37 protein-coding genes and 4 tRNA genes (1 of these 41 only partly in view) are annotated in these 42,343 nt (G+C 45.8%); 26 read left to right on the top strand and 15 right to left on the bottom strand.

Features of this window, described 5'->3' with window-relative positions; all coding sequences use genetic code 11:
* Both hisD and hisG read right to left on the bottom strand, forming a co-directional pair.
* Positions 1-489, bottom strand: the start of a protein-coding gene (hisD, locus tag EMM73_RS09200; RefSeq protein ID WP_127686148.1) for a histidinol dehydrogenase. Its footprint begins 855 nt before the window's first position; only the first 489 of its 1,344 coding nucleotides appear in the window; its start codon is at positions 487-489; its stop codon lies beyond the left edge, outside the window.
* A 3-nt stretch (positions 490-492) separates the two neighbouring features.
* Entirely contained in the window at positions 493-1,401 is a 909-nt protein-coding gene (hisG, locus tag EMM73_RS09205) for an ATP phosphoribosyltransferase (protein WP_127686149.1), read from the bottom strand.
* A 448-nt stretch (positions 1,402-1,849) separates the two neighbouring features.
* Here hisG and EMM73_RS09210 point away from each other — a divergent pair, with 448 nt between their 5' ends.
* The 9 genes from EMM73_RS09210 to EMM73_RS09250 all read left to right on the top strand — a co-directional run bounded on the left by EMM73_RS09210 (position 1,850) and on the right by EMM73_RS09250 (position 11,892).
* On the top strand, positions 1,850-2,110 hold the full coding sequence (locus tag EMM73_RS09210) for a hypothetical protein (protein WP_127686150.1): 261 nt from the start codon (positions 1,850-1,852) through the stop codon (positions 2,108-2,110).
* Positions 2,111-2,228: 118 nt separating this feature from the next.
* A complete protein-coding gene (locus tag EMM73_RS09215; protein ID WP_127686151.1) occupies positions 2,229-4,148 on the top strand; it encodes an ATP-dependent DNA helicase in 1,920 nt (639 codons plus the stop codon).
* Between the two features lie 167 nt (positions 4,149-4,315).
* Complete coding sequence (gene tsaB, locus EMM73_RS09220; protein ID WP_127686152.1) at positions 4,316-5,035, top strand: tRNA (adenosine(37)-N6)-threonylcarbamoyltransferase complex dimerization subunit type 1 TsaB; 720 nt, start codon at positions 4,316-4,318, stop codon at positions 5,033-5,035.
* A 198-nt stretch (positions 5,036-5,233) separates the two neighbouring features.
* A complete protein-coding gene (locus EMM73_RS09225; RefSeq protein WP_127686153.1) occupies positions 5,234-5,539 on the top strand; it encodes a hypothetical protein in 306 nt (101 codons plus the stop codon).
* 107 nt (positions 5,540-5,646) lie between these two features.
* Positions 5,647-6,642 carry a sulfite exporter TauE/SafE family protein gene (locus EMM73_RS09230; protein WP_261373371.1) on the top strand — a complete coding sequence of 332 codons (996 nt, stop codon included), beginning with the start codon at positions 5,647-5,649 and terminating at the stop codon, positions 6,640-6,642.
* Between the two features lie 60 nt (positions 6,643-6,702).
* Positions 6,703-7,446, top strand: coding sequence for an SDR family NAD(P)-dependent oxidoreductase (locus tag EMM73_RS09235; protein ID WP_127686155.1), 744 nt, complete (start codon positions 6,703-6,705; stop codon positions 7,444-7,446).
* Positions 7,443-7,922 carry a DUF2878 family protein gene (locus tag EMM73_RS09240; protein ID WP_127686156.1) on the top strand — a complete coding sequence of 160 codons (480 nt, stop codon included), beginning with the start codon at positions 7,443-7,445 and terminating at the stop codon, positions 7,920-7,922. Before EMM73_RS09235 ends, EMM73_RS09240 begins: the two co-directional genes overlap by 4 nt.
* Positions 7,915-8,424, top strand: a complete 510-nt coding sequence (locus tag EMM73_RS09245) for a chalcone isomerase family protein (protein ID WP_127686157.1) — start codon at positions 7,915-7,917, stop codon at positions 8,422-8,424. The genes EMM73_RS09240 and EMM73_RS09245 overlap by 8 nt, the downstream gene beginning before the upstream one ends.
* A gap of 654 nt (positions 8,425-9,078) precedes the next feature.
* A complete protein-coding gene (locus tag EMM73_RS09250) occupies positions 9,079-11,892 on the top strand; it encodes a TonB-dependent receptor (protein ID WP_127686158.1) in 2,814 nt (937 codons plus the stop codon).
* A 116-nt stretch (positions 11,893-12,008) separates the two neighbouring features.
* Here EMM73_RS09250 and EMM73_RS09255 read toward each other — a convergent pair whose 3' ends face one another.
* Positions 12,009-13,316, bottom strand: coding sequence for an alkaline phosphatase (locus tag EMM73_RS09255; protein WP_127686159.1), 1,308 nt, complete (start codon positions 13,314-13,316; stop codon positions 12,009-12,011).
* A gap of 261 nt (positions 13,317-13,577) precedes the next feature.
* Between EMM73_RS09255 and EMM73_RS09260 the strand changes: the two genes are divergently transcribed.
* The 6 genes from EMM73_RS09260 to EMM73_RS09285 all read left to right on the top strand — a co-directional run bounded on the left by EMM73_RS09260 (position 13,578) and on the right by EMM73_RS09285 (position 20,592).
* The gene (locus tag EMM73_RS09260; protein WP_127686160.1) at positions 13,578-14,174 is read left to right on the top strand and encodes a Slp family lipoprotein; all 597 of its coding nucleotides are present in this window, start codon (positions 13,578-13,580) and stop codon (positions 14,172-14,174) included.
* 55 nt (positions 14,175-14,229) lie between these two features.
* Positions 14,230-14,997 carry a class I SAM-dependent methyltransferase gene (locus EMM73_RS09265; RefSeq protein WP_261373372.1) on the top strand — a complete coding sequence of 256 codons (768 nt, stop codon included), beginning with the start codon at positions 14,230-14,232 and terminating at the stop codon, positions 14,995-14,997.
* Complete coding sequence (locus EMM73_RS09270) at positions 14,997-15,836, top strand: alpha/beta fold hydrolase (protein ID WP_127686162.1); 840 nt, start codon at positions 14,997-14,999, stop codon at positions 15,834-15,836. Before EMM73_RS09265 ends, EMM73_RS09270 begins: the two co-directional genes overlap by 1 nt.
* 356 nt (positions 15,837-16,192) lie before the next feature.
* The gene (gene fadD, locus EMM73_RS09275; protein ID WP_127686163.1) at positions 16,193-17,851 is read left to right on the top strand and encodes a long-chain-fatty-acid--CoA ligase FadD; all 1,659 of its coding nucleotides are present in this window, start codon (positions 16,193-16,195) and stop codon (positions 17,849-17,851) included.
* A gap of 76 nt (positions 17,852-17,927) precedes the next feature.
* The gene (gene rnd / locus EMM73_RS09280; protein WP_127686164.1) at positions 17,928-19,073 is read left to right on the top strand and encodes a ribonuclease D; all 1,146 of its coding nucleotides are present in this window, start codon (positions 17,928-17,930) and stop codon (positions 19,071-19,073) included.
* 154 nt (positions 19,074-19,227) lie between these two features.
* Positions 19,228-20,592, top strand: coding sequence for a DUF4397 domain-containing protein (locus tag EMM73_RS09285; RefSeq protein ID WP_127686165.1), 1,365 nt, complete (start codon positions 19,228-19,230; stop codon positions 20,590-20,592).
* Between the two features lie 107 nt (positions 20,593-20,699).
* On the opposite strand, the gene minE is transcribed toward EMM73_RS09285, so the two are convergent.
* The 3 genes from minE to minC are packed head-to-tail and all read right to left on the bottom strand — an operon-like array spanning position 20,700 to position 22,485.
* A complete protein-coding gene (gene minE, locus EMM73_RS09290; RefSeq protein WP_008900582.1) occupies positions 20,700-20,960 on the bottom strand; it encodes a cell division topological specificity factor MinE in 261 nt (86 codons plus the stop codon).
* Between the two features lie 4 nt (positions 20,961-20,964).
* Positions 20,965-21,774 carry a septum site-determining protein MinD gene (gene minD, locus EMM73_RS09295; RefSeq protein WP_127686166.1) on the bottom strand — a complete coding sequence of 270 codons (810 nt, stop codon included), beginning with the start codon at positions 21,772-21,774 and terminating at the stop codon, positions 20,965-20,967.
* A gap of 12 nt (positions 21,775-21,786) precedes the next feature.
* Complete coding sequence (gene minC / locus EMM73_RS09300; RefSeq protein WP_127686167.1) at positions 21,787-22,485, bottom strand: septum site-determining protein MinC; 699 nt, start codon at positions 22,483-22,485, stop codon at positions 21,787-21,789.
* A 141-nt stretch (positions 22,486-22,626) separates the two neighbouring features.
* On the opposite strand from minC, the gene EMM73_RS09305 reads away from it, so the two are divergent.
* The 5 genes from EMM73_RS09305 (at position 22,627) to EMM73_RS09325 (ending at position 25,908) form a co-directional block, all read left to right on the top strand.
* Positions 22,627-22,905, top strand: a complete 279-nt coding sequence (locus tag EMM73_RS09305) for a YcgL domain-containing protein (RefSeq protein ID WP_127686168.1) — start codon at positions 22,627-22,629, stop codon at positions 22,903-22,905.
* A gap of 3 nt (positions 22,906-22,908) precedes the next feature.
* The gene (locus tag EMM73_RS09310; RefSeq protein WP_127686169.1) at positions 22,909-24,066 is read left to right on the top strand and encodes a lytic murein transglycosylase; all 1,158 of its coding nucleotides are present in this window, start codon (positions 22,909-22,911) and stop codon (positions 24,064-24,066) included.
* A complete protein-coding gene (locus EMM73_RS09315; protein WP_127686170.1) occupies positions 24,063-24,725 on the top strand; it encodes a fumarylacetoacetate hydrolase family protein in 663 nt (220 codons plus the stop codon). The genes EMM73_RS09310 and EMM73_RS09315 overlap by 4 nt, the downstream gene beginning before the upstream one ends.
* 13 nt (positions 24,726-24,738) lie before the next feature.
* Positions 24,739-25,236: a YcgN family cysteine cluster protein gene (locus EMM73_RS09320; protein ID WP_127686171.1), complete on the top strand. Its 498-nt coding sequence runs from the start codon at positions 24,739-24,741 to the stop codon at positions 25,234-25,236.
* 63 nt (positions 25,237-25,299) lie between these two features.
* Positions 25,300-25,908, top strand: a complete 609-nt coding sequence (locus EMM73_RS09325) for a mechanosensitive ion channel family protein (protein WP_261373373.1) — start codon at positions 25,300-25,302, stop codon at positions 25,906-25,908.
* Positions 25,909-25,969: 61 nt separating this feature from the next.
* Here the strand turns inward: EMM73_RS09325 and cysZ are convergent, their stop codons facing one another.
* The gene (cysZ, locus tag EMM73_RS09330; protein WP_127686172.1) at positions 25,970-26,686 is read right to left on the bottom strand and encodes a sulfate transporter CysZ; all 717 of its coding nucleotides are present in this window, start codon (positions 26,684-26,686) and stop codon (positions 25,970-25,972) included.
* A 178-nt stretch (positions 26,687-26,864) separates the two neighbouring features.
* Between cysZ and EMM73_RS09335 the strand changes: the two genes are divergently transcribed.
* The 4 genes from EMM73_RS09335 (at position 26,865) to EMM73_RS09350 (ending at position 33,705) form a co-directional block, all read left to right on the top strand.
* The gene (locus EMM73_RS09335) at positions 26,865-30,269 is read left to right on the top strand and encodes an AAA family ATPase (protein ID WP_127686173.1); all 3,405 of its coding nucleotides are present in this window, start codon (positions 26,865-26,867) and stop codon (positions 30,267-30,269) included.
* A gap of 19 nt (positions 30,270-30,288) precedes the next feature.
* Positions 30,289-31,128 carry a cell division protein ZipA gene (zipA, locus tag EMM73_RS09340; protein WP_127686174.1) on the top strand — a complete coding sequence of 280 codons (840 nt, stop codon included), beginning with the start codon at positions 30,289-30,291 and terminating at the stop codon, positions 31,126-31,128.
* 89 nt (positions 31,129-31,217) lie between these two features.
* The gene (gene ligA / locus EMM73_RS09345) at positions 31,218-33,248 is read left to right on the top strand and encodes an NAD-dependent DNA ligase LigA (RefSeq protein ID WP_127686175.1); all 2,031 of its coding nucleotides are present in this window, start codon (positions 31,218-31,220) and stop codon (positions 33,246-33,248) included.
* Between the two features lies 1 nt (position 33,249).
* The gene (locus EMM73_RS09350; protein ID WP_127686176.1) at positions 33,250-33,705 is read left to right on the top strand and encodes a DUF2919 family protein; all 456 of its coding nucleotides are present in this window, start codon (positions 33,250-33,252) and stop codon (positions 33,703-33,705) included.
* On the opposite strand, the gene EMM73_RS09355 is transcribed toward EMM73_RS09350, so the two are convergent.
* From EMM73_RS09355 to EMM73_RS09375, 5 genes are all read right to left on the bottom strand, one after another.
* Positions 33,702-35,318 (bottom strand): response regulator, encoded by a 1,617-nt coding sequence (locus EMM73_RS09355; RefSeq protein ID WP_127686177.1) that lies wholly within the window; start codon positions 35,316-35,318, stop codon positions 33,702-33,704. The two genes, EMM73_RS09350 and EMM73_RS09355, sit on opposite strands and share 4 nt — an antisense overlap.
* A 977-nt stretch (positions 35,319-36,295) precedes the next feature.
* A tRNA-Val gene (locus EMM73_RS09360) sits at positions 36,296-36,371 on the bottom strand.
* A gap of 36 nt (positions 36,372-36,407) precedes the next feature.
* Positions 36,408-36,483, bottom strand: a tRNA-Val gene (locus EMM73_RS09365).
* 36 nt (positions 36,484-36,519) lie between these two features.
* Positions 36,520-36,595: transfer RNA gene (locus EMM73_RS09370), tRNA-Val, on the bottom strand.
* Positions 36,596-36,652: 57 nt separating this feature from the next.
* Positions 36,653-36,728: transfer RNA gene (locus tag EMM73_RS09375), tRNA-Val, on the bottom strand.
* A 184-nt stretch (positions 36,729-36,912) separates the two neighbouring features.
* Here EMM73_RS09375 and gltX point away from each other — a divergent pair.
* Positions 36,913-38,319, top strand: coding sequence for a glutamate--tRNA ligase (gene gltX / locus EMM73_RS09380; protein ID WP_127686178.1), 1,407 nt, complete (start codon positions 36,913-36,915; stop codon positions 38,317-38,319).
* Positions 38,320-38,479: 160 nt separating this feature from the next.
* On the top strand, positions 38,480-39,259 hold the full coding sequence (locus tag EMM73_RS09385; RefSeq protein WP_127686179.1) for a DUF481 domain-containing protein: 780 nt from the start codon (positions 38,480-38,482) through the stop codon (positions 39,257-39,259).
* Positions 39,260-39,377: 118 nt separating this feature from the next.
* Here the strand turns inward: EMM73_RS09385 and serA are convergent, their stop codons facing one another.
* The 3 genes from serA to EMM73_RS09400 form a co-directional block, all read right to left on the bottom strand.
* The gene (serA, locus tag EMM73_RS09390) at positions 39,378-40,604 is read right to left on the bottom strand and encodes a phosphoglycerate dehydrogenase (protein WP_127686180.1); all 1,227 of its coding nucleotides are present in this window, start codon (positions 40,602-40,604) and stop codon (positions 39,378-39,380) included.
* A 139-nt stretch (positions 40,605-40,743) separates the two neighbouring features.
* A complete protein-coding gene (rpiA, locus tag EMM73_RS09395; protein WP_127686181.1) occupies positions 40,744-41,400 on the bottom strand; it encodes a ribose-5-phosphate isomerase RpiA in 657 nt (218 codons plus the stop codon).
* A gap of 114 nt (positions 41,401-41,514) precedes the next feature.
* Positions 41,515-42,120 carry a 5-formyltetrahydrofolate cyclo-ligase gene (locus EMM73_RS09400; protein WP_127686182.1) on the bottom strand — a complete coding sequence of 202 codons (606 nt, stop codon included), beginning with the start codon at positions 42,118-42,120 and terminating at the stop codon, positions 41,515-41,517.
* Positions 42,121-42,343: the final 223 nt, after the last annotated feature.

Below are 42,343 nucleotides of genomic sequence, written 5' to 3' on the forward strand. Positions count from 1 at the left end.
ACCAGGAGGTGTCACTAACACCACTCGGCGGCAACCCGCCAGTTGAGCAGGCACACCCAGCATCAACACGGTTGATGGTAAAGGCGCGCTGCCACCTGGTACATACAAACCAACCTGATCCAAAGCGCTGTAATTCAGCTCACAGACCACACCAGGCTGAGTTTCAATGCGGATATTCTGCGGTAATTGAGCGGCGTGAAAGGTGCGGATATTACGATACGCAATCTGAATGGCAGTTTTTAGCTCATCGGATAAAGAGACGATTAAGCTTTGTTGCTGCTGCTCTGACAAACGCAAAGGGTTGCTTTGCAGCTTGTCAAAGTCGCGGCTAAAACGTTGTAAAGCGGCATCACCTTCAGTGCGAACAGCGCGGATAATGTCCTTCACTGTCTGTTTTAAACTGTCTGATTCCTGCTGCAGCGGGCGCTCTAATAAAGCCTGCTGCGCAGTTTGATCCAGTTGTTGCCAGTTGCTGATCTGAAACTGCATCTTTTACTCCATCATCTTTTCAATGGGTAATACAAGAATAGAGCTGGCACCTAAGCCTTTCAGTTGCTCCATGGTTTCCCAGAACAAAGTTTCGCTGCTGACTACGTGCAAAGCCACTAGATCGTCATTGCCAGCCAGTGGTAATAATGTTGGGTTTTCGGCGCCAGGCAGCAGTGCTATCACTTCCTGTAAACGGGCCCGTGGCGCGTGCAACATAATGTATTTGCTTTCATTGGCTTGCATCACGCCTTGAATTCGTGGCATCAGTTTTTTAATCAGTTTCAGTTGTTTTTCATCTGCTAAATCACGGCGCTGGATCAGTACTGCTTTGGAGCGGTAAATCACTTCCACTTCTTTTAAACCATTGGCTTCTAACGTAGCGCCTGTGGAGACTAAATCACAAATGGCATCGGCTAAACCTGCTCGTGGCGCCACTTCAACTGAACCTTTTAAATTGACGATACGGCAATTGACACCGTTTTGCTTTAAATAGCGGTTCAGTAAACGCGGGTAGGTGGTTGCTATAGTGCGGCCTTCCAGATCTTTGACTGAGCTATAGTTTTCTTCCTGTGGCACTGCTATGGATAAGCGGCAGCCACCAAAATCCAGACGGGCCAGCACAGTGTAATCGTAGGTTTCGTTATCCAGCTGGCGCTGTAATGACACTTCTTCCAGTACGTTTTCGCCAACAAAACCTAAATCACAAACACCGTCCATCACCAGGCCAGGGATATCGTCATCCCGCACCCGCAGTAAATCGATATCCATGTTTTCAACATGGGCGATCAGGCGCTGTTCACGTAAGTTGATTTTTAAACCACAACTGGTCAGCAGAGCCTGAGAGTCTTGTGACAAGCGGCCAGATTTCTGAATGGCGATACGTAATCTTTGGTTCTCTGTGTTTAATGTCATGTTATTTCGCACCTTATAAAATTGTAAAACAAAAACCCCGGGATTTTAGCCCCGGGGTTCAGTTGGAATTTGTTTTCACTTTTCCTCCAGAGGCTGGTTATGACCTAGCCTCCAATGTCAACACGGACCGGCTAGTCGGATAAATGATGGTGATGATGCCAGTGGATGTTGATCGTCATGGAAAGTTACTCCTCGTTAAGATGTATACAAGCTAACGGCTTTTTTGCTTTGAGGCAATAAAAATTTTCATGCTTTTGCGCATAGATAATAAAAGGATTTAATTTAATTTATTGTTTTTGTTGGTTATTTTAAATTCTATTTTCCACCGTGCTGAAGTGAAGAATTAATTATGGAAAAAAAAGCCATGAAAGAGGGGTTAAAAAATAATCATGTTGTATAGATAAAGTTTTTTTAATTGCGGCCGATACTGAATGACAAAGGAGGATCTATGGATATTTTATTCCCTTACTTGTATCGTTCACCCAGTACGCCGGCGGAACAATCAGGCCCTATGATCGCCCCCGTATTTAAGGATGCGAAAATTAGTGCTTATGAAAAAGAGGAAAAACGCTATCTGATATTGCTGAAAGAACAACCGAAAAAACGTCAGGACAGACGCAGGCGTACTGACTATCCGGCTGCACCCAAAACTACGCCGGAGGAAGAGCAAAAAGTAGACGAAGACGGGCATCTCGATATTTTTATCTGATCAGCAGGCAAGGACCTTTAGATATTTTCTGTGTTGCACGGCATAATAGCTGAAATTGTTGCCAGGCCTTCTTTATGCTTCCTTTGTTATTTTCTATTGCTGTTGTGTTGTCTTGCCTATGCTAAAACAAGTGCAACAGGCTTTTGCCGAGCAAGGGGCTCTATCCAAAGCTATTGATGGTTTTAAAGCCCGTGAGCCACAAAAGCTGATGGCGGCCTCAGTGACTAAATCTATTGAAAACGGCAATGCGTTATTGGTCGAAGCTGGCACTGGTACAGGCAAAACTTACGCTTATTTAGTGCCAGCTTTGTTATCAGGTAAAAAAGTTATTTTATCCACTGGTACTAAAAACCTGCAGGAACAGCTGTATTTCCGTGATTTACCTACAGTACTCAAAGCTTTGGCTTTGCCGGTCGATACGTCGCTGTTAAAAGGCCGCTCTAACTATTTGTGTTTATTTCGTTTAGACCAGCATTATCAGCATGTGCCTACAGCAGATGCCGCTGTGATCAATGATTTAAGTCTGATTAAGAAATGGTCCAACGAAACCCAAAGTGGTGATATAGGCGAGCTGACTTATATCGCCGAAGACTCCAAAGCTTTGCCTCTGGTGACCAGTACAGCAGACAACTGCCTCGGCAAGGACTGCCCTTCTTATGAAGACTGTTATTTACTGAAAGCCCGTAAAAAGGCGATGCAGGCCGATTTAGTGGTAGTAAACCATCATTTGTTTTTTGCCGATATGGCGCTAAAAGACACAGGTTTTGGTGAGCTGCTGCCCAATATGGATGTAGTGATCTTTGATGAAGCTCACCAAATTCCGGATATCGCCAGTGAATATTTTGGCGAGACTTTATCCAGCCGTACTTTGCTTGAGCTGTGCAAAGAGCTGGAGCTAATTTGCAAAACTGAACTTAGGGATCATCCACAGCTTAGTAAGACAGCAGACAAGCTGGCAACTTTAGTGCGGGATTGGCGGCTGCTGTGGTCGGATGAACCTGAACGTGGTAACTGGCGTGACAGTAGTAAAAGGCCTGATGTGCAGCTGGCGCTGACCCGGGTGTCTGAAGCCATGGGCATGTTATATCAGGTACTCAAAGGCAGTTTAGGTCGCAACGAAGTGGTAGACCACTGTTTTGAGCGGTTGGCTTTAGCTAAAACTCAGCTAGAAAAACTGCAGGATGTCAGCAAAACTGGTGTCAGCTTTTGGTATGAAACCACCAGACAACATATCAGCCTGCATTTAACGCCTTTAAGTATCGCCGATAAATTCCGTGAGCTGGTGTTTGCCGAAAAACGCAGCTGGATTTTTACTTCTGCTACCTTGTCTGTTGATCAGGGCTTTGCTCACTATATTGAACAAATGGGCTTGCAACAGGCGGATACTTTGCTGCTCGATAGCCCTTTTGATTACGAACAACAAGCTATGTTGTTGGTGCCGCGTTATTTACCTGAACCTAACGACGCCCGTATGGGCAAGGCGCTGCTAAAATTGGCGGTGCCTTTAATTGAAGCCAACCAGGGCCGCTGTTTTTTCCTGTTCACCAGCCATCGTATGCTGCAATGGATGGCCAATGAGCTGCCACAGCATTTGTCTTTGCCTGTGCTGGTGCAGGGCACCACCAGTAAACGCTTATTGCTGGAACAGTTTGTTGAAACCAAACATGCGGTGTTACTCGGCACCGGCAGTTTTTGGGAAGGGGTGGATGTGCGCGGTGATACCTTAAGCTGTGTCATCATCGACAAACTACCTTTTGCCTCACCTGACGATCCTTTATTGCAGGCACGAAATGAGGATTGCCAGATGAAAGGTTTGGACCCTTTTGCTTTGGTGCAATTGCCACAAGCTGTGATCACCTTAAAACAGGGCGTTGGCCGTTTAATCCGTGACGTGTCAGACCGCGGCGTCCTGGTGATTTGTGATAACAGGTTAGTGACCCGACCTTATGGCTCTGTGTTTTTAAAGAGTTTACCGCCGATGCGCCGTAGCCGTGATTTGCAGGCTGCAGTAAGGTTTTTAGAAGATTTACCTAAATAAAATACTCTTCGTACTTGAAGTTGCAACTTTGTTGCCTGAGTGCTCTCATTGCTATACTGAATTGCACAGGAGAGGGGCAGGCTAAACCCAGCCCTAGCGGCATCGTCTTGCTGCAGCACCAAGTACTTTGAGTGTAGGAAAAAAACATTGATGAAAGGAGTAGCCTGTTGAAACTACTGGCATTAGATACCTCAACCGAAGCTTGTTCAGTGGCTTTAACTGTCGATGGCAACATTCTGACTTTAGATGAAGTTTGTCCTCAGCAACACAGCAAACGTATTTTGCCTATGGTGCAGCAGCTGTTGTCTGAAGCTGGCTTAACTTTGCAGCAACTGGATGGTTTGGTGTTTGGTAAAGGCCCTGGTAGTTTTACCGGTGTGCGTATTGGTGTAGGGGTTTGTCAGGGCCTGGCTTTTGGCGCTGAAATTCCTGTTTACGGCGTATCGACTTTAGCCGCTATGGCGCAAGCTGCGCACCGATTACACCAAGCCCATCAGGTGGTTGCTGCCATCGATGCCCGGATGAATGAAGTGTACTTGGCCAGTTTTCAGTTAGATGAGCATGGCCTGATGCAGGCGCTAAGCGCTGAAATAGCGGCAAAGCCAACGGATTTGCCTGGGCCTGTGTTAAAAGGCCACATTTGTGCCGTAGGTACGGGTTGGCAAACCTATCCACAGCAGTTGGAAGACTGGCACAAAACTGGCAATAGCGGTACAGAGGATCTTGCGCAAGTTCATCATAGTCCTGTGATTCTGTATCCTTCAGCCCAGGATATGTTGAGTCTGGCGGCAACCCCATTCCGGCAGGGGCACTTTATTGCCGCAGAACTAGCAGAGCCAACTTATGTGCGCGATGAGGTGACCTGGCAGAAATTGCCCGGTAGATAAACCCGTCGTCCTTGCAGCTGCAGCTGCGTTGACTGCGTCTTCTCGCCCCGGTCACATAGCTCGGACGGGGACAAGTTCAGCCCCTACGTTGCCTTGCTACAATTGCAATCAGGCGGGGACAAAGATTTATAAAAGCTACTTGGCGAAATGTTTTGCTAAGTTATACTGGCGCTATAGAAAGGCGAACTTAGAGCAGTTATGACCATAGCCGTTAGCCGCGATGTACCCAAGAGTCCCAATGTCGGACTGGTATTTCAGGGCTCGAAAACTAAAGCCGTTGAGGCTGATCAGCAAAGCAAAACAGCACTGGTGCCTGCAGGTACCGGTGTTCGTGCTGACGCCGAGGCTTTGTCTATGTTAGACCAGCAAGAGGCGCAAAAACGTACCATGTACGATCAGCCTAAACAGCGCAATCAACAAGCCTTAGATGCTTATGAGATGCTGGCCAATCAGGAAAAACGCGAAAAAGTTCAGCAAATGTTTAGCCTCGATCTGTACGCTTAACGCGCACTGCTGTTTTACAACCTCCGCTTTAAAATTCATGTAAAAAAATCAATGAAACTGGTCTGGTTGTGCTTTATGCTGTCTGCCTTATAAAAAAACGGATATGGATGATGTTCGAAAGCAAGGTGTTCCGACTCTGGTTTATTGCAGCTTTGACCTTGTGGTTTGTGCTTTTTTATCAGTTTAATCAGCTAAGTTTTTTACTGGAGCATTGGTACTACCCTGCCATTATGGTTGCAGGGGCCTTTGTCGCCGGTGTGACTCCCGAAGGTGGCGGAGCAGTGGCTTTTCCTGTGTTAAATATTTTTCTTAACATAGACCGGACTATGGCGCGGGATTTTAGTTTAATGATCCAAAGTGTTGGCATGACCAGCGCCAGTATTTTTATCTTAAGTCACAAAGCGAACAGGCTGAAAACCTACAGACCTTTATTGCTGTTTATTCCCCTGGCATTTATTGGCTTTGTGCTTGGTATGCAGCTGCTGCAACAATTGCCTGTTTATATTATGCAGGCGCTGTTTTTAAGTCTGATCACCAGTTTTGCAGTGGTGTACAGCTTTGGCAAACACAGAGGCAGCAAACTGACTTTGGAGCTAAGTAAACCGCTGGATTTCCTGTTGTTGCTGCTGTTGTTGCTCGCAGGTGGCATGTGTGCCAGTTTATTTGGTACAGGCGCAGATATTATTTTGTTCACTGTTTTGGTGACCCATTTCAGGATGCAGGAAAAAGTTGCAACTCATATGAGTATTATGTTGATGGCAGCTATTAGTCTATTAGGTTTTGGTTACAGGCATTTTGTTGACCAGGCTTTAACTGGCTATCAAGTGCAAACCTGGTTGTGTGCTTACCCTGTAGTCTTGCTGATGGCGCCACTCGGGGCCTATGTGTTGCACCTTATCAACAAGGAGATTATGTTGTATGCGATTGCCGTGCTTAATATCGGTCAGTTACTATATTTTCTCTGCCATAACCCATCATTGGACAAGCTGATGTGGGCTTCAGCTTTTACTCTGGTATTGTCGACTGGCTTTTATATCTTGATCAGAAGCTTAAGCCGCAAAGTTATCTCCAGAGCGCAAGCTCAATGTGCTGGACCTGTTTAAAAGATCCAAGTAGATGTCGGACACGTATACCTATGTATACATCTTTAAGAGTCTGAGTCTATGTCCCGTTACTGCTTGATTACAGGTGCCAGTTCAGGTTTAGGCCGTGAATTGGCTATCCAATATGCCAGAGAAGGTTGGCAGGTTATTGCTGTTGCTCGTTCTGTAAATGCGTTAAATGAGCTGCATCAGGAATACAGCACTATTCATGCGTTTCCTTTGGATTTGACTAATACTGAGTTGTTTATTTCAGCCGTAAATCACTTGGCTGAGCAAATTCCAGCTTTAGATTTGGTCATTTTAAATGCTGGTAGCTGCGATTATGTTGATGCAAATCATCTGCCTCTGGATATTTTTGAGCGGACCATGACATTGAATTTCCAGGCTCAGGTCGCTGCTGTGAAGTTGTTACTGCCTCTTTTACAAAAATCAGAGCAAGGCACTGTGGCTATAGTTAGCAGCCTTGCTCATTTATTTCCATTTACTAAAGCACAGGCCTATGGTGCTAGTAAAGCCGCTTTAAGCTATTTCGCAGATAGCTTAAGAGTAGATCTAACAGATTCAGGCATTCGGGTATGTCTGATTGAGCCTGGTTTTGTTGACACACCTTTAACTCAAAAAAATGACTTTAAAATGCCATTTCTGCTGCAGGTATCTGATGCAGCAGGTCGCATTCGCAAAGGGCTTGATGCACAGCAGCAGCGCATAAGATTTCCGAAACGACTGGTATTTAGTCTGCATCTGTTGAATTTACTGCCTTACTCGTTGCGCTGCAAAGTTGCAGCCGGGATGCGCCAACCATGACAGCAATCAACTGGCCGGTTTTAATAGGTTTTAAAGTAAGTTGGTTTGCCTTAGTGCTGTTGCAAAATCAACTCATAGTGCTGGTGCTGGTATTTTTGCTTTGGTCTTTGTGGCGCTGCAGTCAGGCGGAGCGTTTGGCTTGGTTGCTGTTAGCTGGTGTTGGTATAGCATTGGATTCGCTGCTGCAGTATGCCGGAGTTCTGAGTTTTACCGGCTCGACATGGTTACCACTGTGGATGCTGACGCTTTGGCTGGCATTCAGTTTGGTTGTGGTGAAGGTTTTTTCGGTCTATCTACAAAACTACTGGTTAGCAGCGCTTCTTGCAGCTGCGTCTGGTCCTATGGCTTATCTCGGTGGCTCAGCAGTCAGTGGTCAAATGCAGATCACTGCCACAACAGAAGCTTATATCGCCCTGGTTGTAGCTTGGGCTTGTTATGGCGTGTTATCAGGATGGAGCAGAAGATTCTATGCGTAAGATAATAGTTATGGTGGCAGTGCTGTTTTGTCTTAATGCACAGGCTATACCCACAGATGTGAAGTTGGTAGGGCAAGGACAATTCAGCTATTTGTTTTGGGATTTGTATCAGGCAGAGCTTTATACTCAGGATGGTGGCTGGAGTGATTATCAGCAAAGTTCTCCTCTGGTGTTAAAGCTGACTTACCAACGTAAAATAACAAAAAAAGACTTTATTGAGGCTACTGTCGATCAGTGGAAGCATTTGAAGGGAGAGGTTTCTGTGCAGCATAAAGCATGGGCCGGGCAGTTGGCCGAGATTTGGACCGACGTGAAAAAAGGCGATCAGTTAAGTTGTGTATTACTACCTGACAATAGAGTCGAATTTTATTTTAATAACAAACTTTTGGGCGAGGTTGCTGACCCAAGTTTTGGTCCGGCTTTTTTAGATATCTGGTTGTCTGAGCAAACCTCAGCACCAAAATTAAGAAAACAGTTACTGAACCTAAGCTCGGGCACATGAGTGCCAACCTTGGTCGGGGTAACGAATTCAATCAACGAAGTAAAATCCTTGTGTAAAGCAATTAGAGTCTTTGCTGAATGAATGTACGGATTTTTGTGGAGCTGAAAGTTTCCCGTCCAGCCTTAGCTGGTGATAGCCATATTGAGTAACTCAGAGAGGCGTGAAAATACGACTATTCAGTGGCAAGGCCTACTCCGGGTTTAGGTTGACTAATTTAGCTTATCTTGTTTTTCATCTTATTTACTTCAGATTTTTGTGTTGGCTACTGCAAGATTTCTTTTCGTTTATTTATTCATCAAGCCTCTGATTGTCGTTTCCAGGCTGTAAATCAGAATTATCATTTAGAAACAATTTGATAGGTCTTGCATGGGCTCTGTTGTCGGTGTTGCTGCTTATTTTGTTTTAGGTTGTTTTGCATACAATTAGTCATGTCTTTGATTTTTATCATAAATTTAACACCTGTGTTTTTTGCGACAGACGCCTGTTTAGCCGGGCTTTTGTTCCGCAAAAGCTGTTGACCACGGCAAATTAGAACCATTATCATCCGCCGCCGTTTTGGGAGAGCCCCAATTCAGGCGTGTTGTAGCTTCAATCAGCGCTCATGTTGATTGCCGTAAAAAACAGAGTCACTTCACAGTGACCCAGGGAGAAAAAATGTTTGTAAGTAGTAAGCTGTCAAAAGCAGTTAGTTTAGCAGTAGCTTTTGGCGCTGTGTCAGGCGTCACTTTTTCCGGTTCGGTACATGCTCAGGAAACTGATAGTGTTGAACGCATCCAGGTTACAGGTTCAAGTATCAAACGTACTGACTTTGAAGGTGCATTGCCTGTTCAGACTATTGATCGTGCAGCTATCGATCGTTCAGGTCTGGCTACCGCTGGTGATTTAATTCAGTCTATTCCTTCTATGCAAGGTTTTACTACAGATGGTGACTCTGTAGGTGGCGGTGGCGGTGGTATGAAAACCGCTTCGTTACGTGGTCTGGGTGCTGAATACACGCTAGTTTTAATTAATGGTCGCAGAATGGCGCCTCGTGGCTCAGGCTCCACTATCGATTTGAACTCTATCCCTCTGGCTGCCATTGAGCGTGTTGAAGTACTGACAGACGGCGCATCTGCTCTGTACGGTTCGGACGCTATCGCAGGTGTGGTGAACTTCATCACTAAAGACGACGCCCAAGGTGTGAATCTTTCCGCTCGTTACAACAAGCCACAAGAGAAAAACGGCAGCAGCGACAATTTCTCAATCACTGGTGGTTTAGGTAATTTTGATACTGATGGTTACAATGTGCTGTTATCTTACAGCCGTGATTCTCAGGAACAGCTGAAAGCTACAGATCGTGATTTTTCTAAATCAGGTATTATTCCGTTCAGCGTGAATAATAAAGATTATTATTTTGTCTCTGGTTCAGCGAATGCTATCCCTGGTAATGCTCGTTACTACTATAAAGATGCTGTAACTGGTGATACGAAAGATGTTACTTTTAACCCTTATGAGAAACAAAACGGCACCTGTGCACCGGACAACTTTAAATCTTCAACTGTCTGTCAGTACGACTTCACCACTACGATAGAAATTTTGCCAGAAAGCACACGTGATTCATTGATGTTGGGTACTGATGTTGCCATTAACGATGATACAAAGTTATTCGTTGATGCGATGTACTCTGATTTCTCTCAGACCACTCGTATAGCACCAAATGCTACAGGTTTCTTCCCTCTGGCTATCGACTCTGCTTTAGTTCAGCAATATGTAGTACCTTATATTGATCCTGCTCATTTAGCATCAGTGACCACAGTGCAAGCACAATGGCGTGCTTTACCATTGGGTGGCCGCTCTACCGAGTGGAATACCAAGTCAACTCATATTGTAACTGGTGTTGAAGGCGTGATTGATACTATCGATTACTCAGCTGCCTTTACTTACTCAAAAAATGATACGGACGAAAACGTAGCTGGTGGCTATCCGGATCGTCAGAAGTTCATGGCAGCTGTGCGCTCTGGACTGGTAAACGTATTTGAAACTCCTGATAAAATCAGCGCAGAAGGCTTGAAGGCTCTGCAGGATTCTCAATACTTCGGTAACTGGAGCAACGATACTACTGAAGTAAAAGGCGTTGATTTTAAAGCTTCAACACCAGTTTATGAATTACCGGCAGGCGATGTCTATATTGGTACAGGCGCTGAGTTCCGTAATACGCAGTTTGTCAGCACTTTAGCTGATGCTAACAGAAACAATCTGTTGTTGGGTGGAAACCCGAGTGCTGAGTATGATTTAAGCCGTGATAACTACGGTGGTTTTGTTGAGGTCATAGTTCCTGCTCTTGAGAATCTGGAACTGACTGGCGCCGTGCGTTATGACAACATAGGTGAAGTGACGTCTGATTTCGTCTACGACGCTGATGGCGTTGCTGCACCAGGCAGCTATAAAGTAAACGATTCCATGAATGACACAACCTATAAGCTGGCACTTCGTTACAATGCCACAGAGGATCTGTTATTGCGTGCTTCAACGGGCACTGGTTTCAAAGCTCCTTCAATGCTTGCTCTGGCCGAGCCTAAAGTTGAATTCGGTGTGACGAGCAGCACTTATGTGTGTCCATTTGCTGGTACTACTGATCCACTGGCAGCTTTATGCAGTGCTTCTCCGCAGCAGTTTGAAGCTTTCCGTCAGGGCAATGCCGCATTAAAACCTGAAGAATCTAAGCAATATACTTTAGGTTTTGTCTACGCACCTGATAACAACTTCAGCTTCAGCATGGATTACTGGAACATTGAACTGACAAACCTGGTGACTTCAGTTACTGAGTCTCAGATTGTGAATAACCCAGTGCGTTACCGTGATCTGTTTACCACTAAAGTGAATCCGTCTACTGGTCAGGAAGAACTGGCTGTTATTTTTGCCAGTGTCAACGTAGGTCAGTCTAAAAACTCAGGTATCGATTGGGATTTAACTGTAGGTAATGACTTATCTTTTGGTCGTTTAAGCACCACTTTAGCTGGTACTTACATGCTGGATAGTGAGTATACTCGTCCTGGTACTACAGATGACTGGATCAGCAGCTTAGGTCGTTTTGGTGATGACAATGCAGTTGTATTCAGAACCGTAGCGAAGTTCATCAATACCTTAAGCCATGGTGATTTTGCACACAGTGCTATTCTGAGCTACCGCAGTGGTTATCAGGACCAGGCACAGTATGCAAACAGCGCCTATGTTCGTTTAGATTCTGTAAACGGTGCTGGTGTTGATATGCAGCTGAGTGTTCCTTCGTACGCCACTGTTAACTATCAGACAAAATACCAGGCAATGGAAGCTCTGGGCGTAACCTTCGGTATCAACAACCTGAGTGACCGTGCTCCTCCATTGTCACTGCGTTCAGGTGGTGCTGGTCACCAGGTGGGTTTCGACCCGCGTTATACTGACGTGTATGGCCGTACTTTCTATTTAGGTCTGGATTACAAGTTCATGTAATCTAAAGAAAGCTGATAGGAACAGAACTAAAGCTGTTTCTTGAACAAAACAAAAACCCCACTGCTTGCAGTGGGGTTTTTAGTTTTCTGTTTCATTCAGCCAAAGTAAACTAAACTTTACTTTTTCTGTTGGATAAGCTCTATAAGCTTCGCAGCTATTTCAGTGTTATCCTGAAAGCCCGCAAATTTTAGTTTGTCTGCACCATAAGCCAGTACCGGCACATCTGCTGCTGTATGGCCACTGCTAGTCCAGCCTGTGGAAGAATAGTCGTCTATCCGTTGCTTTACTGCAGTAGCTAAAGCCTTTTGACCTTCAGTACGAGCTTTGCCCAACAGCTGTTGTTCATCTGCCGTTAGTTCCAGTCCGGTGAAACTTAACCAGGCTTGATAAAACACTTTATCGTCTTTTAACGCTAACAACTGTCCTGCTATATAGTCACCCGTATGTTTTGTTTTTTTAATAACATCACGTTTCCAGGCGTAATTACCATTGGCGCCCAAAGACAAGCCACCGGTTTCATGATCCGCAGTGATCACTAACAACGTATCAGGGTTAGCGTCGACATAAGCTTTTGCCACTTTAATTGATTCGGCAAAATCGTGCATTTCGGCCATAGCACAGGCAATATCGTTGGCATGACCACACCAGTCTATTTGGCTACCTTCAATCATCACGACAAAGCCCTCCTCAGCTGGGGATAGCAGATCCAAGGCTTTTTCCGTCATTTGCTTTAATGGCAAAGGTTCTGGATTATCCAGAGCACTGACAAAGCCTTTAGGGGCAAACAAACCTAAAGCGGGCAGCTGTTCCAGCGATTTCATGCCAACCCAGCTATCCGTATACTGGTAGCCAGCTTGTTTAAATTCTTCGACCAGATTTCGGTCTTTGCGGATAAAGTAGCTGGTTCCTCCGCCAAGCATTAAATCAGCCACAATACGGCCACCTACTTTATTGTCTATGTAATCATCAGCGATTTGATCATAGTTTTGACGGCTTGAGTCATGAGCTAAAAATCCAGCTGGTGTAGCGTGGTTAATTTGTGCTGTGACTACTATGCCGGTTTGCATGCCTTTGGCTTTAGCAATTTCCAGCATTGTGGTTAAGGCTTTATGGTCATGGTCTACCGCTATAGCACCATTGTAAGTTTTGTGTGTGCTTGACAGTGCTGTGGCTGCAGCAGCTGAGTCTGTTACTACCGTATCGTCATCAGGGTAAGTACTGGCGTTACCAATCCACAACTCATCAAAGACTGTAGTTTCTACTACTTTGGTGTCTGGATTATCCATGTAATAACGATAGGCCGCTAAATACGCCGGACCCATGCCGTCACCTATCATATATATAATGTTTTTTGGTGCGGCAATTGCGGCAGTCGAAGCACAAGCAAGACAAGCGATACTGATTAAACTAAGTTTTTTTAACATAAGAAGGCTCTATTGGGTGGCAGAAATCAGATTTTACCAAAGTAAGTTGAAAAGGCTATCTTACGCCAGTGACTGAATCATGACAAAACTGTAAAGGTTCGAACTACGACCAACAGACGTAAAAGTAAGACTGATAGAGGGTAAAACAAAACTTAGGATATAAATGTTGCAGAGCTGATCTCCCATGGCTTAGAGTAAGGATGGAACTAAAAGCGCAGCCCCTTATCTAACAGGCCGTGAAGTTAACGAGGTGAAGAAGTCATGAGTAAAAAGTTTGTTGTTGTTGCTTTGAGTCTGATGATGATGGCGGGATGCGCCAGTTATCCCGAGCAAGTGCGGATAGCTGAGAACGTAGCTCTGACCAGTTATGAAAATGCTGCTCAGCAAAACCTTGATTTTGGTACTGCCCGTTGGAGTGGCGTTATTGCTCAAGTGAGTAATAAAGCGGATAAAACCCGCTTGGAAGTTGTGTATTTTCCATCAGGCTCTAATGGACGACCTGCTGTTTCTGACCAAACAAAAGGCCGCTTTGTGGCTTACATCAAAGGTTTTTTAGATCCAATGGTGTACCAGCCAGGCAAGTCAGTCACCGTCTTAGGTGAGTTGACACGTTCTGAAACCGGAAAAGTCGATGAATTTGAATACCGCTATCCGGTGATGAAAGATGCAAGGGTCTATTTGTGGCCGAAACAGGAAGAACGGGTTGAAGTCATTGATACCTGGCCTATGATGCGTCCTTATCCCTATTACTGGGGTTATGGACCGGGCATACGAGTGCGCACCATTACAAAACAACAGACAACAACACAAGGTCCAGTTCATGTTGACAACAATAAACAGAATAAAGTGCAACCTTAATCTAATGCTGTTTGGTGCCGCCTTTTGTAGCGCTGCCGCCATGGCTGGAACCTCTATGCCCTCTGATTTAGCCTCTTTAGCCGAACATCCGTTTCGCAGTGCAGAGGACAGAGCGAGAAATCAGCACCGCCATCCAGTGGAGACCCTGACTTTTTTTGGCATTCAACCCTCTATGTCAGTGCTTGAGATCTGGCCTGCCAGAGGTTGGTATACTGAGATTCTTGCCCCTTATTTAAAGGACCAAGGCAAGCTTACTATCGCCAGCTTCCGTGTGGATGACGGCACCATGCAAGACGACAGAAAAATATTCTGGAGTCGGATCAGCGAACGACTGACGCAGCGGATCTTAAAACACAACGCACATTTTGGTACAGTCGAACAAACAGAGTTTGACCCGCCAGGTTACATGTATCTGGGCTTAGCCCAACAATACGATATGGTATTGAGTTTTAGAAATGCGCATATTTGGAATGAGCAAGGTTATTTACTGGATGTGTTTCGTGCTGTTTTTGACGTGCTCAAGCCGCAGGGGGTTTTTGGCATAGTTGAACACAGAGCCAGCCGTGTTTCAGAGATTTCCAGTTCTGCTGTTGAAGGATATCTGGATGAATCTTATGTGATTGCAGTAGCTGAACAAGCAGGTTTTAAATTGCAGGCGAAATCTGAGGTCAATGCGAACTCAAGAGACACTAAGGATTACCCAAAAGGTGTGTATGCTCTACCACCAACTTTAGCTATGGGGACAGTAGAGAGGGCTCGCTATCTTGCAATAGGCGAGAGTGATCGTATGACCCTGAAGTTCGTAAAGGCCACAAGCGAATAATGCTTGCGCTGGAGTTCCCACTGCCTGCCTTGTCTTTGGCTGGCTGGCAACAGGGGCCAGAATCAGCGCGAGTCATTTTGTGTTTGCATGGTTGGCTTGATAATGCGGATAGCTTTTTACCTCTTTCTGCTCATCTGTCAGATCTCAATTTGGTTGCTATAGATTTACCCGGGCATGGCCTGTCACAGCATCGCAGCCTTGATGCTCATTACCACTTTTTAGATTGGGTCCATGATGTTGCCACTCTGATTAAAAGCCAGGGCTGGCAACAGGTTGATATCATAGGTCATTCGATGGGCGGCATGATTGCCTCAGTTTTGGCTGCAGTGATGCCACAGATGGTACGCAGGCTGGTACTGATTGATAGTATAGGGCTAGTGACTGGCGACTCATCTGACATCAGTCAACAAGTGCGAACTGCTATCAACCACAGGTGGCAGAGCCCTAACAAACAAAAACCTGTTTACCGCGATCTACAGAGTGCGGCAGCAGCCAGACAAAGCCAGAGCGATTTTGATTTCAATAGTGCAGTTATTTTGACAAGGCGAGGAACCCAAGCTTGTTCAGGTGGCCTGATCTGGTCTGCGGATATTCGGCTGCGTGAAACCTCAGCCTATCGTTTAATGCAAAATCAAGCGATACAACTGCTCAGAGATATCCAATGCCCTGTATTGGCTATTCTGGCTAAAGACGGCCTGGAGATGATGCAAAAGTCCAGACAAGTTTATCAGAATTGTTATTCTCAGCTAAAGTTGGTTGAGCTTCATGGTGGACATCATTGTCATATGACACAGCCGGAAATGACAGCTGACGAAATTCGTCAATTTCTACTGTCCTGATGTTTTTTATGCTCTGCAATCCTGCAGAGCACCCTTAGGGGCCAGCTAAAAGCTGTTAAAAATCGTTCCTGACGATTTTTTATGCTCTGCAATCCTGCAGAGCACCCTTAGGGGCCAGCTAAAGCTGTTAAAAATCGTTCCTGACGATTTTTTATGCTGTTATAGTCATTGCCAGAACTGCCATTCTGCCGACAATTGTTAAATCCGAACAATTGTGGGATGATGCAATATTAGAGTAAAAACTCAGTGTTGCTTGTGTCAGAATAAAACTATGTCTGCGCACGGGACCAGAGCACAAAATTTAACTGCTATAACTACTATAACTAAAAAATAATAAATACCACGAGGAGAGGACAGTGGATCGAGTCTGGTCAAAAAATTACCCACAGGGTGTTCCGGTTGATATCAATGCCGATCACTATGCATCGTTGTTAGAAGTTTTTGCTGAAAGCATCAAAGACTATGCTGACAGAACAGCCTATATCAATATGGGCAAAAGTATCACTTACGCAGAGTTGGATAAGCTGAGCTTAAAGTTCGCTGCCTATCTGCAGAATCAATTGGGTTTGAAGAAAGGCGACGCTGTCGCTGTAATGATGCCAAACTTGCTGCAATACCCAGTATGCATTTTGGGTATTCTGCGGGCTGGTTGTGTGGTGGTGAATGTAAACCCACTGTACACGCCACGCGAACTGCAACATCAGCTGCTGGACTCACAAGCTAAAGCTATAGTTATTGTTGAAAATTTTGCTCATACCTTATCTGATGTGCAGGATAAAGTTCAGCTGAATCATGTGATCCTGACAAGGATGGGGGATATGTTAGGCCTGCTCAAAGGTTCGCTCGTCAACCTGGTGGTCAAACACGTTAAAAAGCTGATCCCGGCTCACAACTTAAAAAATTACGTCACTTATAAACAGGTGATAGCAACAGGCAATGCTGCGGCTTATAAAAAGCCAGTCGTCACAGGCGAAGACTTAGCTTTCTTGCAATACACAGGCGGTACTACAGGTGTCTCCAAAGGCGCAATGTTGACCCATAGGAATATGGTGGCGAATCTGGAACAGGCCGATGGTTGTATTGGCCCTGTGTTGACCAAAGGTCAGGAATTTATCGTCACTGCGTTACCTCTGTATCATATCTTTGCTTTAACTGCCAATTTCCTGATGTTTATGAAATATGGTGGTACCAATCTTCTGATCACTAACCCACGGGATATGCCCAATTTTGTCAAAGAGTTGGCTAAATATCCTTTTACCGCCCTGACAGGTGTAAACACCCTGTTTAATGGATTGTTGAATACGCCAGGCTTTGCCCAGCTGGATTTCAGCAGACTTAAATTGGCATTAGGTGGTGGTATGGCCGTGCAGCGTCCTGTCGCTGAGCGCTGGCAAAAGGTGACTCACACCAAATTAGTTGAAGGGTACGGCTTAACCGAATGCGCACCGCTAGTGACTGTGAGCCCTTATAATTTACCAGCTTATAATGGCAGTATAGGTTTCCCGGCACCTTCCACTGATATTAAATTGGTAAACGACGAAGGGGTTGAAGTGGCAGCTGATGAAGCTGGCGAAATGTGGGTGAAAGGGCCACAAGTGATGAAAGGTTACTACAACAGGCCTGAAGAGACAGCGAAAGTACTAAATGATGAAGGCTGGTTAGCGACTGGAGATATAGCTCGTGTTGATGAGCAGGGCTTCTTTTATATAGTTGACCGCAAAAAAGACATGATTTTAGTATCAGGTTTTAACGTGTATCCAAACGAAATCGAAGAAGTCGTTGCCATGAATGACAAGGTTCTGGAAGTGGCTGCTGTTGGTGTACCAAATGAAGCCACTGGTGAAGCCGTGAAAATTTTTGTGGTGAAAAAAGACCAGAGCCTTACAGATGCTGAATTAATTCAACATTGTAAGGAACGTTTGACGGGCTATAAAGTACCTAAGCTGGTAGAATTCCGCACAGAATTGCCAAAAACGAATGTGGGTAAAATCTTAAGGCGAGAGCTCAAAGGTTAATCCAGAAAAACCGGCTCAGGCCGGTTTTTTTTTACTAAATGTCGGCTACAGAAATAAAGAAAACTAAGGACATCAAATGACGTATCAGCTTATTACAACCTCCTCTGCTTTAGCTGCTTTTTGTGCGCAAGCCGCCCAAGCTGAGGTGTTGGCAGTGGATACTGAGTTTGTCCGCCAAACCACCTTATATCCAAAGCTTGGTTTAATTCAGCTGTTTGACGGACATCAATTGGTACTGGTTGATCCTTTAGCTATTGATGATTGGAGTTCCCTGCAGCAGCTTTTTGCAGATCCGTCGGTTTGTAAGGTAGTGCATTCCTGCAATGAAGATTTAGAAGCCTTAGCGACTAAAAACTTATTGCCGATAGTGCCTCTGATTGATACGCAACTGGCGGCTGAACTTGTAGGTTGGGGGGGGAGTCAGGGCTACGCTAAGTTAGTGCAGAGAGTCTGTGCTATAGAGCTGGATAAAAGTGAGTCTCGAACCGATTGGATAGCACGGCCTTTGTCTGAGTTGCAGTTGGACTACGCTGCTAAAGATGTAGAGCATTTACTTGATGTGTATCAGGCAATGAAAACTGAACTGCTTGCTAAAGGTCAATACGACTTGCTACTCGCTGAAGGTGAACATTTAATAGCACGGCGCTCTTCTGTAATTCCTGCATTATTTCGGCATCTGGACCTGAAAAATAGTAATCTGCTGACGCCACGCGAACTGGCGATTTTGAGAGAATTAGTGATCTGGCGGCAGCAGCACGCTCAGCAACAGGATATGGCCTTGGGTTTTATTTTTAAAGATCATCACTTACTTGATATTGCTAAACGTCGTCCGGGGAGTCTGGAGTCGATGTTTAATATTCCTGAGTTGCCGGGGCGTGAAGTACGTCGTTACGGCAAGACCGTACTGGCTTTAATTGAGCAAGCTAAAACGCTACCACTGGAAGAGTGTCCTCAACCTTTTTATCACACTGATGTATTTTTGGGTTTTAAAGAAGAGTTGCAGCGTATCACTGATGCAGTCAAAGCCGCGGCGAAAGCATCTGGTATTCCAGCTGAGTTTATAGCAGTACGACGTCAAAGCACAGAATACTTTAACTGGTGCTGGCGTGTTAGTGACGAGGACAGAGCTCAACTGCCTGTTCCGGAGTTTTTGCGAGGTTGGCGCAGGGAGCTTTTGCTGAAGTATTTACCTATTCCTGTTCATGTTCAGCCACTGAACTGAAGTTGTACCAGTGCCGTATACACGCGCAATTAAGCTATGGTTTAGTGCATTTTTTCGGCAAAAAACTATAGTTTTTTGCATAAACAGCTACTGATCTTAGCAAAAAATCATGTCGTAACCCTTTTGCAATTTTAACAATCAAAAGGGTAAAACAATGAAATGGATTAACAAACTTGCTGCTTTAGTTCTTACACTGCTTGTTGTCAGCGGATGTAATGATTCAGATCCCGAGCCAGAGGTCGTCGTTCCTGTCGTAAATGCTACTGTTAAAGTGGTTCACGCTGTATCGGATGCTCCTGATGTAGCCGTGAATGCCAATGGCAGTGTTGCCGTAGCTAATCTTGGTTTTGCCCGAGCCGCAGGACCTCTGGCAGTTGCACCTGGTACTTTCTCTACCTCTGTTGATGCCAAGCTGCCCTCAGGCAACTTGGCAACAGTAATACCAGCCACCCGACTGTCAATTGCAGAAGCCACAGATTACGTTATTTTCGCTGTAGGCAAAGCTGCAGATAGCAGTATTGAACCTTTAGTGGTTCAATTCCCGCAAACAGCCGTAAGCAGTGGTAATGTGCGCCTTCGCGTGGTGCATGCCGCTGCATCTGCTCCGACAGTAGACGTGCATTTAACAGCGCCGGCTGATGCACTTTCTGCAGGTACGGTAGCGGCAACCCTTGAGTTCAGTGGCGCCACAGGCGATGTCACAGTGCCAGCAGGAGAGTACAGAGTTCGTATCACTCCAACTGGTAGTTTAACCACAGTAGTCTACGATTCAGGTTCTGTAGTATTAGCTTCAGGTACCGACCTGACTATTGCCGCTCTGGACAGTCGTTTTGCAGGACCTTCACCTGTGTCTCTATTAGCTTTAGTGCAAGGCGGCGATACGAGTCTTGAATTATTAGACAGAGGGGCAGTCTCAGCAGTGCGTGTAGTGCACGATGTTTCCGACGCACCTGCTGTTGATGTGTTAGTGAACAACGTCGAAGCGATCAATGCTTTAGCTTTTCCAGATTTTACCGATTATACAGAGCTGACACCTGATACTTATAATGTAAAAGTGGCAGCGGATGCCGATAATGCTGTGGTGGTCATTGACGCCGATCTTGAACTGGCTGCTGGAGCTTTTTACACAGTGCATGCTGTGGGTGCCTTAACAGAAAACAGCATCGAAGCTCTGGTGGTTGGTGACCAGCCTCGGCGTATAGCGACAGCTGCACAAATCCGAGTGATCCATGGCTCTAGCCTGGCCGGTGCTGTAGATATTTATCTGACTGCAAACTCAGATATTTCCTCGGCCACTGCGGCTTTAACCAACGTAGCTTTTAAAGCCGATTCAGGTTATATCCAGGTTCCGGCAGGAGATTATTTTGTCACAGTCACAGCAACAGGCAGTAAAACAGCAGCTATAGGTCCTGTAGCCGTTACCTTAGATACTAATAAGATTTATACAGCGGTAGCCCGCGATGGTGAGGGGTTAACAGCGGATCTGGGATTAATCCTGCTGGATGACTTTAACAACTAACAACTAACAACTAACAACTAACAACTAACAACTAACAACTAACAACTAAAAATGGGGCCAGATCACATTGGTTACGCATAATCAATGTGATCTGGCCCCATTTTCCATTACTTTTTGTCGTCTGGAAAAGTAACGTTTAATTCCAGTACTGAAAGTTCGTCAGAGCTTTTTTCCAAAGATACTGAAACTTGATCGTCAGCAATATCAACATATTTTCGGATCACCGCCAAGATATCTCGCTCCAGTTGCGGTAAATAATCCGGACTGTTGCGTCTGTTGCGTTCATGAGCAACGATAATCTGTAACCGCTCTTTGGCAGTTGAAGCTGTATTTTTTTTCGTTGAACGGAAATAATCCAATAACGACATTCGCTTAGCCTCCAAATATACGTTTCAGCAAGCCTTTTTTCTCCACGTTCAGGAAACGGAAAGGCACATCTTCGCCAAGTAAACGGGCAACGGTATCTAAATAGGCCTGACCAGCATCGCTCTCTTCATCCAGGATCACCGGAGTACCAGAGTTGGACGCGTTTAACACTGCTTGAGATTCTGGGATCACTCCCAGCAACTTAATCGCAAGAATATCGCCTACGTCTTCGACGCTTAACATCTCGCCTTTGACTACACGTTCAGGATTGTAGCGGGTTAACAATAAATGTTCTTTAATGCCTGGCAAACCCTGCTCAGCGCGACGAGATTTACTGCTGAGCATACCTAAGATCCGGTCAGAATCGCGCACTGAAGAGACTTCAGGATTGGTTACAACTACGGCTTCATCGGCGAAATATAAAGCCATCATAGCGCCAGACTCTATACCAGCAGGAGAGTCACAGATGATGTAATCAAATTCTTCGGCTAGCTCGTTAAGAATGCGCTCTACGCCTTCTTTGCTCAGTGCATCTTTGTCACGGGTTTGTGAAGCAGGCAAAATAAACAGAGTGTCGATACGTTTATCTTTAATCAGCGCCTGTTTTAAATTGGCTTCGCCATTGATCACGTTGACGAAGTCGTAGACTACACGGCGCTCGCAGCCCATGATTAAATCAAGGTTTCTTAGCCCTATGTCAAAATCGATAATCACGGTTTTAAAACCGCGCATGGCGATACCAGTACCAATAGCCGCGCTTGACGTAGTTTTGCCTACGCCACCTTTACCTGATGTAACAACAATGATTTTTGCCATCGCAAAATATCCTTAAAGCAAATCTGCTAAAACCAATTTATCGTCCTGCAACCCGATGCAAGCCGACTTACCCCAATATTCGCCTTGCAGACTGTCACTGAGCCAGTAACTTCCGGCTATGGAGATCAGTTCAGCTTCCAGCTTGTGACAAAACACGCGTTTTTGACTATCTCCGGCAGCTCCTGCTATGGCCTTGCCACGCAGCGTACCGTAAATATGTATATTTCCATCAGCTATGACTTCAGCGCCGGCACCTACAGTACCACGGATCACTAAGTCTGCACCTTTGGCATAAATTTGCTGGCCAGAGCGAATATTCTGCTCTACCACTTTGGTTTCCATCACAGGAGCAGCCACTATTTCAGTTTTGGCTTCAATTTCTTTTGTTTCTTTAGCCGGTGTTTTGCTCTTACTTAGCTGGAGTGCCGCTAAACCCGCGGCCTGAGCTAGTTTTTTCAGTTCAGCTGAAGCACCACATACGCCGACCAACACCAGATCAAGTTCTTTAAATACTTCAGTAATGGCTTCAAAATCAGGAGCTTGAGTAACAGACTCGACATTAATCACCACAGGTGCGCGGTAGAAAAAGGCAGGAGCTTGCGCCAGTTTTTGTTGCAGCTGAGCTTTTACCGCAGCTGCAGACAGGTCCTGACAATACAACACAGACAGTGGGAACAAACTGCCTTTTAATTCAAAGGAATGATCAGACATAGCTCAAAATGCGCACTTTATTATTTGTTTAATGACGGCAAAAATTCGTGTCAGCCTTTATTCGCTTGGTACGCAAGGCTGGTGCTTCATGTTATAGTTTGCGCCCCTGTTAGGCAAGTTAGTCAGAGTAGTTTTTGTCCTATGTTATGTGTTGTTTATAAAAGTCCTAAACTGGACCAAACCTATTTGTATGTATTGCGCCGCGATGATTTTAGCGCTGTACCTGAAGCCTTACTTAAAACCTTTGGTAAACCTATGCTGGTCACGCTGATTAATCTGGCGACCAAAAGCAAATTAGCCCATGCCGATATCGACAAAGTCAGACATCAACTGACAGAGCAGGGCTTTTATTTGCAGTTACCTCCGCCACCTGAAGATTTGCTCAAAGCGCATAAAGAGAGCCAGCAAAACAAGGAGTAGTAAATGAAGTTCACTCAAATCGCTGTTATTGTTGCCAGCAGCTTGTTATTGGCTTGTACTAATACTGTGTCTGGCAAAGCTCAGGTTACTGCAGAAGCTGTAAAAACTGAGTCTAGTGTGACAACACAAACCAAAGCCCCAGTGACGTCTCAGGTTAAAACTGCCAGTAAGGTCTCAACAGCAGTGCCCGCTCAGACTGCTGTAAATAAAGGCAGTTTTGAAAGCTACGCAGCCTCTTTAAAACAGGAAGCCTTACAAAAAGGCTATGACCAAACTTTGGTTAACGAGGTTTTTGCCAGTTTAAGGCATTACCAGTCTGCTGTGGTCGCTGATAAAAAACAGCCTGAATTCACTGAAACTTTAGATACCTATTTGCCTAAACGAGTCAGCAAACAGCGCATAGCTTTAGCCCGTAAGTATTACAAAGAACATCACAAAGAGCTGGAAGCTATAGGCCAGAAATATGGGGTGCAACCTCGTTTTATTGTGGCTTTATGGGGGCTGGAGAGCAGTTTCGGTAAGATTATGGGCAACTACTCTGTGCCCTCAGCTTTGGCCACTATGGCTTATGATGGTCGCCGTGAAGCTTTTTTTAAATCCGAGTTTTTTCTGGCGTTAGATATTCTGCAGCAAGGCCATGTCAAATTAGCCGATATGAAAGGCTCATGGGCAGGAGCTATGGGGCAAAGCCAGTTTATGCCCAGTGCTTTTATGTCCTATGCTCAGGATGGCGACGGCGATGGTCATATTAATATTTGGCAAAGCCGCACTGACGCTTTTGCTTCTATCGCCAATTATTTAAAAACCCGTGGGTGGGACAATAGCCAAACCTGGGGCAGGGAAGTCAAAGTCCCAAAGACCTTTGATTTCTCTTACGTCATCCCAAAAGGCAGCAAAGACAGAACTCAGTGGCTGGAATGGTGGGCTAAATCAGAACGCTCTTTAGCGGCATGGCAAAGGTTAGGGGTTCGCACTACCGAAGGCAAAGCATTGCCTGCGCGTGATTTAAAAGCTGCTTTGGTGATGCCGGATGACGAACAAGGCCGGGTGTATTTGGCATACAGCAACTACCAGACATTAATGCACTGGAACCGCTCTTATTATTTTGTTACCAGCGTAGGTTATCTGGCTGATTTAATAGTGGCTGAGGATAAAGCATGAGTTATCAGCATATAGATCAACAGGGCAATATTATTGATTTGCCCTTAGGAAAAGTGCTTTGTATAGGTCAAAATTATCACGACCATATTGCTGAGATGAACAGTAAAACTGCACCAGAAGCCTTGTTTTTTATTAAACCAAACACTGCTGTGGTTGATATCAATCAGCCTTTTCCTATCCCAGAACAGTTGGGGGCAGTGCATAATGAAACTGAACTGGCAGTGCTGATAAAAGCTCCTGTAAGCAAAGTCGCTCCGGATCAAGTACTCGGAGCTGTCTGGGGTTACGGTTTGGCGCTGGATTTAACGCTTCGGGATCAGCAAAAGAAGTTAAAAGAATTGGGACGCCCATGGGAAATTGCCAAAGGTTTTGATGGCGCTTGTCCTGTGTCTGGTTTTATTCCCACAGAGCAACTGGGTGATGTACAGCAGTTGCAGTTCAGTCTGAAGGTGAATGGTGAGCTTCGTCAGCAAGGTGATACCTGCATGATGATTCGCTCAGTCACGCAAATTATCAGCGAGTTGTCGCAGTTTTTTACCTTGTTACCAGGCGATCTGGTACTCACAGGCACACCTGCAGGTGTAGGGCCACTTTATAGCGGCGATCAGTTAGAATTAACTCTGGCGAACAAGCTACATATTAAGACGTCAGTGCGCTGACAGAGAGGTTGAAGTGTTAACAGCAAAATTCTGGGAAACAAAAAGCCTGGAACAAATGACAATAGAAGAATGGGAAGCTGTTTGTGATGGCTGCGCCAAATGTTGTCTGAATAAATTTATTGATGATGAAGACGAAGAGGCTGAAGGCCCAACCGATTACATCAAGCCGGATGAACAAATCCATTTTACTAATATCGCCTGTCGGTATCTGGACAGCCATAAGTGTGCCTGTACAGTGTATGAGCAACGCACAGTGCTGGTGCCTGATTGTGTGAAGCTGACGCAGGACAACTTAAAAGACATCTTTTTTATGCCAAACAGCTGCAGCTATCGCCGTTTGCATGAAGGTCGTGGTTTACCGTCCTGGCACCCACTGTTGAATAATGGCAAAAAAAGTCTGATGCATAAAAAACAGATGTCAGTGCGCAATAAAACCATCTCAGAAGACGAGGTCGATATGGAGAAATTTGAGGACCATATTGTCACTTGGGCTATTAATGATTTGGATTAGCCAGTTTCAGCCTAAATTCAGTTGCAGTAGTAAGACTTATATTTTTGATAAAGGATGGTGGTTGTGCAAGAAGCTGTGCAGATAATGCATCATTTTAAAGAGTTAATGGCTAGTTTCAGCCCTGCTATAGTTCAGATGGTGATCAGCTCGGTCATCATCTTGATTTATATAGTGTTAAGTCGTCGTATTGCGCCTTTTGTTTATCGCACTATAGCTGCCAGCGTGTTAAAAGATGAAATGAACCGCCGCGCTTTAGTGGTGTTTCATATATTGCTGTTTTTACTGCTGGTTGTTGTTCTGAGTGTGGTCTGGGGCATCGACATCAAAGGTTTGCTGGTTCTCGCCTCTTCAATGATTGCAGTGATTGGTGTGGCGTTATTTGCCGCCTGGTCGCTGTTGAGTAATATCACCGCCTTTTTTATTATGCTGGGTCAGCGCAATTTTGCTCCAGGGGTGGATGTCAGAATTTTAGATGGGGCTAATCATGTTGAAGGTAAAGTGATGGAAATCAATTTATTCAGCACCGTGTTACTGACAAAAAACAACGAGCAAATTGTCTATCCGAATAACCTGATTGTGTCGCGCCCTGTAATAGTGCAGCAGCATCAACTCAAAGTAGATAAGAATAAAATCGTCAACAGATGGCGGCGTAGGCAGCCTGATCCCCGATAACCTGAAATTGAGATCAGTTCACATTGTTAACAGTTAACCAGGTGAACTGACCTCATTTGTATTAATCTGGAAGGCGCAAGGCATCGCGGAACTTATCCACCCACATAGCAGTTGCGCCACAAACCGCTACCGGCATAATCAGTAAATTAATCAGTGGTACCAAACTTAGCAGATACACACTGATACCAAAGGCGTAACTGGTTTTCCACTGCAGTTTTAACGCTTTGCGCATGGTGTCAAAAGGTACTTTGTGGTTATCAAAAGGATAATCACAATACTGAATCGCCAGCATCCAGCTGCAAAACAAAAACCAAAGCAACTGGCCTATGCCTGGCAGGATAAAAAACAGCAGTAAAAAGCCAATGGCGCGGGGCAGGCAGTAGACAAACTTTTGCCATTCACGTCCCATCATCCTGGGTACATCTTTTAAAAAAGCGGCCAGGCCTTGGTCTGGCAGGGGCTGGCCCGTTAAATACAACTCGGTTTTTTCTGCCAGTAAAGCGTTAAAAGGAGCTGCGATAAAATTAGCCACCATGGTAAAGGTTAAAGCTAACCCCATCACGATAGAAAACAGCGCCAGAGGCCAGACTAAAAAGCCGATAAAGCTCAGCCAGTCCGGCAAAGTGGCCACTACCTGATTAACCCAGCCACCAAGCTGACTCAATAAATAAACAAAGGCCAAAGCAAACAGCACCAGGTTGATACACAGCGGCACCACTACATAACGTTTTAAGCCTTTGACCCGAATTAAGTTCAGGCCCTTCATCAGATAGTGCATAGATCCAACTCCTCTCCTACGAATAGGGCGAGCATATAGGCCATGTATATGAGCCGCAACATAAAATCCGTAAGCAACTTTTTCAGCGCCTTGATACAAAGCGGCCGTGACAGCGGCCCTGCTGTTCTGTTACATTCACTTTTGTTAACAAAACCACGGTCTTATTGTTCAGGGACAGATGCGTCTTAAGCAAATTAAATTAGCGGGTTTTAAATCCTTCGTTGATCCTACCCAAGTGGCTTTTCCTGCTGCTATGACGGCTGTAGTGGGCCCAAACGGCTGCGGTAAATCTAACGTCATTGATGCTGTGCGCTGGGTTTTGGGCGAAAGCTCGGCGAAAAACCTGCGTGGTGATGCGATGACAGACGTGATTTTTAACGGCTCAACGCAGCGCAAACCCGTGTCTCAGGCCTCCGTTGAATTGATGTTTGAAAATACCCAAGGCCGACTGCAAGGCACGCTGGCTGATCGCAGTGAAATAGCCATCAAACGTTTAGTGACACGGGATGGCCAGTCGAATTATTTCCTCAATGGCACTAAATGTCGCCGTCGCGATATCACCGACATATTTCTCGGCACAGGCTTAGGCCCTCGCAGTTACGCCATTATCGAACAGGGCATGATTTCGCGGCTGATTGAATCCAAGCCTGCTGACTTGCGTATTTTCATCGAAGAAGCGGCCGGTATTTCCAAATACAAAGAACGCCGGCGCGAAACCGAAAACCGTATTAAACATACCCGCGAAAACCTGGACCGTTTATCTGATGTGCGGGAAGAACTGGGCAAAAACCTCGATAAGCTCAAACGTCAGGCAGCTGCTGCAGCGCGTTTTAAAGAACTCAAAGCCCAAGAGCGTAAGCTCAAAGCCGAATTGGCCTGTGTGAAATGGTTACACTTTCATGGCTTGCTACAAAAAACTGAACTGGATATTCAGCACAAGCTGACCGAAATAGAGCAGTTTCAGACCGCTCAATCTGGTGATCAGTTGCTGGTGTTGCAATTAAAAGAGCAGCAACAGGATTTACGTGCTGAGCAGCAGCAAGTGCAGCAGCAGTATTATCAGATCGGCAATCAGATCACCCGTCTGGAGCAGCAACAACTGCATCAACGTCAGCGTCGCCAAAGCCTGACCGATGAACTGCGCTCATTGCAACTGACCTTGCACGAAGCCGACTCTTATATGGCGCAGCAGCAGGAGCAACTGGCAGAACTCGAGTTGCAACTTGAAAATGCGGCACCGGATACTGAACTGAAACAAGAGCAGTTTGAAAGCCTGACCGAACAAGCGGAACAGGCACAGGAACAAATGCTGCATGCTCAGAGCGCTTTACAACAGTGGCAGCAGCAGTTTTTTGTCTTGCAACAACAACAGCAACAGAATCAGTTAAAGGCACAGCACTGCCAGCAACAACAGCAGCAGTTACTTCACCGTATCAGTCAGCTCCAGCAAGAACTAACACAATTAGACAGTGTGGTGGACTCGAAAGCCACAGAGTCACTTCAAGCCAAACAGCACGAAGCACAGCAGCAACTTGATGCAGTACAACAGCAAGGCTTTGAGGCAGAGCAGCATTATCAGGCATTGCAACAAGCTCTGCAGGAACGCAAACAACAGCAACTGGTGCGGCAAAGCGAATTAAAGCAGTTGAAGAGTCAGCAGGATAAACTCAATCAAGTTCAGCGGCAGGTGAATCAGCAGCAACAGCAGTTATTAAAGCAGTTAGAGATTGAGCCCAAATGGGCTAAGGCTGTCAGCCAGGTGTTGGGAGAGCTGCAGCATGCGACCACAGCAGAGCAGGGCCTTGACCAAAGTTATGTCTCGCCAACTAAGCTCAGTGCCCAGACCGGTTCTCTGGCCGCAGTGATACGTGCAGGCTTTTATCCGGACTCTTTTCATAGCGTGTTGCTGGCCGATAACATCGAAGATGCCAAAGCCAAACAACAGCAGTTGCAGCCACAACAATCGGTAATTTGTCCTGAAGGCATTTGGTTTGGTGGCAACTGGCAACTGGTACCTGGGCAAGCGGCTTCGGATAATTACTTAACTCGACAACAGCAATTGCTGGAACTGGCTGAACAAATCCAGCAGCTAGAACAGCAGGTAGTGGCAGATCAGCAGCAACAAGTGCACTCCGACGCTGAACTTGCCAGTAGCAAGCAGCAGTGGCAACAGAGCCAGCAGCAATTGCAGCAGACAAAAGATCAGCTGCAAAAAATCAGCACTGACCTTTTATTACTGCAACAACAGCAGCAATTACAGCAGCAAAGACGTTTACAGGCATCCACAGAGCTGACAGCACAGCAGCAGGATTTTGCAGTGTTAAGTCTGCAGCTTGATGAGCTTGAGCAACAAGCTGAAGCTTTGGATGAACAGTATCAGGCGCAAAAGGCCAAAGAATGGCAGTTGCAGCAGCAACAAACGCATAGCCAGCAACAGCATCAACAACTGAAACAACAGCAAGACGCGGTGCGCCAGCAATTGCAACAGCTGCAACTGGAACAACAAAGTGCGCAAAAGCAGTTAAGTTTCAGCCAGCAGAATTTACAGCGTAGTCAACAGCAACAGCAGCAACTGCAGCAGCGCCATCAATTAGTACAGGAACAACTGGCCGAAGTATCAGAACCTGACGCTGAGCAACATGAAACTTTACAGTTATTGTTGGAACAACGGGCTGAAGTTGAACTTTTAGTCCAGCAAAAAGCCGAAGCTTTACATCAACTGGACGACAAGCTGCGTCAGGCCGAACAAGGCCATCAGGGCGTAGCGCATGTATTAACGCAAAAGCAAAAAGAACTTGCCGATGTCCAGTTAAGTGCCGAAGGCTACCGTGTTCGTGCCAACAATATGTTGGAGCAGCTGACAGAGTTGCAGGTGAACTTGAAAGAGCTGAGTGAAACTTTGCCTGCCGAAGCGAACGAGCAGGAATGGCAGCAGCAACTGGAAAAAGTGCAGGATTCAGTTTCACGTTTAGGGCCTATTAACCTGGCGGCTATTGAAGAGTTTGAACAGCAAGACCAGCGTAAACAGTATCTGGATGCACAGCATCAGGATTTGGTTTCTGCATTAGAAACTCTGGAAACAGCTATTCGTAAGATTGACCGTGAAACCCGGCAGAAATTTAAAGAAACTTTTGAGCAAGTTAATGAGGGACTGCAAACTTTATTTCCAAAAGTCTTTGGTGGAGGCAGTGCCTATCTTGATTTAACCGAAGAAGATCTGTTAGAAACAGGTGTAACTATCATGGCGAGGCCGCCAGGGAAAAAAAACAGCACAATTCACTTACTCTCGGGTGGTGAAAAAGCGTTAACCGCTTTATCATTGGTGTTTTCGATTTTTCGATTGAATCCAGCACCTTTTTGTATGTTGGATGAAGTTGATGCACCTTTGGATGATGCAAACGTCGGCAGATTTTGTAATCTGGTGCGTGAAATGTCTGAAACTGTGCAATTTATTTATATTAGCCACAATAAAATTGCCATGGAAATGGCTGCACAATTAATGGGGGTGACCATGCAAGAACCCGGGGTATCCAGAGTTGTGGCTGTAGATGTGGAAGATGCTGTGAAAATGGCACAAGCCTAAAAACTAAAAGGTAAAAGAGATGGCTGAGGAATTACGTTTAGTGCTGATTGTTTTGGGTGTATTGGGTATCAGTGCTTTGGCTTTACACGGCTGGTGGACTGTTCGGAAAAATAATAAGGATAGCAGCAATTACGATGTAGAAGCGTCTGCAAGCTCAGCAAGCCGGGGCGATGGTTTTGACGAATTGGGCATAGGTCGTAAAAGAGTTCTGCAACCAGGTGAAAAACCGCAGCCGAAACCTACGCCTACGGTGGCCCCTAAAGCGAATAAATTGCGTGAGCCGGTAAAAGTTCGTCGTGAACCTGAGTTAAACGACTCAGCTTTGGATATGGGCAGTTTTTCTGCTACAGACGAACCTTATGCTGAGGCCGTCGCTGAAGAGCAACAAGCCGCTTACGATGCAGAGAAAAATCAGACTGCTCAGGCGCCTGCAAACGAAGTGCTGATCCTCTATGTATTGCTGCCAGAAGGCGAAGAGATTAACGGTTCGTTGTTACTGCCATTATTACTAACCCTTGGCTTTAAATATGGCGAAATGAATATTTTCCATCGTTTCCAGGATAATGCAGGCTCGGGTGAAGTATTGTTTTCACTAGCCAATATGTTTAATCCTGGCACCTTCGATTTAGAAGAAATGGAAAAAATGAATACCCGTGGTTTAAGTCTGTTTATGACCTTGCCAGGACCTGGCGAAGCCTTACAAAACTTTAACCTGATGCACAGTGCAGCGAAAAAACTTGCCGATGAATTTGGTGGTCAGGTACTGGATGGTCAACGTTCCGTGTTGACAGTACAAACAGTGCGGCATTATGTAGAGAAAATTCGTGAGTTTCAGCGTCAGCGCCTGATCCACGGTTAATATGTACCCGCTATCGAGCAGGCCCCGTTTTCGGGGCTTGTTCATTTTTAGATGAAAGATTTTAGCTTTTAAGTGCCCGAGTAAACCAAATGAACCAAGCTATCCAACAACGTCTGCAGCAACTTAAAGATCAATTGGCATTCCATAATCATCAGTATTACGTGCTGGATAACCCAAGTATTCCGGATGCCGATTATGACCAGTTGTTTCAGCAACTCCAGCAGATCGAACAACAGTATCCGGAGCTGGTAACTCCAGACTCACCAACGCAACGGGTTGGTGCAGCTCCTCTGAGTAAATTCGGCCAAATCAGCCATCAAGTGGCCATGTTGTCGCTGGATAATGCTTTTGACGCAGATGACTTCACCGCTTTTTACAAACGAATGGCAGACCGTATTGATGCGAGCCGTGACTTTGAATTTTGCGCCGAACCTAAGCTGGATGGTTTAGCCGTCAGTATTCGTTATGAACGAGGGGTATTGGTTCAGGCTGCCACTCGTGGTGATGGTTTTACCGGTGAAGATATTACCGCCAACGTCAAAACCATTCGTGCTGTGCCACTGAAGTTACAAGGCGAAGTTCCTGCTGTGCTGGAGGTTCGTGGCGAAGTCTTTATGCCTTTAGCAGGTTTTGAGGCGATGAATGACAAAGCCAGAGCTTCGGGCGATAAAGTCTTTGCTAATCCTCGTAACGCCGCAGCTGGCAGCTTACGTCAGTTGGACCCGAAGATCACTGCCACTCGTCCTTTGATGTTTTATGCCTATGCGGTAGGCGCAGTGGAAGATGCAGCCCAACTGTTAAACAGTAAAAGCCATTATGCCCGTTTGCAGCAACTTAAAGGCTGGGGTTTACCTGTGTGCCCGGAAATTCGCCATGTTACAGGGTTGCAGGCAGCCTTGGATTATCAGCAAAGCATACTGGTTAAACGTGCCGCTTTGCCTTACGAAATAGATGGCGTGGTACTGAAAGTGGACGACCTGGCTCAGCAACAAGCTTTAGGTTTTGTCGCTCGCGCACCCCGCTGGGCTATTGCCTTTAAATTTCCGGCTCAGGAAAAAACCACCACTTTACTGGACGTGGAATTTCAGGTCGGTCGCACCGGCTCTATTACGCCTGTTGCGCGATTAGAGCCTGTGTTAGTAGGTGGTGTGACGGTCAGTAATGCAACTTTGCACAACCAGGATGAAATTAACCGTCTGGGTGTCAAAGTAGGCGATACAGTGATAGTACGCAGGGCAGGGGACGTGATCCCACAGATTGTTTCTGTAGTGCTGGAAGAACGGCCTGACAGCGCGCGTGACATCCTGTTTCCAACACTTTGTCCTGTCTGTCAGTCCAGCATAGAAAGGGTTGAAGGCGAAGCCGTAGCACGTTGCACAGGCGGTTTGTTTTGTGCTGCGCAGCGAAAAGAAGCGCTGAAACATTTCGTTTCACGCAAAGCCATGGATATTGAAGGTTTAGGCGACAAGATCATTGAACAGTTGGTAGATCAGCAATTGGTTAAAACCCCAGCTGATATTTTCCGGCTGGATATGCCAGCTTTAGTTGGCCTGGAGCGAATGGGCGAAAAGTTGGCGCTTAAGTTGCTGAAGTCCATAGCGGATTCTAAACAAACTACCTTGCCACGTTTTATTTACTCGCTAGGTATTCGTGAAGTAGGGGAAGCGACCGCACTTAATTTAGCCAGCCATTTTGCCGCCCTGGATGCTGTGCAGCAGGCTAGTGTAGAGCAACTGCTAGAAGTGCCGGATGTCGGTGCTGTGGTGGCAGGAAACATCCAGCATTTTATGGCAGAAGAACATAACGCCGCTGTAATAGCTCAGCTGATTGAAGCTGGTATTCACTGGCCCGTCATCGAAAAGCAGCAACAAGGTGAACAGCCTCTGGCTGGACTCACGCTAGTTCTAACCGGTACGTTAACCAGCATGGGCCGGGACGATGCGAAAGAAAAATTACAGCGTTTAGGTGCCAAAGTATCAGGCTCTGTTTCTGCCAAAACTTATGTTGTTATAGCGGGCGACAACGCCGGCTCTAAGCTGGCTAAAGCCACTGAACTATCGGTACCTGTCTGGACTGAGCAACAGATGCTGGATCTGTTTTTACAACACGGATTGAACTGATATGTCGCAGTTCTATCCTTTATTGGATAAGTATGGCCTGACAAGAATACCACTGCGTTTTTACGCTGTGCTGTTGTTAGTGCTACGGCCTTATATTCTGTGGATTTTAGTCTTAACTATGCCAGAGGGCGGCGATAAACTACTGGCTGCTGTTTACCCAAAAAGTAATGATTTTTTAATAGCCTGCCTTATTTGTGCGCCTATATTGCTGGTGGTAGCCGCATTGAGCCAGCGCAAAGATAAAGGGCATCAGGGCTGGTTTAAACTATGGCGTCAAAGCCGTTGGATTATGCTGGCCGTTGTTGCTACCGATCTGGTGCATAGCCTCAGCCATTTGCCCAGTTATGTCATGCTTAAAGCGCCATGGTTACTGATTTCGCCCCTGTTGCTGGGGCTGAGTTTAGTGTGGCTGCTGACAAATACTGTTTTGAAGCAGGTTGTCACTGAGTGGCCTTAAATGGCCATTTTCTGCTGGCTTTGCAGCTGCTGCCATCTTTTCTGTTGCTCTTGGTTGAGCCTGGATTTGAGTACTGTGTCTTGGCATTCCATTCGAAGTAGGTCTGTCTGAATGCTTGGATCAATATTGTCTGTTGAACTCAATGATTGCAGCAAATTTAAAGCGATGCCTGCGTTGCCAGGCATAATCTGAAAAGCCTTAATGAACGCATGCAGAGCCTGATGCCTTTGGCCTTTGCTGTACATCAAAACTGCATTGTTGTTGAATTCCCTTGGCCCCATAGGGAGGGTCTCACGCTCCTGCAGCTCTTGCCGGAGGTAGTTAACAAAGACTGGATCCGCGTTTTTCAGCTTGGTTGTATCTTGGTTCAGCTGACGCAATAACTCACGTGAACTGCTCAACATGCCGACTTCGTGTAACGCTTTCGCTTTATCGAGGATATCTTCAGGCTCTTGCCCCTTCGAGTTTTGCTCTAACCCCAGCAGCAACTTTTTTGCCTTGTCTGCCTGATCTTTCAAATAATAAATCCGTGCTTGAACTACTACTTGTTGTTCTTCCTTGCGCTGATCAGGAAACAATTGCCGCATATTGTTTAAGCTCTCATTCGCCACTTTGGACAGTCTGTTGGTCTGCTCCTCTTCGTTTACACTCAAAGCGTAATCAACGGACGCGCGAGCCAGATTCAGATACAGATCCGGTTGTTCATACACAGAATAACGAGCAAAACGCACCAAATCTTTTGCAGCTTTAAACTGCAGCTCGTAATCATGAGTTAAACGCGACAAGTGCATCAGTTTTTGCTGGCGTATCAAGTTTCGTGGAGCCATGTCTGCAGCTTGCAGCAGCTCAGACTGAGCTTTTTTATACATTTGTTGGCGCAGATGTATATCTGCCAGTAAATCTAAAGCGGCCAGCTTCATTTCTGCTTTGAGTAGAAGAGGCTCCAGTAAAAAAACAGCCTCGGAGTAATTCTCACTTTGAATGAAACAGCGAGCCAACCCCAGGTTTACCCACAACAGAGTATCGTTGTGCCTCAAGCTGTTATAAAACTGCTCAGCATCCGACCAACGCTCTGCTTTCACTAATATCTCGCCCTTCATTTTAAGTAGCATGAAAGTGTATTTACTGTGATAGCCCTGCTCCAGCCACTGCTGCAATAAGGCTAAGGCAGGCTCGGTTTTGTTCTGATCCATCAGGCTATACAAAGGACGGAATAAATTTTTACGCTGCAATGTGCGGTCAATGCGGAACTTCAGATCTTTGATGGCAAAAGGCTTCACCATAAATTCATCGGGTTGTAGTTCTAAAACGCTATGTACCAGGCTTGGGTCTGTTTCGGCGCTTATAAAAATAAAACCAGTACTGTACCGAAATAAATTACGAGCTTTAAGCTCCTGATACAGCTGGTAGCCATCTTTGCCATTTAAGTTAAAGGAGCAAATAATCAAATCAAAGATTTTGTTCTGACATAAAGTTAAAGCCGCAGCTGAGTTTTCAGCGTAGTGGAAACTAGAATCACCTAAGCTTTCCAGTGCATACCGCAGATAATTCTGAGTTAAAGGTTGTTCATCTATAACCAGTATCTGTACGTCCTTGTTAATTTTTACTGTCATTAATCAATCAGATACCTATTATCATTTCTTTCAAATATAGCCATTAAAACCACAAAACGCTGTACTATTTTTAAATGAATTCAATAAGTAAGTTTTTTCTGATTTAGGAAAGCTATAAATAAATGAAAAATTCTAAATATATAAAGATTAAAGTGAATAAAAACAGAAGCTTAGGTTTTTTTAGTAATGGCACAGCAAATGAGGTGACGGTAGCTTAACAGCCAGAAGAGTTAGTCTAAAAAAATAGTGGTGGATGCTAGTGGCGTTAATCAGCTGCAGGATCTTCTTTGGAAAGGGTGGCGATACACTCTTTAAGAATATGGTGGATGCTACTGGGTTTAATCAGCCGGAGCCTCTTCTTTGTAAAGGGTGGCGATGCACTCTTTAAAGAGATGGTGGACGCTAGTGGGTTTAATCAGCCGCAGCCTCTTCTTTGTAAAGGGTGGCGATGCACTCTTTAAAGAGATGGTGGACGCTAGTGGGTTTAATCAGCCGCAGCCTCTTCTTTGTAAAGGGTGGCGATGCACTCTTTAAAGAGATGGTGGACGCTAGTGGGTTTAATCAGCCGCAGCCTCTTCTTTGTAAAGGGTGGCGATGCACTCTTTAAAGAGATGGTGGACGCTAGTGGGTTTAATCAGCCGCAGCCTCTTCTTTGTAAAGGGTGGCGATGCACTCTTTAAAGAGATGGTGGACGCTAGTGGGTTTAATCAGCCGCAGCCTCTTCTTTGTAAAGGGTGGCGATGCACTCTTTAAAGAGATGGTGGACGCTAGTGGGTTTAATCAGCCGCAGCCTCTTCTTTGTAAAGGGTGGCGATGCACTCTTTAAAGAGATGGTAGATGCTGGTGGGTTTAATCAGCCGGAGCCTCTTCTTTGTAAAAGGTGGCGATGCACTCTTTAAAGAGATGGTAGATGCTGGTGGGTTTAATCAGCCGGAGCCTCTTCTTTGTAAAAGGTGGCGATGCACTCTTTAAGGATATGGTGGATGCTACTGGGCTCGAACCAGTGACCCCCGCCTTGTAAGGGCGATGCTCTCCCAGCTGAGCTAAGCATCCTGGGTTTTCCGTTTTACATCACTTCGAAGAAGGAGATGGTGGATGCTACTGGGTTCGAACCAGTGACCCCCGCCTTGTAAGGGCGATGCTCTCCCAGCTGAGCTAAGCATCCTGGGTTTTCCGTTTTACATCACTTCTAAGAAGGAGATGGTGGATGCTACTGGGATCGAACCAGTGACCCCCGCCTTGTAAGGGCGATGCTCTCCCAGCTGAGCTAAGCATCCTGGGCATAACAACATGACTACAACGATTTAAGCATCTTTTGGATAATTTCAAATAGATGGTGGATGCTACTGGGATCGAACCAGTGACCCCCGCCTTGTAAGGGCGATGCTCTCCCGGCTGAGCTAAGCATCCATCGTGTGGTCGGCCGTCATTATAGGGGGCTCGGTTTTTGTGTCAATAATATTTTTAGTTTTGTGAACTGTATGCTGTAAAAGTAGCCAGTTAAATCTTTTGCTGCATCACAGCTTGGGCCGTGCAATCGCAGCCTTGCGTTGGTACAATAGCGCCCAATTTTTTGGCCTTCAATGGATTTTTTATGTCTATAGTTACTCGTTTCGCGCCAAGCCCTACAGGTTATTTGCACGTTGGTGGCGCCCGTACAGCCTTATACAGCTGGCTGCATGCCCGCAAAACCGGCGGTACTTTTATCCTTCGTATTGAAGACACCGATTTAGAGCGTTCGTCGCAGGAATCTGTGGATGCCATTTTAGAAGGTATGGAATGGTTAGGTCTGGATTACGATGACGGCCCTTATTACCAAACCAAACGTTTTGATTTGTATAAAGAAGTGGTCGCTCAGCTGTTAGCTGAAGGCAAAGCTTACAAGTGCTTTTGTACTGTTGAAGAAGTGGACGCCATGCGCGAAGCGCAAATGGCTGCGGGTGAAAAACCAAAATACAACGGCATGTGGCGCGACCGTACCGACCACCCAACCGACAAGCCTTATACCATTCGTTTTAAAAATCCGCTGGATGGCGTAGTGGTGATTGACGATTTAATCAAAGGCCGCATTGAAATTGCCAATGCGGAGCTGGACGATTTAATCATTGCCCGTAGTGACGGCACACCAACTTATAACCTGACGGTAGTGGTTGACGACTGGAAAATGGGCATTACTCACGTTATTCGTGGTGATGACCATGTCAACAACACTCCACGTCAGATGAATATTCTGGCCGCTTTAGGTGCTGAACTGCCGAAATACGCTCATGTGCCTATGATTTTAGGTGACGACGGCAAACGTTTATCCAAACGTCATGGTGCTGTAGGTGTGATGCAATACCGTGACAACGGTTTCCTGCCAGAAGCGCTGATCAACTATTTAGTGCGTTTAGGCTGGTCGCATGGCGACCAGGAAATTTTCAGTAAAGAAGAGCTGGTGCAGCTATTTGACTTAAGCGACTGTAACCGTGCTCCTTCGGCTTTTAACACCGACAAGCTGGTGTGGTTAAACCAGCACTATATGAAAACTCTGGCGCCAGACTACGTTGCTACCCATTTAGCCTGGCATGTGGCCGATCAGAAGCTGGATATCAGCACTGGCCCGGCGCTAACTGAACTGGTGAAAGTGCAGGCTGAGCGGGTGAAAACCTTAAAAGAGCTGGTTGAAGTCAGCCGTTATTTCTACGAAGACTTCAGCGAGTTTGAAGAAAACGCTGCGAAGAAACACCTGCGTCCTGTGGCAGCAGAGCCTCTGGTTGCTGTTCAGGCTAAACTGGCAGAGCTGACTGACTGGTCGGTTGAGGCTTTACACAAAGCCATTAACGATGCAGCTGAAAGCTTAGGCTTAGGTATGGGCAAAGTTGGCATGCCTTTACGTGTCGCAGTCACAGGCGGTGGTAACTCACCTGCGCTGGATGCAACGCTAGCACTGATTGGCAAAGATCGGGTGTTAAAACGCATTAGCATGGCGCTGGAATACATCAGCAACAGAGCTGAATAACCATCCGTAGGGGCGACCTTAAGGGTTGCCCGTCTCTGGTTAAATGCGATGCCGGAAATGGGGTATCCCCGCCAGCCTCGTGTCAAAATCTGCTTTAGCAAGGCTGCATTCATTTGCAGCTGTCAAAATCATTTTCATTTTTTAAGAAGGGTTATACAACATGCGTTTAGTTGTCGCTTTGTCTGCAGTACTGTTGTGTTCAGCAGTATCTGTGCAGGCACAGGATTTTCAGAAAAAACATGGCGAAGCCGAAGAAACTATACCGCCTTGGGGTGGTGATGTCGAAGTAGGTGTGGTGTTGAGTCGTGGCAACACGGAAGCGACAGCTGTGCGTACTAATGCCGAATTAAAACACGAGCTGCAGGATTTCCGTAACAAATACTTTATCCAAACTTTGTTACAACGAAATACTCAAACGAACAGCGCCACTGGGGAAAAAGAAGACAATACCACAGGTCAGCGTGTTGGTTTAACGGCACAAAGTAACTACAAATTTTTCCGCTCAGACAGCAGTTTGTTTGGTCGTGGTGCTTATTTAAATGATCGCTTTGGTGCTTTCCGAGAGCAATCCTCGGTGGCTGTGGGTTATGCCAATCGTTTGTATGAAGAAGGACAGAACTACTTAGATTTTGAAACTGGTCCTGGTATGGCATACGACAAACCGTCAGAAGGCGAAAGTAACTCGGGTATGATTTGGTACGCCGCAGGAAACTTTGAATACCACTTCTCTGAAACCAGTAAGTTTAAACAAACTCTGGAATACGCTATTTCGTTAGATGGTCATAACACCAGCTACACCAGCCGCAGTGCAGTCACAGCTCAGATTAATAACCAGCTGGCTTTACGTTTAAGCCTGAATATCAAATACGATTCAGATGTAGGTGTGGATAAGAAAAGCACAGACTCTGAAACAGCCGCTTCAGTGGTGTATTCGTTCTAAACAATTGGAAACAATTGGGGTCAGGCCTTGAATGTTGAATTTTAATTCAAGAAACAATTGGGGTCAGGCCTTGAATGTTGAATTTTAATTCAACATTCAAGGCCTGACCCCAATTTAGTTAATGCAGAACTCGGGCGCGCAAGGTCCCTGGAATCGACTTCAACTCGTTCAGGGCGAGTTCGTGGTCCAGTGAATCTATGTCTATCACCACATAACCAATTTCAGCATTGGTTTGTAAATACTGACCCGAAATGTTGATGCCATGTTTGGCAAAAGCTTCGTTGATTTTGGTCAGCATACCAGGTTGGTTTTTATGGATATGCAGTAAACGTGAGCGGCCTTTGTGTTCTGGCAAGGAGACTTCAGGGAAATTCACGGCTGACAAGGTAGAACCGTTGTCGCTGTATTTCACCATTTTACCTGCCACTTCAAAGCCGATATTCTCCTGTGCTTCCTGGGTAGAACCACCAATATGTGGCGTCAGGATCACATTGTCGAATTCGCGTAGTGGGCTGATAAACTCTTCATCATTGCTGGTCGGTTCTACCGGGAATACGTCAATGGCAGCGCCGGCCAGTTTTTTCGCTTTCATCACTTGGGCTAACGCATCGATATCGACCACAGTGCCGCGTGAAGCGTTGATCAAAATGCTGCCTTGTTTCATCAGATCCAATTCAGCTTCGCCGATCATATTTTTGGTCTGAGCCGTTTCAGGCACATGCAAAGTCACTACATCTGACGTTTTAAGCAAAGTGCCAAAATCGACTTGTGTAGCATTACCTAACACCAGCTTGTCTTCGATATCGTAAAACTGCACACGCATACCGATGTTTTCCGCCATGATACTCAGCTGAGTACCAATATGGCCGTAGCCAATAATACCTAAGGTTTTACCACGGGCTTCAAATGACTGAGTTGCAGTTTTTTGCCATTCTCCGCGGTGAGCCGCAGCATTACGCTCTGGAATACCACGCAGCAGCATAATGATTTGGCCTAACACCAGCTCAGCTACAGAGCGGGTATTGGAAAAAGGCGCGTTAAATACTGGGATACCACGCATCAGGGCAGCGTCTAAATCCACCTGGTTGGTGCCGATACAGAAGCAGCCAACAGCAGCCAGTTTAGTGGCCGCATCCAACACTTTTTCGGTCAGTTGGGTGCGTGAACGAATACCAATAAAATGCACGTCACGGATTTTTTCAATCAGTTCAGCTTCATCCAAAGAGGTTTTCAGATACTCAATGTTGCTGTAACCCTGATTCTTAAAGCTCTGCACCGCACTTTGGTGCAAACCTTCCAGTAACAGGATCTTGATCTTGTCTTTGGGCAGCGAAAATTTTTCCATTTTACTTCTCTTTAACTTGTTGCAATTTAAATTCAGTCCACAGGATCCCAGCTCTAAGTAATTGGAGTTGCAGCGCGACGAGTAGGGGCTGGGTTTATCCCTGCCCGTTTTTTCTGCTGCGGCTTCAAGTACGACGAGCTTAATTTAGTACTAAAGTACCTTGGGCTGTTCCTACTAAAACGATATCTGCCGCGCGACGGGCAAAAATACCGTTGGTAACTACGCCAACCAGGTTGTTTATTTGTTGTTCTAATTCTTCTGGCTCTGTAATACTAAGGCCATGCACATCTAAAATAATATTGCCGTTGTCTGTGACGACGTTTTCACGCCAGACCGGGCGACCGCCTAATTTCTCCAGCTCACGGGTGACATAAGCACGTGCCATTGGAATGACTTCAACAGGCAAAGGAAATGTGCCGAGTACATCCACTTGTTTGGTTTGATCGACAATACAGACAAACTTTTCGGCCACAGCTGCGACAATTTTTTCACGGGTCAGAGCTGCGCCACCGCCTTTAATCATATGGTTTTGCGGGTTAATTTCGTCGGCACCATCTACGTAGACGCCAAAACTTTCCACCTCGTTTAAGTCCAGTACAGTAATGCCTAAAGCACGCATTTTTTCAGTCGATTGCACTGAACTGGAGACTGCACCTTTGATCTGATCTTTGATAGTGGCCAGCGCATCAATAAAGTGATTGACGGTGGAGCCAGTGCCGACACCAACTATAGTGCCTGGAGAAACGTAATCTAATGCGGCCCAGGCAGCATTCTTTTTCATTTGATCTTGAGTCATGTGGGTACCAAAAAATTCAGCAGCGTTTAGCCATACAGATGGATAGTAGCCGAAAAGGGGGATCCGGCAAAAGGGGCAAAAGGAAAAAGAACTTAAAGAATTGTGACTGTTTACTTATTGTTCACTAAAACTGCAAAAACGGCTTGGGGTGCAAATCGCTGGAAGTGGAATATCCCAGGCTTCGATTGGCACTGCATCCACTTGCTGGCAATCATGGGCTAAGCCGATGAATGCTGGTTTTTTCGCGTCAGAGCTTTTCGTAGGAGAGTTAAGTTGGCTCAAGGTTCTGTCATAAAAACCGCCACCCATTCCTAAACGCTGTCCCTGACCGTCAAACGCGACTAAAGGCGTAAATATCAGATCCAGTTGGCTGACAGGGCATAACAAGCTGCAATTCAGCTCCGGTTCGCCAATGCCAAACTGGTTGGATTTTAATAAGCTGTCAGGGCTATATAGCTGAAAAACCAAATAACCAGGTACAACAGGATGCAATAACGGCAGGTATAAAGTTTTGCCTTGTTGCCATAAGGCCTGAATCAAAGGGGTCGTATCTAGCTCACCGTCATTGGTCAGGTATAAGGCGATGTGCTGAGCTTGTTGTACTTCAGGGCGAGGCAGTAATTGTTGCACCAAATTCAGGCTGGCCTGGTGCTGCTGTGCTGCAGACAAAGATCGGCGCAAACTGCGAATATGGCTGCGAAGCTGTTGGCGTGACGTCAAAACACTGAACCTGAAAATCAAAGATAAGTTGGACTATAAAACAGAAAGGGTTAGCTGCAAAGGTTTTGATTTTCAGGCGGGCGGGTACAAGACCCGCCCCTACAATTTCCATCCACACCGCGTTTAAATAGACGCAAGGAAAGAAACAAAGGATTGAGCCAAAGTCTTTGGAGTTGCAGCACGACGAGTATTTGTAGATGTATGGACTCCCCTCCCTGAGAGG

Origin of the sequence: Rheinheimera sediminis (genome assembly GCF_004005375.1) — a bacterium.
Taxonomy (GTDB): domain Bacteria; phylum Pseudomonadota; class Gammaproteobacteria; order Enterobacterales; family Alteromonadaceae; genus Pararheinheimera.

Bases quoted from the DNA above. Each gene is read 5' to 3' on its own strand.
- hisG (WP_127686149.1), bottom strand. From the start codon at position 1,401: ATGACATTAAACACAGAGAACCAAAGATTACGTATCGCCATTCAGAAA.
- EMM73_RS09210 (WP_127686150.1), top strand. From the start codon at position 1,850: ATGGATATTTTATTCCCTTACTTGTATCGTTCACCCAGTACGCCGGCG.
- EMM73_RS09215 (WP_127686151.1), top strand. From the start codon at position 2,229: ATGCTAAAACAAGTGCAACAGGCTTTTGCCGAGCAAGGGGCTCTATCC.
- EMM73_RS09225 (WP_127686153.1), top strand. From the start codon at position 5,234: ATGACCATAGCCGTTAGCCGCGATGTACCCAAGAGTCCCAATGTCGGA.
- EMM73_RS09230 (WP_261373371.1), top strand. From the start codon at position 5,647: ATGATGTTCGAAAGCAAGGTGTTCCGACTCTGGTTTATTGCAGCTTTG.
- EMM73_RS09235 (WP_127686155.1), top strand. From the start codon at position 6,703: ATGTCCCGTTACTGCTTGATTACAGGTGCCAGTTCAGGTTTAGGCCGT.
- EMM73_RS09240 (WP_127686156.1), top strand. From the start codon at position 7,443: ATGACAGCAATCAACTGGCCGGTTTTAATAGGTTTTAAAGTAAGTTGG.
- EMM73_RS09245 (WP_127686157.1), top strand. From the start codon at position 7,915: ATGCGTAAGATAATAGTTATGGTGGCAGTGCTGTTTTGTCTTAATGCA.
- EMM73_RS09250 (WP_127686158.1), top strand. From the start codon at position 9,079: ATGTTTGTAAGTAGTAAGCTGTCAAAAGCAGTTAGTTTAGCAGTAGCT.
- EMM73_RS09255 (WP_127686159.1), bottom strand. From the start codon at position 13,316: ATGTTAAAAAAACTTAGTTTAATCAGTATCGCTTGTCTTGCTTGTGCT.
- EMM73_RS09260 (WP_127686160.1), top strand. From the start codon at position 13,578: ATGAGTAAAAAGTTTGTTGTTGTTGCTTTGAGTCTGATGATGATGGCG.
- EMM73_RS09265 (WP_261373372.1), top strand. From the start codon at position 14,230: ATGCCCTCTGATTTAGCCTCTTTAGCCGAACATCCGTTTCGCAGTGCA.
- EMM73_RS09270 (WP_127686162.1), top strand. From the start codon at position 14,997: ATGCTTGCGCTGGAGTTCCCACTGCCTGCCTTGTCTTTGGCTGGCTGG.
- rnd (WP_127686164.1), top strand. From the start codon at position 17,928: ATGACGTATCAGCTTATTACAACCTCCTCTGCTTTAGCTGCTTTTTGT.
- EMM73_RS09285 (WP_127686165.1), top strand. From the start codon at position 19,228: ATGAAATGGATTAACAAACTTGCTGCTTTAGTTCTTACACTGCTTGTT.
- minE (WP_008900582.1), bottom strand. From the start codon at position 20,960: ATGTCGTTATTGGATTATTTCCGTTCAACGAAAAAAAATACAGCTTCA.
- minD (WP_127686166.1), bottom strand. From the start codon at position 21,774: ATGGCAAAAATCATTGTTGTTACATCAGGTAAAGGTGGCGTAGGCAAA.
- minC (WP_127686167.1), bottom strand. From the start codon at position 22,485: ATGTCTGATCATTCCTTTGAATTAAAAGGCAGTTTGTTCCCACTGTCT.
- EMM73_RS09305 (WP_127686168.1), top strand. From the start codon at position 22,627: ATGTTATGTGTTGTTTATAAAAGTCCTAAACTGGACCAAACCTATTTG.
- EMM73_RS09310 (WP_127686169.1), top strand. From the start codon at position 22,909: ATGAAGTTCACTCAAATCGCTGTTATTGTTGCCAGCAGCTTGTTATTG.
- EMM73_RS09315 (WP_127686170.1), top strand. From the start codon at position 24,063: ATGAGTTATCAGCATATAGATCAACAGGGCAATATTATTGATTTGCCC.
- cysZ (WP_127686172.1), bottom strand. From the start codon at position 26,686: ATGCACTATCTGATGAAGGGCCTGAACTTAATTCGGGTCAAAGGCTTA.
- EMM73_RS09335 (WP_127686173.1), top strand. From the start codon at position 26,865: ATGCGTCTTAAGCAAATTAAATTAGCGGGTTTTAAATCCTTCGTTGAT.
- zipA (WP_127686174.1), top strand. From the start codon at position 30,289: ATGGCTGAGGAATTACGTTTAGTGCTGATTGTTTTGGGTGTATTGGGT.
- ligA (WP_127686175.1), top strand. From the start codon at position 31,218: ATGAACCAAGCTATCCAACAACGTCTGCAGCAACTTAAAGATCAATTG.
- EMM73_RS09350 (WP_127686176.1), top strand. From the start codon at position 33,250: ATGTCGCAGTTCTATCCTTTATTGGATAAGTATGGCCTGACAAGAATA.
- EMM73_RS09355 (WP_127686177.1), bottom strand. From the start codon at position 35,318: ATGACAGTAAAAATTAACAAGGACGTACAGATACTGGTTATAGATGAA.
- gltX (WP_127686178.1), top strand. From the start codon at position 36,913: ATGTCTATAGTTACTCGTTTCGCGCCAAGCCCTACAGGTTATTTGCAC.
- EMM73_RS09385 (WP_127686179.1), top strand. From the start codon at position 38,480: ATGCGTTTAGTTGTCGCTTTGTCTGCAGTACTGTTGTGTTCAGCAGTA.
- serA (WP_127686180.1), bottom strand. From the start codon at position 40,604: ATGGAAAAATTTTCGCTGCCCAAAGACAAGATCAAGATCCTGTTACTG.
- rpiA (WP_127686181.1), bottom strand. From the start codon at position 41,400: ATGACTCAAGATCAAATGAAAAAGAATGCTGCCTGGGCCGCATTAGAT.